The sequence below is a fragment of the Pelagirhabdus alkalitolerans genome (genome assembly GCF_900096905.1).
Lineage (GTDB): Bacteria > Bacillota > Bacilli > Bacillales > Amphibacillaceae > Pelagirhabdus > Pelagirhabdus alkalitolerans.
Map to the genome: position 1 here is coordinate 115,344 of NZ_FMYI01000004.1, position 57,671 is coordinate 173,014.

49 protein-coding genes and 3 riboswitches (2 of these 52 cut by a window edge) are annotated in these 57,671 nt (G+C 38.5%); of the genes, 10 read left to right on the top strand and 39 right to left on the bottom strand.

The annotated features are described in order from the left end of the window. The 3 genes from BLR62_RS06745 to rlmD all read right to left on the bottom strand — a co-directional run. Nucleotides 1–1,079: the 5' portion of an ABC transporter ATP-binding protein gene (locus tag BLR62_RS06745; RefSeq protein ID WP_090795064.1), read on the bottom strand. The gene continues 658 nt to the left of window position 1, outside the view; 1,079 of the gene's 1,737 nt are visible here — the first part of the coding sequence; the start codon lies at nucleotides 1,077–1,079; its stop codon lies off the left edge, out of view. 587 nt (nucleotides 1,080–1,666) lie between these two features. Further along, the gene (locus tag BLR62_RS06750; RefSeq protein WP_090795067.1) at nucleotides 1,667–2,035 is read right to left on the bottom strand and encodes a hypothetical protein; all 369 of its coding nucleotides are present in this window, start codon (nucleotides 2,033–2,035) and stop codon (nucleotides 1,667–1,669) included. 316 nt (nucleotides 2,036–2,351) lie between these two features. Continuing rightward, nucleotides 2,352–3,731, bottom strand: coding sequence for a 23S rRNA (uracil(1939)-C(5))-methyltransferase RlmD (rlmD, locus tag BLR62_RS06755; RefSeq protein ID WP_090795070.1), 1,380 nt, complete (start codon nucleotides 3,729–3,731; stop codon nucleotides 2,352–2,354). A gap of 260 nt (nucleotides 3,732–3,991) precedes the next feature. Between rlmD and BLR62_RS06760 the strand changes: the two genes are divergently transcribed. Both BLR62_RS06760 and BLR62_RS06765 read left to right on the top strand, forming a co-directional pair. Further along, nucleotides 3,992–5,314 carry a DUF1576 domain-containing protein gene (locus BLR62_RS06760; RefSeq protein WP_218119763.1) on the top strand — a complete coding sequence of 441 codons (1,323 nt, stop codon included), beginning with the start codon at nucleotides 3,992–3,994 and terminating at the stop codon, nucleotides 5,312–5,314. Next, nucleotides 5,311–5,652, top strand: coding sequence for a hypothetical protein (locus BLR62_RS06765; protein WP_090795072.1), 342 nt, complete (start codon nucleotides 5,311–5,313; stop codon nucleotides 5,650–5,652). Before BLR62_RS06760 ends, BLR62_RS06765 begins: the two co-directional genes overlap by 4 nt. A 52-nt stretch (nucleotides 5,653–5,704) precedes the next feature. Here BLR62_RS06765 and BLR62_RS06770 read toward each other — a convergent pair whose 3' ends face one another. The 11 genes from BLR62_RS06770 to BLR62_RS06820 all read right to left on the bottom strand — a co-directional run bounded on the left by BLR62_RS06770 (nucleotide 5,705) and on the right by BLR62_RS06820 (nucleotide 18,760). Beyond that, entirely contained in the window at nucleotides 5,705–6,670 is a 966-nt protein-coding gene (locus BLR62_RS06770) for a diacylglycerol kinase (RefSeq protein WP_090795074.1), read from the bottom strand. Nucleotides 6,671–6,771: 101 nt separating this feature from the next. Then, nucleotides 6,772–8,202, bottom strand: coding sequence for an Asp-tRNA(Asn)/Glu-tRNA(Gln) amidotransferase subunit GatB (gene gatB / locus BLR62_RS06775; RefSeq protein ID WP_090795076.1), 1,431 nt, complete (start codon nucleotides 8,200–8,202; stop codon nucleotides 6,772–6,774). Then, complete coding sequence (gene gatA / locus BLR62_RS06780) at nucleotides 8,203–9,681, bottom strand: Asp-tRNA(Asn)/Glu-tRNA(Gln) amidotransferase subunit GatA (RefSeq protein WP_090795078.1); 1,479 nt, start codon at nucleotides 9,679–9,681, stop codon at nucleotides 8,203–8,205. 13 nt (nucleotides 9,682–9,694) lie between these two features. Next, a complete protein-coding gene (gene gatC / locus BLR62_RS06785) occupies nucleotides 9,695–9,985 on the bottom strand; it encodes an Asp-tRNA(Asn)/Glu-tRNA(Gln) amidotransferase subunit GatC (protein WP_090795080.1) in 291 nt (96 codons plus the stop codon). A 127-nt stretch (nucleotides 9,986–10,112) separates the two neighbouring features. Further along, complete coding sequence (locus BLR62_RS06790) at nucleotides 10,113–11,282, bottom strand: CamS family sex pheromone protein (protein WP_090795083.1); 1,170 nt, start codon at nucleotides 11,280–11,282, stop codon at nucleotides 10,113–10,115. A 19-nt stretch (nucleotides 11,283–11,301) separates the two neighbouring features. Beyond that, nucleotides 11,302–13,305 (bottom strand): NAD-dependent DNA ligase LigA, encoded by a 2,004-nt coding sequence (ligA, locus tag BLR62_RS06795; protein ID WP_090795085.1) that lies wholly within the window; start codon nucleotides 13,303–13,305, stop codon nucleotides 11,302–11,304. A gap of 15 nt (nucleotides 13,306–13,320) precedes the next feature. Next, on the bottom strand, nucleotides 13,321–15,540 hold the full coding sequence (pcrA, locus tag BLR62_RS06800) for a DNA helicase PcrA (protein WP_090795087.1): 2,220 nt from the start codon (nucleotides 15,538–15,540) through the stop codon (nucleotides 13,321–13,323). A 19-nt stretch (nucleotides 15,541–15,559) separates the two neighbouring features. After that, the gene (gene pcrB / locus BLR62_RS06805; protein WP_090795090.1) at nucleotides 15,560–16,237 is read right to left on the bottom strand and encodes a heptaprenylglyceryl phosphate synthase; all 678 of its coding nucleotides are present in this window, start codon (nucleotides 16,235–16,237) and stop codon (nucleotides 15,560–15,562) included. 173 nt (nucleotides 16,238–16,410) lie between these two features. Then, on the bottom strand, nucleotides 16,411–17,403 hold the full coding sequence (locus BLR62_RS06810; RefSeq protein ID WP_090795091.1) for a Gfo/Idh/MocA family protein: 993 nt from the start codon (nucleotides 17,401–17,403) through the stop codon (nucleotides 16,411–16,413). Next, nucleotides 17,404–17,709 (bottom strand): YerC/YecD family TrpR-related protein, encoded by a 306-nt coding sequence (locus BLR62_RS06815; RefSeq protein ID WP_090795093.1) that lies wholly within the window; start codon nucleotides 17,707–17,709, stop codon nucleotides 17,404–17,406. A gap of 13 nt (nucleotides 17,710–17,722) precedes the next feature. After that, nucleotides 17,723–18,760 carry a DUF3048 domain-containing protein gene (locus tag BLR62_RS06820; protein ID WP_245719422.1) on the bottom strand — a complete coding sequence of 346 codons (1,038 nt, stop codon included), beginning with the start codon at nucleotides 18,758–18,760 and terminating at the stop codon, nucleotides 17,723–17,725. Nucleotides 18,761–18,997: 237 nt separating this feature from the next. Here BLR62_RS06820 and BLR62_RS06825 point away from each other — a divergent pair, with 237 nt between their 5' ends. Continuing rightward, nucleotides 18,998–20,314, top strand: coding sequence for a 6-phospho-beta-glucosidase (locus BLR62_RS06825; RefSeq protein ID WP_090795097.1), 1,317 nt, complete (start codon nucleotides 18,998–19,000; stop codon nucleotides 20,312–20,314). A gap of 160 nt (nucleotides 20,315–20,474) precedes the next feature. Continuing rightward, nucleotides 20,475–21,728, top strand: coding sequence for a methyl-accepting chemotaxis protein (locus tag BLR62_RS06830; protein WP_176759244.1), 1,254 nt, complete (start codon nucleotides 20,475–20,477; stop codon nucleotides 21,726–21,728). Nucleotides 21,729–21,776: 48 nt separating this feature from the next. On the opposite strand, the gene BLR62_RS06835 is transcribed toward BLR62_RS06830, so the two are convergent. From BLR62_RS06835 to BLR62_RS06910, 16 genes are all read right to left on the bottom strand, one after another. After that, nucleotides 21,777–23,381, bottom strand: a complete 1,605-nt coding sequence (locus BLR62_RS06835; RefSeq protein WP_090795101.1) for a hypothetical protein — start codon at nucleotides 23,379–23,381, stop codon at nucleotides 21,777–21,779. Then, nucleotides 23,374–24,168, bottom strand: coding sequence for an ABC transporter ATP-binding protein (locus BLR62_RS06840; protein ID WP_090795103.1), 795 nt, complete (start codon nucleotides 24,166–24,168; stop codon nucleotides 23,374–23,376). The genes BLR62_RS06835 and BLR62_RS06840 overlap by 8 nt, the downstream gene beginning before the upstream one ends. Nucleotides 24,169–24,754: 586 nt before the next feature. Then, nucleotides 24,755–26,008 carry a phosphoribosylamine--glycine ligase gene (gene purD / locus BLR62_RS06845; RefSeq protein WP_090795106.1) on the bottom strand — a complete coding sequence of 418 codons (1,254 nt, stop codon included), beginning with the start codon at nucleotides 26,006–26,008 and terminating at the stop codon, nucleotides 24,755–24,757. Nucleotides 26,009–26,045: 37 nt separating this feature from the next. Next, the gene (gene purH, locus BLR62_RS06850) at nucleotides 26,046–27,581 is read right to left on the bottom strand and encodes a bifunctional phosphoribosylaminoimidazolecarboxamide formyltransferase/IMP cyclohydrolase (RefSeq protein ID WP_090795109.1); all 1,536 of its coding nucleotides are present in this window, start codon (nucleotides 27,579–27,581) and stop codon (nucleotides 26,046–26,048) included. Next, entirely contained in the window at nucleotides 27,578–28,165 is a 588-nt protein-coding gene (purN, locus tag BLR62_RS06855) for a phosphoribosylglycinamide formyltransferase (protein WP_090795112.1), read from the bottom strand. The genes purH and purN overlap by 4 nt, the downstream gene beginning before the upstream one ends. Continuing rightward, a complete protein-coding gene (purM, locus tag BLR62_RS06860) occupies nucleotides 28,162–29,184 on the bottom strand; it encodes a phosphoribosylformylglycinamidine cyclo-ligase (RefSeq protein WP_090795115.1) in 1,023 nt (340 codons plus the stop codon). The genes purN and purM overlap by 4 nt, the downstream gene beginning before the upstream one ends. Nucleotides 29,185–29,204: 20 nt before the next feature. Next, nucleotides 29,205–30,614 (bottom strand): amidophosphoribosyltransferase, encoded by a 1,410-nt coding sequence (gene purF / locus BLR62_RS06865; RefSeq protein ID WP_090795118.1) that lies wholly within the window; start codon nucleotides 30,612–30,614, stop codon nucleotides 29,205–29,207. Continuing rightward, the gene (purL, locus tag BLR62_RS06870) at nucleotides 30,590–32,818 is read right to left on the bottom strand and encodes a phosphoribosylformylglycinamidine synthase subunit PurL (RefSeq protein WP_090795122.1); all 2,229 of its coding nucleotides are present in this window, start codon (nucleotides 32,816–32,818) and stop codon (nucleotides 30,590–30,592) included. The genes purF and purL overlap by 25 nt, the downstream gene beginning before the upstream one ends. Further along, on the bottom strand, nucleotides 32,802–33,485 hold the full coding sequence (purQ, locus tag BLR62_RS06875) for a phosphoribosylformylglycinamidine synthase subunit PurQ (RefSeq protein WP_090795125.1): 684 nt from the start codon (nucleotides 33,483–33,485) through the stop codon (nucleotides 32,802–32,804). The genes purL and purQ overlap by 17 nt, the downstream gene beginning before the upstream one ends. Next, the gene (purS, locus tag BLR62_RS06880; protein WP_090795127.1) at nucleotides 33,482–33,733 is read right to left on the bottom strand and encodes a phosphoribosylformylglycinamidine synthase subunit PurS; all 252 of its coding nucleotides are present in this window, start codon (nucleotides 33,731–33,733) and stop codon (nucleotides 33,482–33,484) included. Before purS ends, purQ begins: the two co-directional genes overlap by 4 nt. Continuing rightward, nucleotides 33,730–34,440 (bottom strand): phosphoribosylaminoimidazolesuccinocarboxamide synthase, encoded by a 711-nt coding sequence (gene purC, locus BLR62_RS06885; RefSeq protein WP_090795129.1) that lies wholly within the window; start codon nucleotides 34,438–34,440, stop codon nucleotides 33,730–33,732. Before purC ends, purS begins: the two co-directional genes overlap by 4 nt. 27 nt (nucleotides 34,441–34,467) lie before the next feature. Further along, complete coding sequence (gene purB / locus BLR62_RS06890) at nucleotides 34,468–35,763, bottom strand: adenylosuccinate lyase (RefSeq protein WP_090795130.1); 1,296 nt, start codon at nucleotides 35,761–35,763, stop codon at nucleotides 34,468–34,470. 12 nt (nucleotides 35,764–35,775) lie between these two features. Further along, on the bottom strand, nucleotides 35,776–36,900 hold the full coding sequence (gene purK / locus BLR62_RS06895) for a 5-(carboxyamino)imidazole ribonucleotide synthase (RefSeq protein ID WP_090795132.1): 1,125 nt from the start codon (nucleotides 36,898–36,900) through the stop codon (nucleotides 35,776–35,778). Beyond that, nucleotides 36,881–37,372: a 5-(carboxyamino)imidazole ribonucleotide mutase gene (gene purE / locus BLR62_RS06900; RefSeq protein WP_090795133.1), complete on the bottom strand. Its 492-nt coding sequence runs from the start codon at nucleotides 37,370–37,372 to the stop codon at nucleotides 36,881–36,883. The genes purK and purE overlap by 20 nt, the downstream gene beginning before the upstream one ends. Before the next feature lie 204 nt (nucleotides 37,373–37,576). Beyond that, a riboswitch (purine riboswitch) is annotated at nucleotides 37,577–37,675 on the bottom strand. A 77-nt stretch (nucleotides 37,676–37,752) separates the two neighbouring features. Continuing rightward, nucleotides 37,753–37,932, bottom strand: coding sequence for an NETI motif-containing protein (locus BLR62_RS06905; RefSeq protein WP_245719423.1), 180 nt, complete (start codon nucleotides 37,930–37,932; stop codon nucleotides 37,753–37,755). Further along, a complete protein-coding gene (locus BLR62_RS06910; RefSeq protein ID WP_090795137.1) occupies nucleotides 37,910–38,545 on the bottom strand; it encodes a DUF2179 domain-containing protein in 636 nt (211 codons plus the stop codon). Before BLR62_RS06910 ends, BLR62_RS06905 begins: the two co-directional genes overlap by 23 nt. Nucleotides 38,546–38,647: 102 nt before the next feature. Here BLR62_RS06910 and BLR62_RS06915 point away from each other — a divergent pair, with 102 nt between their 5' ends. After that, nucleotides 38,648–38,962, top strand: coding sequence for an Hsp20 family protein (locus BLR62_RS06915; RefSeq protein ID WP_090795140.1), 315 nt, complete (start codon nucleotides 38,648–38,650; stop codon nucleotides 38,960–38,962). A gap of 46 nt (nucleotides 38,963–39,008) precedes the next feature. On the opposite strand, the gene BLR62_RS06920 is transcribed toward BLR62_RS06915, so the two are convergent. Further along, on the bottom strand, nucleotides 39,009–40,316 hold the full coding sequence (locus tag BLR62_RS06920) for an NCS2 family permease (RefSeq protein ID WP_090795142.1): 1,308 nt from the start codon (nucleotides 40,314–40,316) through the stop codon (nucleotides 39,009–39,011). A 152-nt stretch (nucleotides 40,317–40,468) separates the two neighbouring features. Beyond that, nucleotides 40,469–40,569, bottom strand: a riboswitch (purine riboswitch). A 340-nt stretch (nucleotides 40,570–40,909) separates the two neighbouring features. Here BLR62_RS06920 and BLR62_RS06925 point away from each other — a divergent pair. Continuing rightward, nucleotides 40,910–42,532: a PTS transporter subunit EIIC gene (locus tag BLR62_RS06925; protein ID WP_090795144.1), complete on the top strand. Its 1,623-nt coding sequence runs from the start codon at nucleotides 40,910–40,912 to the stop codon at nucleotides 42,530–42,532. Between the two features lie 80 nt (nucleotides 42,533–42,612). Here BLR62_RS06925 and BLR62_RS06930 read toward each other — a convergent pair whose 3' ends face one another. Next, a complete protein-coding gene (locus BLR62_RS06930) occupies nucleotides 42,613–43,173 on the bottom strand; it encodes a maltose acetyltransferase domain-containing protein (RefSeq protein ID WP_090795297.1) in 561 nt (186 codons plus the stop codon). Nucleotides 43,174–43,343: 170 nt separating this feature from the next. Between BLR62_RS06930 and BLR62_RS06935 the strand changes: the two genes are divergently transcribed. Then, complete coding sequence (locus tag BLR62_RS06935) at nucleotides 43,344–44,222, top strand: AraC family transcriptional regulator (RefSeq protein WP_090795147.1); 879 nt, start codon at nucleotides 43,344–43,346, stop codon at nucleotides 44,220–44,222. 702 nt (nucleotides 44,223–44,924) lie between these two features. Here the strand turns inward: BLR62_RS06935 and BLR62_RS06940 are convergent. Further along, a complete protein-coding gene (locus BLR62_RS06940; protein ID WP_090795149.1) occupies nucleotides 44,925–45,800 on the bottom strand; it encodes a DUF6612 family protein in 876 nt (291 codons plus the stop codon). A gap of 257 nt (nucleotides 45,801–46,057) precedes the next feature. Here BLR62_RS06940 and BLR62_RS06945 point away from each other — a divergent pair, with 257 nt between their 5' ends. Beyond that, nucleotides 46,058–46,954: a polysaccharide deacetylase family protein gene (locus BLR62_RS06945; RefSeq protein ID WP_218119764.1), complete on the top strand. Its 897-nt coding sequence runs from the start codon at nucleotides 46,058–46,060 to the stop codon at nucleotides 46,952–46,954. A gap of 415 nt (nucleotides 46,955–47,369) precedes the next feature. Here BLR62_RS06945 and BLR62_RS06950 read toward each other — a convergent pair whose 3' ends face one another. From BLR62_RS06950 to BLR62_RS06970, 5 genes are all read right to left on the bottom strand, one after another. Continuing rightward, the gene (locus BLR62_RS06950) at nucleotides 47,370–48,002 is read right to left on the bottom strand and encodes a hypothetical protein (RefSeq protein WP_090795152.1); all 633 of its coding nucleotides are present in this window, start codon (nucleotides 48,000–48,002) and stop codon (nucleotides 47,370–47,372) included. 328 nt (nucleotides 48,003–48,330) lie between these two features. Next, a complete protein-coding gene (gene guaA / locus BLR62_RS06955) occupies nucleotides 48,331–49,902 on the bottom strand; it encodes a glutamine-hydrolyzing GMP synthase (protein ID WP_090795155.1) in 1,572 nt (523 codons plus the stop codon). A gap of 45 nt (nucleotides 49,903–49,947) precedes the next feature. After that, nucleotides 49,948–50,049, bottom strand: a riboswitch (purine riboswitch). A 29-nt stretch (nucleotides 50,050–50,078) separates the two neighbouring features. Further along, a complete protein-coding gene (locus BLR62_RS06960) occupies nucleotides 50,079–52,292 on the bottom strand; it encodes a DUF4129 domain-containing transglutaminase family protein (RefSeq protein ID WP_090795156.1) in 2,214 nt (737 codons plus the stop codon). Beyond that, nucleotides 52,292–53,542, bottom strand: a complete 1,251-nt coding sequence (locus BLR62_RS06965; RefSeq protein WP_090795159.1) for a DUF58 domain-containing protein — start codon at nucleotides 53,540–53,542, stop codon at nucleotides 52,292–52,294. The genes BLR62_RS06960 and BLR62_RS06965 overlap by 1 nt, the downstream gene beginning before the upstream one ends. 2 nt (nucleotides 53,543–53,544) lie before the next feature. Further along, nucleotides 53,545–54,492, bottom strand: a complete 948-nt coding sequence (locus BLR62_RS06970) for an AAA family ATPase (RefSeq protein ID WP_425438867.1) — start codon at nucleotides 54,490–54,492, stop codon at nucleotides 53,545–53,547. A gap of 191 nt (nucleotides 54,493–54,683) precedes the next feature. Between BLR62_RS06970 and ytvA the strand changes: the two genes are divergently transcribed. Then, a complete protein-coding gene (gene ytvA, locus BLR62_RS06975) occupies nucleotides 54,684–55,460 on the top strand; it encodes a YtvA family blue-light photoreceptor (protein WP_090795164.1) in 777 nt (258 codons plus the stop codon). 155 nt (nucleotides 55,461–55,615) lie between these two features. After that, nucleotides 55,616–57,355: a methyl-accepting chemotaxis protein gene (locus BLR62_RS06980; protein WP_090795166.1), complete on the top strand. Its 1,740-nt coding sequence runs from the start codon at nucleotides 55,616–55,618 to the stop codon at nucleotides 57,353–57,355. 60 nt (nucleotides 57,356–57,415) lie between these two features. Here the strand turns inward: BLR62_RS06980 and BLR62_RS06985 are convergent, their stop codons facing one another. Beyond that, nucleotides 57,416–57,671, bottom strand: partial view of an MMPL family transporter gene (locus BLR62_RS06985; protein ID WP_090795168.1) — the 3' end only. The gene runs 3,299 nt beyond the window's last position; the window shows 256 of its 3,555 coding nt (coding positions 3,300–3,555); its start codon lies off the right edge, out of view; the stop codon is at nucleotides 57,416–57,418.

Consider the following 57,671-nt stretch of genomic DNA (forward strand, 5'->3'; position numbering starts at 1 on the left):
AGCTTAAAATTAAAGTGATTAATCACTTTCGTTTCATCGTAAGTAAAACTTACATCGACAAATTCAATCTCTTTAAAGTCTTTCACTTTGTTTTGTAACTTAAAGTGATCAAGTGCTGTTTGTTCACCAAGGCTTTCAAAGATTCTGTCACTTGCTGCTAATGATTCTTGGAATTGCCCCCAAACATGTGCTAAACCGGTGAATGGCCAAACAATATAATTTAATAATTGAATAAATGCGACTAATCCCCCAATCTCCATTCGTTCCTCTATAACAAAATATGAGCCAATACCAAAAGCAACTAAGAAAGTTAAAATGCTAATAAAAGAAGAGCTAGCTTGCATAAAAGATTGCAACTTCCCATTCTTCATCTCTAATTCATGAATATGATCACTTGAATCTTTGAACTCCCTATCCATTTTTTCTTCAAGTGAATAAGTTCTGATGACTGGGATTCCAGTGAATGTATCTTGTACAAAACTTACGATCGTTTCCATACGCTGTTGCAGTGCGTTTGTTACTTTTCTGATGTGAGCACCAAATACTTTTCCCACAAATAACGTCAGCGGGCCAATCAGACCACAGATTAATGCTAACTGCCAGTTCAAGAATAGCAATGTAACAAAGGCCACAACCGCTATTAATGGACTTTTAATGAGCGTCATGGATGTCCTTCCCATTAAATCACCAATTAGATTTACATCGTTTGTTAGTCTCGACCCTAGCTTCCCTGAATGATTTTTATCAAAATAGTTAAGTGGTAACTTCAAAAAATGATTAAATGTTCTGCTGCGCAAATCATTTCTAACATAGCTTGCTATGTATACTTTTAAATACGTATCAAAATAACTAAATACGACATTTGCGATTAAGATCATGACACCTACCCAGAAGAAAAGCATAAATCTCTCTGTCTCTTGACCTACAGCTGCATTTGTTATATTCATCATAAACCACGGTAATGCGAGGTCTAAAAGAATACCTATGATTAAAAATAAACCTAATAAAGTAAATGTTATCTTCTTTTTTCTAACATAGGAAACAAGTTCTGTTTTAGAAGTAGACATTGGTTTTGTCATTATAACCTCCAGTAAATAAGTAATTTGGATATCAATTAGACATAATGATATTGTACTTGCTAGTCCACACAAGAATGAATGCGTTTTCAATATATTACCACTATAATACCATGATGAATGTCTAATTTGTATACATTTGTAAAAATATACTTTTTTACGGAAAAGATAACTAAAGTGAGTTTATAATGCCTCGTTCATTTGCTTTAATCTAAAAACTAATAGAACTTAAAATCCGAAAAAAGATGCTTTCATTTAATCGAAAGCATCTCATGATGGTTTAAAGCATATATTAATCTTTGTTTCCTTTTGTTTTATCTACTGCTTTTTCATTATTGAAAAGAAAGTAGATCAATAAACCGGATAAAATCCAAAAACTGATTATAGATATTACACTCTCAGCTATAAAGCTGAGTATTACCGCCACGAATATAATAAGAGCAGAAAGAATAAAGCCAATCATTTATTTACCTCTCTTTCACACTTGAAGACATTATAATTTTTCCATCGATAGATAGCTAGCTCAAGCTCTCGATACATAATAGCCTTTCAAGGTATGATCATTAATTATAGACCTCAATAACTGAGCACTATTTAATAAAATAGGTGTGACCTTCTTTGACTAGAGCATCTTTTGCTGTATTTACAAATTTCACGACATTACAGAAATATAGATGGCTTCCATCTTCAAACAAGAGTGTTCCTTCGCACATAGAACCATTTCCGTGGCTTAATGCATTCTCAACGTTTAGTTCAGTTACGTCTGGTTTCTTTGATAGCTCTTGAGTTAAATCCGGGAGTGAAATTACATCATCCTTACCAACAATCTTCCAAATAAAATCCTCTCGCACATGCGAATTTACTAAGTTAGCATCCTTTTGGGCAAGTGCAATCGTCAATTCAATAGCACGTTCCATTTTTGGTGAGTTTCCACAATTAAACATGACCTCAGTTTTCATTAAAAATCCACTCCTTGTGAAATGATTGGTAATTTAAGCTCTCGTTTTATTTCGATCTTGGTATTTGCTATTTCACCGTTGTCACAATATGCACATCTAAAACTTTAAAAGATGATTTAAGGGAACAAGTATATACATAGCTACAAACAGATTTCTAATTTCACTATAGCACAATCATTTAATGGTTATATTCCAAAACATTAAAACGGATTACATTATTAAAAATATTTCTATACTCTAGTAAAGCGAATGCCCCCTAAACACTCATCTAGGGGGCATTCGTTTTATTGAAATTTTTTGAATCATTATTCCCAATTCACTTGTTCTCTCGCGACATTAAGACTACATTCTCAACATGATGCGTCTGTGGGAACATATCAACGGGCTGAACTTTATCAATTTGGTAACTGCCTTCTTTAAGAATAGCTAAGTCTCTTGCGAGCGTTGATGGGTTACATGAGACATAAACAATGCGATCAGGGTTCATTTTAATCATGGAATCGAGTAGGGCTTCGTCACAGCCTTTTCTCGGTGGGTCGACAACGATTACGTCAGGTGTGAAACCACCTTCGCTCCATTGTGTCATGACGTCTTCAGCTTGGCCGACATAGAAGTCTGCGTTTTCGATCTGATTAAGCTCAGCGTTCTTCTTCGCATCTTCTATCGCTTCTGGGACGACTTCAACGCCGTAAACGTGCTTTGCTTTTTTCGCTAGGAAAAGTGAAATCGTTCCGATGCCGCAATACGCATCAATCACTGTTTCCTTACCGGTCAGGCCGGCATATTCTAATGCTTTGTCATATAAGACTTTGGTTTGGTCAGAGTTAACTTGATAGAACGATTTAGCTGAAATAGCAAAATGAATACCATCCATCGTGTCATAAATGTAGTCTTCTCCCCACAGACAAGTCGTTTCTTTCCCCATAATGACATTCGTTCGGTTGGGGTTCACATTATGCATGATCGATTTTATGTTGGGATACGTTTCAGTTAGTTGTTTAATTAACTTTTTCTTATGTGGTAAGTCTTTCGTCCGTGTGACGATCACAATCATCGTCTGATCAGTTGTCTCAGAGCTTCTGACGACAATGTGACGAAGCATGCCGCGGTGTGACTTTTCATCATATGATGTGATACCTAGGTCGTTTGCGATCTTTCTGACAGCTTCGACCATACGATCATTAACCTCAGATGTAATAATGCATCGGTCCATCGTATCAATGATTTCATGGCTTCGCTTTTTATAAAATCCTGTAGTCAGTTCGCCGTTTTTCGATGAGACGGGAATTTGTACTTTATTGCGGTAGCGCCAAGGATCTTCCATTCCAATCGTCGGATTCGGTTCTATCTCAATATGACCGATTTTGCGTAAATTGTCTTTAACTGTTTTATGCTTCATATTTAATTGCATCGTATAACTCATATGTTGCAATTGACAGCCACCACATAATTTATACACGTCACACGGTGGGTCTATTCGTTCCGGGTGAACGTCTTGGAGTTCAATTAACTTCCCTACCGCGAAGTTTTTCTTCACTTTAATAATTTTTACTTGTGCCTTCTCACCAGGCAATGTGTTTTCAACGAATACTGGATAGCCATCTAATTTACCGACACCATTTCCTTCATGTGTCATATCTTCAAACGTGAGCTCAATCATTTGATTTTTTTGCACGGGAGCTTTTGGTTTTGCCATTTTATCGACGTCCTTTTCTTATTTCTTCTGCTAGTTTATCAAAAAGCACTAGGAAAGGGAAGAATACACGAATTGGAAAGAGGCTTCCCAACCCTTTACAATTACCTGAAAGGGGTTGCTTATCGAGCATAATTATGCTCTAATTTTACTTAGAGTAGTTGATCGTTAAACAAACGGTCACTAAACCGACATTTATATATGCAAAGTTAATAATACTTAGCACACATTTCGATTACACAATCGCATCAGGGGGAATAACGTTGGGAAAGTCAGTTAGTTTCAAATCATCATCAATTGCTCAAGCTTTAAAAAAAGAAAAAATTGATGTTATGAAAGTAGAAGAAAAAGTTAAATATGCGACTATGATACTATTTGCTTTATTGTTAGCTCTATCGGCATTTATTTTTAATACGCCGGTTGAGATTGCAGAAGGTATGCTAGAGATTATAATCGCACCAAGTATTTTGGTCTCGGATTATATGGTCATTGGCAATGTCGGGGCTGCGTTTTTGAATGCGGGATTACTTATGCTTATTTCAATTTATTTGACGTATAAAAATGACGTTAATATGAACGGGCCTATTATTGCCGCTGCGTTTACCATCGCAGGATTCGCCTTATTCGGCAAGAACTTATTTAATATTTGGCCCGTGCTTGTAGGTGTTTATTTACGCTCTGTTTATCAGCGGGAAAAGTTTAGTAAGCTCCTATTACCTGCCTTATTCGGTACAGCACTCGGTCCACTCGTCAGTCAAATTTCATTCGGTTATGGAATGCATCCAACCATTGCGATTAGTTTAGGACTGGCAGTCGGGGTATTATCTGGATTCCTTTTACCTCCTTTAGCCAATCATTTTGTCCGTTTCCACCAAGGTTTCAACCTTTATAATATTGGCTTCACTGCTGGTATTACGGGGATGCTCTTTATGGCTATTTTTCGTTCGTTTGGATTTGATAATCCAGATACACTTTATGTCGCTGAAGGGTTGAACGAGCCCTTTACGATTTATTTCGCCATTTATTTTGGTATTATGTTTATCATTGGATTCTTATTAAACAACCGAGCCTTTACAGGTTACACGAAATTAATGAACTATTCAGGTCGACTGGTAACTGATTTTGTTTCATTGAATGGTTTTGGACTTTCTCTCATAAATATGGCATTATTAGGATACTTATCGATGGCCTATATTTTGTTAGTCGGCGGGGAATTGAATGGACCGATTCTCGGTGGGATCTTTACGATTATTGGGTTTGGTGCCTTTGGTAAACACCTTAAAAACGTGTGGCCATTATTTGTTGGCGTCTACATTGCTTCTATACTACAAATATGGGAAGTCAACTCAACTGCTGCTTTACTCGCCGCTTTATTCGGTACCACACTAGCCCCTATTGCTGGTGGTTATGGGTGGTCATTTGGTATTATTGCGGGTATCGTACACATGGCCATGGTCATGAATGTAGGCGACTTACACGGGGGTATGAACCTCTACAATAATGGGTTCTCTGGTGGGTTTGTGGCAGCCATTTTAACACCTCTGTTCGATTCACTAAAACGATTTAAAGGAGATGCTAACTATTGACAAAAGAACGCATGAACGCCATTCGAATTATTGATGAATTGATTGCTTACTTTTTTGCTCAACAAATTACGGATATTAACATCGACTTAGATTATGGTCTCAGTCAAACTGAAATTTCAGTACAAGGTCCTTGTAAAGAGGAACCTGCTGACCTTGACCAGCTAGAAGATGTTTTGAATAGTGAAAGACAAGAAGAACTCGAAGAATATTATTCATCTTTACTCGGGGAAAACCGTAATTATCATGAGTTAAATTTATTAGGAGCACTTGTTGATGGTGCAGATATTACATTTGATAATCAACAACTCTCCATCACTGTTTACCGCAAACGCTCTTAATCAACCATACAGAAAGGGACGTCTTTAAAAGACGTCCCTTTCTTATATTTATTCATTCCTCAAAATCATGTTCAGTAGTTAATTTCTCAATATATTCTTGTTTAACAGGATCGTCTTCAATCATTTGTTGATCTTCTGTTGGTAAGAAGAATTCAATATGTTCTTGTAAATTGACAAAGTGACCTGGCAAGACACCACCGTATTCCCCATCAATATTTAATTGCATCTTTTCATCTGTCACGACTTTAATATCACGGGCTTGTACGTGTAAAATGTTTGGATCATTCACATGTTGTCCTCTAAGTGCTGCTGTGATCACGCGTGCAAATTCAGCCATATTCGTCTTTTTCAGTACAAATAGATCGAATAAACCGTCATTCATTTTCGCATTTTGTGCAAGTTTTTCAAAACCACCCACTGAATTCGAATTGGCGATTAAAAACAACATGATCTCGCCTTCAAATACCTCATCATCATATTCAATCCGTGTATGTATCGGTCTGAATCGAGGTAACATCTCCACACCCTTCATGACGTACGCAAGTTGCCCTAACACCGTCTTTAATTTGCTCGGTACTTCGTATGAAACTTCTGTTAATTTACCACCGCCTGCGATATTAACAAAAAAACAGTCATTAACTTGGCCAACGTCTAAAGCATGAATATTGTTATCTAAAATAACATCAACGGCTTTTTCGAATGATTTTGGAATTTTTAAGGCTCGAGCAAAATCGTTCGTCGTTCCAGCAGGAATAATGCCTAATTTCGGGCGATAAGATTGATTCGATATGCCTGTCACAACCTCATTAATGGTACCATCTCCCCCTACTGCGACCACAATGTCGAACTCATCTTCACATGCTTTAGTCGCCGCCGTTGTCGCATCACCTTTTGACCTGGTGCGGTGAGCGGATGTCACATAGCCTGCTTCTTCAAATTTAACAAGAATATCAGGTAGTTTTTGTTTAAAAGCTTCCCTACCTGATGTTGGATTATAAATAATACGTGCGCGTTTCATTATGTTCCCCCCTATGATGAAACCCATGTCTCTACATATCATACCATGCCTTACAAAATAAGACTATTCATAGTGTATGCTACGAATAGTCTTAAATAGAATTATCGCTTGTCCATTTCAGCTAATAAAATTTTATTAACCATTGGTGGATTCGCTTGTCCTTTCGTTTCTTTCATCACTTGTCCAACGAGGAAACCAAGTGCTTTATCTTTACCGTTTTTATAGTCTTCAATTGATTGTGGATTCGCATCTAAAATCTTCGTAATAATCTCTGTTAATTGTCCTTCATCAGAAATTTGTACAAGCCCTTTATCTTTTACAATCTGATCGGGATCGCCACCATTTTCAACTAATTCAGCAAATACTTTCTTCGCCATTTTAGAAGAAATCGTGCCATCTTCAATTAACTCAATCATTCTAGCGAGTGATTTTGGCGTCATTGGTAAGTCATGTAATTCTTTTTGATTTTTGTTAAGATAACCTGACACTTCACCCATTAGCCAGTTCGAAACTTGCTTCACATCGCCACCTGCTTGGATGGCTTCTTCAAAGAAGTCACTCATTTCTTTTGTGCTTGTTAGAACCATCGCGTCATAAGCAGGTAGTTTTAAATCATTAATGTACCGTGCTTTTCTCGCATCTGGAAGCTCTGGAATTTCAGCTCGAATGCGTTCTTTCCAGTTATCGTCGATATAAAGCGGCACAAGATCGGGTTCTGGGAAGTAACGGTAATCGTCAGATCCTTCTTTCACACGCATCAGAATCGTTTCTTTTGTTTGCTCATCATAACGACGTGTTTCTTGTAAGATCTCGCCACCTGTTAATAATTCTTTTTGTTGACGTTTTTCTTCAAATTCAAGCCCCTTTTGAACAAATGAGAATGAGTTCAAGTTCTTCAGTTCTGCTTTCGTCCCGAATTCTTCTTGTCCAATCGGTCGAAGCGAGATGTTCGCATCACAACGAAGTGAACCTTCTTCCATCTTACAATCAGATACTCCTGTATATTGGATAATGTTTTTTAGCTTTTCAAGATAAGCATAAGCTTCTGCTGGTGAGCGTAAATCTGGCTCAGACACAATCTCAACAAGTGGTGTCCCTTGACGGTTATAATCCACTGATGAATAGCCATCATCATGGTGTGTTAATTTACCTGCATCTTCTTCCATGTGCAAGCGTGTAATGCCGATTCGTTTTGTTTTTCCATCCACTTCAATATCAATCCAACCGTTTTCTCCGATCGGCTGATCAAACTGAGAAATTTGATACGCTTTTGGATTATCTGGATAGAAATAGTTTTTACGATCAAATTTCGTTTGCGTGGCAATGTCACAGTTAAGTGCCATGGCTGCTTTCATCGAAAAGTTTACCGCTTCTTCGTTTAAGACAGGCAAGACACCTGGATAGCCTAAATCAATCGGGTTAATGTTCTCATTCGGCTCTGAACCGAAGTGATTAAAACTTGGGCTGAAGATTTTAGACTCTGTTTTTAATTCAACGTGCACTTCCAAACCAATAATTGTTTCAAAGTTCATTTATTTTGCACCTCCCAAGCTTGGTTGTTTCTTGTGATGATCGGTTGCTTGTTCATAAGCATAGGCAGCTTGATAGATAGTCTGTTCATCAAAATGTTTACCGATGATTTGTAGACCAAATGGTAAGCCTGTCTCTTCAGAGAAGCCACACGGTACTGAAATACCGGGTACACCCGCTAAGTTAACTGGGATGGTTAACACGTCGTTAGCATACATAGTAAGTGGATCATCTGTTTTTTCACCTACTTTAAAGGCTGTTGTAGGAGCTGTTGGCCCGACAACTACATCATAATCTTCAAATACTTTATCAAAGTCTTGCTTAATTAATGTTCTCACTTTTTGTGCTTTCTTATAATAGGCATCGTAGTAACCAGAGCTAAGCGCAAACGTTCCTAGCATGATACGACGCTTCACTTCTTCACCGAATCCTTCGCTACGGGTCATCTTAAACATATCGATCATGTTCGTTGCATTCTCTGAACGCACGCCATAGCGTACACCATCAAAGCGTGCTAAGTTCGCTGATGCTTCTGATGAGGCAATTAAGTAATAAGCAGCAACTGCGTATTTTGAGTGAGGAAGGGATACTTCTTCACATGTTGCACCTAAGTCTTCAAATACTTTCAATGCGTCTTTAACCGATTGGCGAACTTCTTCGTTCACGCCTTCTTGGTCTGATAAATACTCTTTAGGTACGGCAATCTTCATGCCTTTAACACCGTTTTTAAGTTTTTCTGTATAATCAACACGTTCAACATCAACAGACGTTGAATCCATCTCGTCTGAACCGACAATCGCTTGTAAGAGGTGCGCATTATCTTCAACGGATTTCGTGATCGGACCAATTTGATCAAGTGATGAAGCAAAGGCAACAAGTCCAAAACGTGACACTAATCCGTAAGTAGGTTTCAAGCCAACAACACCACAATATGATGCCGGTTCACGGATTGAACCACCGGTATCTGATCCAAGTGAAAAGAATACTTCACGCGCTGCAACTGCTGCTGCAGAACCACCACTTGAACCACCTGGTACATAATCTGTATTCCACGGGTTGCGTGTTGTATAATAGCTTGAATTTTCATTTGATGAGCCCATCGCAAACTCATCCATATTCAATTTACCAATTGTAACGGTCTTTTCGTTCTTTAACTTCTGAACGACTGTTGCATCATAAAGTGGATCATTAAAGTTATCGAGTAGCTGAGAAGCACATGTTGTTCTCAACCCTTTTGTCACAATATTATCTTTTATACCGATCGGAATACCAAATAATGGGTTCGTTGCTTGGTCAATTTCTTGATCCAATTGATTCGCTTTCTCTAAAGCCGCTTCTTTATCCAACGTGATGAAGGCTTTGACTTGTTCATCAACGTCTTCAATTTGTTGATAAGAAGCTTTGACGAGATCTGTTACGGTGATCTCTTTGTTATGTAGCTTCTCTTGTAATTCTTTCAGTGTATAATCAAAGACAGACATTTTTTAAAGCCTCCTATTCTAAAATTGATGGTACGCGGAACTGAGCATTTTTCGTATCGGGTGCATTGTTTAATGCATCTTCTCGCTCGATCCATTTACGTGGTTCATCTTTTCTCATGACATTTTTCAAATCTAATACGTGCGTGGTTGGTTCAACGTCTGTCGTATCTAACTCATTTAAGAGCTCAGCGTAATGAATAATATCGCCTAAATCCTTTGTCATTTGCTCTGCATCTTCGTCTGTAATGGCTAAACGCGCTAAGTGTGCGACGTGTTTAACTTGATCTTTTGAAATTTCAGACATTTCGTTCACCTCCGAATAATAATCGTTTAACGTACAAACATACTTATGATAATAGCAAACTATAGCGCGATTAAGCAACTATTCGTTTGCTATTTCATATGTGAATACCGCATATTTGGCCTTATTTTTAGCGATCAAATATGTGAATCGTCGCTTCTTCATCCCCTGCTTCACGGAAAATTAGAGCTTCCTGACGATCATTTGATTTAATATTAACTTCTAGTGCGTAATGCGTTTGAAAGCTATCCATAATCAGTCCATAGACGTATTGTGTGAATCCGACGACTTCGGCTTGACCTTGAAATTCGATCGGAATCTCAAGTGTGAGTGATTGTAGTTGATCTTCCTCATAAAATCCTTCACCAATCGTTCCGACGTAGTTAGGGAAATAGTCCGCTACATCATTTTTAAAGTCTTCAATTGTCGCCGATAAATCAGGATCAACATCACGAGCTGTACTTGATGGGAATAAAACATATTGTTCATCGATCGCTTCCCAATCATCGACAGACTGACTCCCTGCTTCAACCGTTGTTTTAGCGACCATATTTCCCGGGACGAGTCCGTCACGAGCCGCTTCACGATAGACAGCAATCATAACTGGTACATCAGCTAATCCATCTTTATCTCGAATCCGACTCATCACCTCATCAACAATTTCATTTGCCTCCGAAAGCATCTCTTCTTCTGAAATATCTTCATAATAATAGGGGCCGCCTACTTCAGTTTGAAATCGGTAATTTGATTTCATCGCAATCCCTAAAGAAATACCAGATAAATGAACCGTATCATCGTCTGTCCTTGTTAAATAATTCTGTTCTAAAATATGTGACAAATAGCGCGGGTTATCACGTTCTTCTTCAATTGCTTCATCTGTTGGCGAATCCTCATCATAGTCAACCGATGGATTTAAACCTAAATCTGAATCATCGGACTCTCTTTCTAGCCAGCTAAACAATTCGCTTGAACCAATGTGCTGACCTTCTTGAAAAAAGTGATTTTCAGGATCAAACACATCGGTTGAATGACGTCTCAAATCATTTTCGAGCGCCCTAATATCGAGTCGATTTGCTATTTGATTGGTTGTCACACCGCGTGATTCACTTAGCTGATAAGGAAGCAAGACTTGATACTCCTCATCAGATACACGATGACTTGGTATAATAGCAGACTGTTGATCTGCATCTTCTGGTTGTGTTTCATCCACAACTTCTTCCTGAGATTCACTGAAATCAGGCGCGCAACCAACAACTAAAACGAGTATACCCAATAAACATCCCTTTACTAGAGTTTTCATCAATAGCCTCCTTTCTTATTTACACCTCTCCCAATTGATCTAGGAGATCTTGTTCTGTCCAAATATCAACATCTAATTTTTGTGCCTTTTTCAGTTTAGAACCGGCGTCTTCCCCTGCAATCAGCATGTCTGTTTGACTACTTACACTGCTGACAACATTTCCACCGAGGGCTTCAATTTTTTCTTGCGCTTCTTTGCGGGTTAATTGCTCAAGTTTGCCGGTTAATACAACCCGTTTATTGTGAAAGACAGAATTTCCAGCTGCTTCTTCAGGTTTTGCACCTAGATAACGTGTATTTAAACCAAGTTCTTGTAAATCAGCCATTAATGCTTTAACGTGTTCTTCTTCAAAATAGCGCTTGATCGAACTAGCCATCTTCTCACCGATTTCATCGACAGCGATTAAATCATCATAACTCGCTTCTTGAATGGCGTCGATCGTCTCAAACTGACTGGCCAATGTTTTGGCAGCTTTAGCCCCTACAAAACGAATCCCGAGTCCAAATAATAAGCGCTCCAATGAATTGTCTTTAGAAGCTTCAATCGATGAGAGTAGATTATCAACTGATTTTTGTCCCATTCGATCTAATGTCAATAATTCATCTTTGTCCAGCTTATAGAGATCGGCAATGGATGTAATTAAGTTATGGTCATAAAGCTGAGCAATCACTTTCTCACCGAGCCCATCAATATTCATGGCGTTTCGTGATACAAAATGAGTTAAGCCCTCTTTGATTTGAGCAGGACAGCTCGGATTAATACAACGCAGGGCTACCTCTTCATCTAATCGCACAAGCTCTGATTCACAGGCCGGACAATGTGTCGGCATACTGAATGGCTCTAGCATTTCAGTTCGTTGGTCTTCAATAACGCGGACAATCTCAGGAATAATGTCACCTGCTTTTTTAATCACCACTGTATCTTGAAGACGAATATCTTTCTCGTGGATAAAATCTTCATTATGGAGTGACGCGCGTTGGACGGTTGTCCCTGCCACTTTTACAGGCTCTAAAATCGCCGTCGGGGTAATGACACCCGTTCGACCGACACTCAGTTCCACATCTATCAATTTCGTAATCGCTTCTTCTGCTGGAAATTTATAAGCGATCGCCCAACGTGGACTTTTAGCTGTTGTACTCAACTCTTCGTGATACGCTAACTCGTCCACTTTAATCACGATACCATCTATTTCGTAGGAAAGGTCCGCTCTTCTTTCAACCCAACTATTTACATAGTCGATCACGTCATCGATCGATGAGACTTTTTTCCATTCTGGATTTGTTTTGAATCCTAGTTCTTTTAAATAATTTAAACGTTCACTGTGCGTTTCAATTTGGCCTGATTCCCATTCACCAACCGCATATAAAAAAATATCTAAATTTCGCTTAGCCGCAATTTTGGGATCTAACTGTCTCAATGAACCTGCCGCTGCATTACGTGGGTTCGCGAATGTTTCGATCGACTCTTTTTCACGCTGTTCATTTAATTGAATAAATGATTGTTGAGGCATAAACACCTCACCACGTACTTCAATCGTGCTCGTATCGTTAATCGAGAGCGGGATGCTTCGAACGGTTTTTAAGTTTTGGGTAATATCTTCACCTGTCGTTCCATCACCTCTTGTCGCGCCTTGTACAAATTGACCATTCTGGTATTTGAGCGACACAGCAAGGCCGTCAATTTTTAATTCACAAACATAATCAATATCCTCAACATTTAAGCCTTCTTTTACGCGACGATCAAACGCTCTTAAATCGTCTTCACTAAACGCATTCGCTAAACTTAGCATGGGCACGTTGTGTGTCACCTTTTCAAACCCTTCGAGTGGCTTACCACCAATCCGTTGAGAAGGTGAATCGTCTGTAATCAGCTCTGGATGTTCTTCTTCAATTGATTTCAGACGACTCATTAATTGATCATACTCATAATCAGGTACACTGGGTTGATCGAGTACATGGTATTCATAATTATACGTGTGTAGTCGTTCTCTTAACGACTTCAGTTCTTCTTTTAATGACGGCATGTAACCACCTCGTTCTTATTGTTTCGTAATCGGTGCAAATTTAGCTAACAATCGCTTTAAACCAATTGGTGCAGGAAAAGCGATATCAAGTTCAGTCGAATCACCGTCATGATTTACTTTTACAACGGTACCTATGCCCCACTTTTGATGGTTCGCTTTATCACCCACTTGCCAATCTTCTTTTGCACCTGTCGTTTGCTTTTGTTTCGCTTTTCTTTTTTCCACTTTGGGTTTTGTATTAGATGAAGTGGATTGTTTTAATGGTTCATTAAATTGACGTGGGGCTTTCTCTTCTCGTCCTTCAATTAAGTCTTTAGGAATCTCATCAATGAAGCGACTCATCGCATTCACTTGTGTTCTCCCATAAAGCGTGCGCATTTGTGCATGGGTTAAGTGAAGGGCTTTTTCAGCACGCGTAATCCCAACATAGGCAAGACGACGTTCTTCAGACATTTCTTCTGTATCAAAGAGCGAGCGGCTATGCGGGAAAATATTTTCCTCCATCCCAGCTAAAAAGACGACTGGAAATTCTAAGCCTTTAGCAGCATGTAAGGTCATCATCGTTACCTTATTATCGGCATCTGGATCATCATCCATTCGGTCAATATCACTGATCAAGGCTAAGTCTGTTAAAAAGGCAACAAGCGTTTTATCTTCTGCTTCTTTTTCAAACTGTTGTGTAACTGTTTTGAATTCGTTTATGTTTTCGAGTCGACTTTCCGCTTCAATCGTACGCTCTTTTTGCAGTCGTTCTTCGTAACCTGTCTTTTCTAACACTTCGGTCACCATATCTGTCGCTGTTAAAAATTCGGTTTGTTGCACATATTGCTTAATCATTTGACCGAAGTCATTAAGTGCTTGTGTCGCACGCTTGCTTAAGCCAACAAAGTCAATTTCTTGAGTGGCCTCGTAAAGTGAAATGTCTTGTTCCGCCGCATAACGTTCTAATTTTTCCATTGACGTTTTTCCGACACCGCGTTTCGGTTCATTGACAACACGAGCAAAGCTTAAGTCATCATCTGGGTTAACGATCAGACGAAGGTAGGCGAGTAAATCTTTAATTTCTTTACGATCATAGAATTTCGTTCCGCCGACCATTTGATAAGGAATGTTCGACTTGACGAATGTTTCCTCAATTGAACGTGATTGCGCATTCGTTCGATAAAGAATTGCCATATCACGGTAAGAGAACGTCCCCTCTTGAACGTATCGCTCAATTTGATCAGCAATATAAAGACTTTCGTGCTTTTCACTTGCCGCTTGATGATAGTATAGCTTTGAACCTGCCTGGTTATCGGTCCATAACTTCTTCGGTTTTCGGTCGTCATTATGCCCGATCACTGCATTGGCAGCATTTAAAATCGACTGTGTTGAGCGATAATTTTGCTCTAAAAGAACGACACGCGCATTCGGATAGTCCTTTTCAAATGAGAGAATATTGGTAATATCGGCACCACGCCAACGATAAATAGATTGGTCAGAGTCACCAACAACACAGAGGTTTTGATACTTCTCGGCGAGTTGTTTAACGAGCTTATATTGGGCATAGTTTGTATCTTGATATTCATCTACATGAATATATTGGAAACGTCTTTGATAGTATTCAAGCACTTCTGGCAAACGTTCAAACAGTACAATGGTTTGCATAATTAAATCATCAAAATCGAGCGATTGATTTTTACGTAAAGTCTTCTGGTAAGCACGATACACTTGCGCTACTACTTTTTCGTAATAGTTACTCGCCTCTTTTTCGACTTGTTCGACTGTCTTCAGTTGATTTTTAGCATTTGAAATACCCGCTAACATGCCGCGGGGTTCGAATTGTTTTTTGTCTATATTGAGATCTTTTAACACATTTTTGATCACGGTTAACTGATCACTACTGTCCAAAATAGTAAATGAACGTTCGATGCCAATTCGATCAGCATCTCGTCTTAAAATACGCACACACATCGAGTGGAATGTCGATACCCACATACTCATAGCTTCAGGGCCAATCAAATGCGTGACGCGATCTTTCATCTCTCTTGCCGCTTTATTCGTAAACGTAATCGCCAACACGTTGTGAGGTGCTATCCCTTTTTCGTCTAATAAATAGGCAATACGGTGCGTTAACACGCGTGTTTTGCCACTTCCTGCACCCGCCATAATTAAAAGGGGACCTTCTGTATGTTTCACAGCTTGTGCTTGTTCTTTATTTAAACCTTTGATTAACTCTTGCATTGATTGCGTCATATTTCTTGCACCGCCTTTATTACTCTTTCGTTATATTTGCTGTTTTGAGCGCCTCATCAAAATGATCGTATAGACTATTCCCAACCACAATTGTGTCCGCATATTGAGCCATTTCTCTTGCCTGGTCAATCGACTTGATGCCTCCACCATAGATGAGTTGTGTATGATCTAAACGCTCACTTACTTTTTTCAACAAATCCACATCGCCATACGTTCCACTGTACTCCAAATAAAAAAATGGCAACCTAAACAACGTTTCTGCCATTTCAGCATAGGCCACAACATCATCATTAGTCGGCAAAAAACAATTCGTTAATTGATAAGCCTTTGCCTTTGGGTTCATAATGACATAACCTTCTGCTAAAATTCGGTCTCGATCCAATAAATCGATCGAATCTTTTACAGCTTCATGTTGAAGATCCATCATCCACTTTTTCTCTTGACTATTTAAAACCATCGGCACACCATAATAATCAAATCCAGGCATGAGTGCCTCCATTGTTGAAACTTCTAAAAGACATGGTTTATTATATTTTCTAACATACGTCATCAACTCAAGCGTGTCCTCAAGTGTGACACCGTCTGTTCCACCAATTATAATAGCATCTGTATTGGACTGACAGACAGCATCTAATTGCTTAAATGTTAATGTTTTATTAGGATCTAATTTAAAGACGTGCTGCCACGTTTCATACATAGTCACGTATTGCCTCCAATGATGATTGTTGTTCTTGCTCATTAATAGAGTCGGTTCGTTTTTTATCTTCATAAAGTATAACAAAAATCCCGCACGTTTGCCGTCTTTTTTCATCAGTCTTTAGACAGAAAAAAACCTGAATCATATGACCTAAGATTCAGGCATTATCTTTTTTATTCGTTTGTTTGATCCGCTGGGAAGACAAGCCCAATATCTGCTCGCGCCCGATCAAGAACACGCATAGCATACAGCGAACGCTCATGTGAATTGATGTTACTCTCTGTTTGACCTTCTTTAATGCACTTCACAAAGTGTTCCGCTTCATAGAACATCGTGTTCTCTTTTTGTTCGACATCTAACGATCGTCTAGTGCCATCTTTTGTCACGAGTGTTAATCCAACCATATCACTAAATTTTTCAATGACAATGGATCCGTTTTCGCCTTGAATCTCAGAAGGCATCTCCGAATTTGTAATTTTAGAAAATAAAAGATCAGCATTTAAATTAGGGTATGTAGCTGAAATCGTCCCTTGACCATCTACACCAGATTCTAGCATATAGGCCTGTGCTTGAACACGTGCTGGTTCACCGAATAACGAGACGACTGGATAAACCGTATAAATACCAAGATCCATCATTGAACCGTTTGATAACTCCGGTTTAAATGCATTTAAAACTTCACCTTGTTTATAACGATCATATCGAGATGAGTATTGACAGAAGTTTGCTACTACACGTCTAACTGGCGCAATCGTGTCAAGTGTATCTTTTAACACATGGAAATTCGGCACAAATGTCGTCTTCATTCCTTCCATGAGTAAAACATTTGCTTCTTTAGCCGTTTGAATCATGCGACTCACCTCTTTTTCATTCGAAGCCATTGGTTTTTCGATGAAAACGTGCTTACCATGTTTCATACACGTGATCGCTTGCTCAGCATGAAGAGCTGTCGGGCTTGCAATGTAAACCGCATCCACCATATCCGATTGAGCAAATTGATCCAAATCTGTATACGTATTTTCAACATCGTATTTACGGGCAAAGTCTTTCGCTTTTTGTTCTGTCCTTGAATAAACAGCATTTAATTGAAAATCATCTAACATAAATCCCGCTTCCAAAAAGCGATCTGTAATCCAATTCGTACCGATAACTCCAAAGTTCACCATTTACTGTTCCCCCTCTTCATCATTTAAGCGATCCAATACCATTTTATAACCGTCATTTCCATAGGTTAAGCAGCGCTTCACACGAGAAATGGTGGTCGTAGATGCATGTGACTCTTCCACGATCGCATGATACGTCTGACCATCATCTAACATTTTAGCCACCATTAATCGTTGAGCCAATGCTTGAATCTCATTCATTGTCGCAATATCATCGAAAAAACGATAGCATTCTTCTCGATTTTTTAAGGTTAAAATCGCATCGAACAATTGATCCAATTCTTCCCCTCTTAATTTATCGATTTGCATAAATAGTTCACTCCTATTCCACTTCACTAATACCGGATAGTCCCGGATTGTTTGGGATCACATTAATCCACGTTTGACCTTTCAATAAATCGACAGGCTCGCCATCCCGAACAGGTATAATGCGACCGTCTACCGATTCCCATTGTACCTTTTGAACTTTTCCTTTTTGCAGCAAATAAGCATTTCCGCCTGATTCAAAGTCAATATCACGACGGCCTTGGTCATCGACAACCGCATGACGGGTTTCCATAATCAAAACGTTTTCCAACGTGATTGGTGTCTCATCTCCATATTCTACAGTCTGAGTGTTTCCATTATAGCGTACGTAATGCTCGTCTGTCTCATCATAGACATAGCGCACACGGTCTGATCCGTATGAAACGGTGACTTCCTCAACTTCATCACCTACGATATCAGATCGATCGACATCATCAAAATTAAGTGGATCGTATTCTTTTTCCATTGTATAACCTCTGCCTTCTGCAACTTCAGTCACAGCAGGAAATTGTAAATATGAATTATGTGGTGCCTGGCGGAATGCTTCTCGTGTAAATAGATGGCCATCTCCGTCGTATTGGGCACCACTTAAATTGTCAATACCACTTTGTTGTAGCTGGTTCTCAATAAAATCAGCTGCGCCGTGATAGATATATACCGCATCGTAATCACCAGCTAATTGAAAGTAATAGGGTCTGGCACTCCGCACAGGACCGACAACGTCTGGTGTCTGACTTTGAAACATCGCCAGCAGTCGTGTTGTATTCCCTTCTGATAAGATTTCGAATACCATATCTGCTTGTGATAAACCTGATTGGGGTCTTGCTTCTGGATGATTATTCACCATCACACTCACAATCCGGTTATTGGGTTCTTCGTCTGTCCCCATCCCTGTCAATGGATACATATATTCAGACCCTAAATCGATACTTTCAACAGGATCTTTATCCACTGATCGATGGTCTAAGTCTTGTCCTGTTGCATCCGTATCATTATTTGAACATCCAATTAAAAATAAACTTATGATCGCAACAACTAGAAATGGTTTTATCATCATCAACATCCTTTATCTATATAATCAACTACAGTACTGGTTTTATTATAACAAACTTCTTTCATTTCATGGCAGAAAATTTGCGACGATGATTAAAGGTTTTATGTAACATCTTGTTCCTAATAAAAAACACGTCCCATTCGTTGGAACATGCCACTAAATCAGTCCAAGTACTATAATTTAATATAAAACCACGTTACGATGAGAATAGATTAAATACTACTGGAGGGATCAAGCATGCAAAAAGGATTAAAAGTCGCAACAATTGGTGGCGGTTCTAGCTACACACCCGAGTTAATCGAAGGATTTATTAAACGCTATGATGAATTTCCATTAACCGAACTATGGTTAGTCGATATTGAAGAAGGAAAAGAAAAGTTAGAAATTGTAGGAAACTTAGCTAAACGAATGATTGAAAAGGCAGAGCTTCCGATCGATGTTCATTTAACACTTGACCGCGAGGAAGCGTTAAAAGATGCTGATTTTGTCACGACACAGTTCCGAGTTGGTTTACTTGAAGCGCGTGCAAAAGATGAACGTATCCCTTTAAAATACAATGTCCTCGGTCAAGAAACCAATGGGCCAGGTGGCTTATTCAAAGGGTTACGAACAGTACCAGTGATTGTCGATATCTGTAACGATATGGAGCGCCTTTGTCCAGATGCTTGGCTTATTAACTTCACGAATCCTGCCGGAATGGTGACAGAAGCTGTATTACGTTATACGAACATCGATAAAGTCGTAGGACTCTGCAATGTACCAATCGGAATTGAGATGGGGATTGCAAAACTATTGGACGTTGATGCTTCACGCATTCACATTGATTTTGCAGGCTTAAATCATATGGTTTATGGCCTGGATGTTTATTTAGATGGTGAAAGTGTCAAAGATCGAGTAATTGAATTGTTATCAGACCCAGAAAACACGAGCTTTGTGAAAAACATTGACGGAATTGGTTGGGAACCTGAATTCATTCGTGCACTCGATGCACTCACTTGCCCGTACCATAACTATTACTACAAATCTCAAGACATGTTAGAAAAAACGAAAAAAGAAGCTGAGGAAAAAGGGACGCGAGCAGAGGTTGTCCTCGAATTAGAAAAGGAACTATTCGAGCTCTATAAAGATCCTGATCTCAATATTAAACCTCCTCAACTCGAAGAACGTGGTGGTGCTTATTACTCAGATGCGGCTGTTCGCTTGATTACATCCATTTATAATGATAAGCGCGACATTCAACCTGTGAACACACGTAATAATGGCGCGATCGCAAGCATACCGAATGACTCAGCTGTTGAAATTAGTTCTGTCATCACTAAAGATGGACCCAAACCATTAGCGATTGGTGACTTACCTGTTGCGGTTCGAGGACTTGTTCAACAAATTAAATCATTTGAGAGAATCGGTGCTGAAGCAGCAGTTAATGGCGATTATGACAAAGCCGTTCTAGCCTTAACTATTAATCCACTGACACCAAGTGATTCAGTCGCAAAAGCAATTATTGATGAGATGATGGAAGCACATAAGACACATCTGCCACAATTTTTTAACTAAATTCGACAATTTTGTGAACATAACATTATAACATTGTCTAACCCCGATGACATCAAGACGTCACCGGGGTTTTTAAATTTATCAAAATTGTCGCTTCATTCGACAATCTCTGCTATACTCAAGTAGCCTATGAAACTAAATGACTAAAGGAGAACGAATGATGTCCTACAAGAAAATTACTTTTTGGAAAAGAATACAAGTGCATGCGATTTTAATTTTAATCGTCGTCTTACTTGTCAACACGACCCTTTCAAGCTTTGCTCTAAGAATCATTGATATGACCGGTATTGACTTCGGTTTAATTGGCTGGTTTTTAAGTAACTTTATGGGGGTTATTATTTCTACTACACTGATTGCTACGTTTTTAAATTATTATGTCCTAAAACCGATTCGTAAAATGGAAAAAAGTATTTATGCATTTGAACAAGGTAATCACGATGTCAGGTTCAACACAAAAAATTTCAATGAAATTGGTGTATTAGGCAGTCGACTGAATACGCTATTCTCCAAAATCCAAAACCACCAAGAAACTCAACAACACCAAATCGACTACATAGAAGAAAAATCCGAAAACATATCAGCTGATATGAACCAATTAACAGAAGATATAACGGGATTAAATAACTATTTTAATGAGATTTCAAATGGTGCTGTTGAACAACTCTCTACATTTGAAGAAACATCAGCCATTACCGACAACATGAACAGTCAATTTCAATCGATTGCCGCAACCATTGATGAATTAACACGTTCCTTTAATCAGATGCGCACACAAACAGACCAAGGCATCACGCAAGTAAGTGAATCATCAAAAGCAATGGAGACGATAGCAAAAACGTCTGATGATACAAAAGTGATTGTTAATCAATTAACAGAAGAAATTGAAAAAATTAAAGAGATCGTCACATTAATTAATGATATTTCTGAACAAACCAATCTTTTAGCACTTAATGCGTCAATTGAAGCAGCACGTGCGGGAGAGCATGGTAAAGGATTCTCCATCGTCGCGGATGAGGTGCGTAAGCTAGCTGAGCGCTCTGTTGATGCAACAGATCGAATTGCGTCCACCGTTGATCATATTTTAAGTGGCGTTGGAAATGTAAGTAATCAAACCGAAACACAAGCAGACCATATTGCGTCAGAGTCAGAAAAAATTCTAGCGATCAATAGCGGCTTTGAGGAATTTGCGAAAACAATCGCTGAAAACATTAAGATTATGGATGATATTAACCAGCATACACAAGATGTTTCACAATCAAGCGTTGAGATTGCATCAGCGATGGAACAAGCGACATCAAAATCCGAAGATACAACAGAGCACGTGACTAAAATGAGTGAATTTATTGACGACCAACAAAACAAAACAGAAAACATTCAACAACAAGTAAAAGATCTTAAAAAAGCCTTTGATTAATCAAAACGACACGCTCCCATTTATTTTGGAGCGTGTCGTTTTTGTTGTTTATATTATATAGCGCCAAGCCATTAAATGACTCACGACCAATAAAGCAAAGTAAATAACAGCACCATAGACGAATAGACTGATCAATAGCCAATGAATCAATGCAAATAGAACTATAATAAACATAGACATAATCATCAAACCTGTATTCGCTGATTCCATCACTGAGAAAGGCTTTGAAAATGGATAAATGCCATAATTAAGGATTCGGTAACTAATAACAGTCGATAAATTCCCAACTAAGAAGACGATTAAAACATGGATTAAGACATTGGAACCTATAACTATATAATAAAACAGACCTAAAAATACGATGAGTGGTACAAAGAATTGAACGATAAATGCTTTTAACGTCGCCCGATAAAACAAACGTTTGTTTTGAACGGGTAAACAAAAATAGACCCATGCGCCTTCTGATTTATTCGAATACTTCAACATATACACTACCGTTGGAATAAATAGCGTCGTGAAATATAAAGGAATTAAATACATATACTCAATCTGATTCCATGCTGGATTCAACAGAAATATAATAGGCAGTATAAGTGACAAGCCGAGCGTTGGATAAACTTTTAACTTAAATTCCTGTTCCTTTAACATCATAGACCGACTAAACATAAACATCGCACGTTCCTTATGATCACGTGTGACCAATTTAGCGATCTGATACCAGAACGCTCTCAATCTGTTTTTATGTTCACCCGATTGTGCCATTAATTTTTGAAGATTTTGTTCAAACGAACGCATGAATCGTATGTAAAGAACCAAACCAACAATCGGTACAACGATCGCAAGCATACCTCCAGTGATCGTAAGTGCTGTCACGTGATCTGCTAATACGATTTCAAAAAGATTACTAAACCAAATAGGTGGCATTAATAAATACCACGCTTCCATCGTAAAATCAGCTGTTATATTCATTAAATTTGCTGCGTGTGCCACAAATTGATACCCGACAAAAATCCCTAGTGTTAAAATAATTTGAATACCATTTATAAGATTTCTTAACTTTTCACCATCAAAAAATTTCAATACCGTGACGTAAAAAACCGCTGTTAACACGATCGATAAAATGGTAATTAAAACACTTGAAACGAAAAATAAAAGAAAGAAAACAGGGCCTTGAATAAACAGTGAAACCATGAGTGGAATGACTAAAAATGCTCCTGCTATTTGGACGATATAAATGACGACATGGAGTAATTTCACTAATACTTGTGTCCTTTCATCAACAGGCTTCGTTTTTAATATGACGTGATCACGTACATCAAGCAGTACAGATGAGAAATCGGATACCATCGATGTCATTAAAATAAACATCATCATCGTAAACACAATGGTTAAGTGGATGAGGTAATCACCATCTATAACTAAGAAAGGTATAAATATAAAGCCATATAGTGCATAAAGAAATAATGACTTGATAAACGGACTCATCAACTGAGATGAATTTTTTCGGCTATCTTGTACAATCGTTGGAACACGCCTGCGATCCATCGCTAATTTGAATGCTAAAATAAGACGAAGTGTCGGATAGTCAGCACCTAAACGTTTAACAATAAACTGAAAGCGATCGATAATTTTAAGAGCCGCATTATCATACATCAGCCTCGACTCCTTGAATAACAGACACAATGTTTTCAGCTGACTCGCCATGTGAATCAAATCCCGTTAGCTGATTAAAAATATCTTCTAGTGATCCTTCTTCATTCTTCGCCTTAAGTTCTTCAAAACTTCCATCCGCTACGATATTACCTTGATTTAGTAAAATAATTCGATCACTGATCTTTTCCACGACATCCATAATATGCGAGGAGTAGAAAATGGTTTTACCAGCATCTCTCAACTTTTTCATCATATCTTTTATCACCATAACGGAATTAGCATCAAGACCATTCAACGGTTCATCAAAAAAGATCAAATCTGGATTATGTATTAAACTTGCAACAATTAATAGCTTTTGTTTCATTCCTTTTGAGAAGCTGCCAATACGCTTGTTGCGGACACCATATAAATCAAATTCATCAAATAATACAGGCAGTTTTTTATCAATGGTCTCCATTGTCAGTCCGTACATTTGCCCAACAAAATCAATGTATTCTTTAGCGGTTAAGTCGTCATAAAGCTCTCCGTTTTCTGGAACATAGCCAATTTTACGTTTATAATCAATAGACTTATCAGAAATGATTTCACCAAAAACTTTCACTTCACCTTTATATGAAGACAAAAGGCCGAGAATAATTTTGACCGTTGTACTTTTACCCGCACCGTTTGGCCCTATGTAACCTATGATCTCACCAGCATTTACTTTTAAATTAATCGAATCAAGTACTTGTTTGCCTGTAAACTGAATCGACAAATGACTTAATTCTAAAATTGGTTCTTTGTTCATCTCATTCGCCTCCTACCTAAAACTATGGCCATTGTAACATAATCTATTTTTCAATCCATTTATTTCAAATGAAAAACTAAGTGAAAAATAAGGATTCAAATGACAGATCATCTTTTGTTATAAACAAAAAGCTTCTCGTCACCACCTGATTATAAAGAATTGTAAGTAAAAGATTGCAGTGAACTATTACCGAAGTCTTATTTTTATACAATGAGGAATCAATACATCTCTATATTGATGATTCCATACTGTATTTTAACCAAACCACTCGAGAAAAAAGAAATTTGCGCACCTATAAGTTATTGCGTGATGACAACGAGACGCCTGCGGGAACAGCGCGAGCCGAAAATCCACTTAGGAAAGTGCCTTTCTTTCCTAAGTTAGTTGAGGCCGTGCCCGCGGCAAGCGAGTGGTCGATCACACGCACGCTTATGATAAAAGCTGTGTATGCTATTGTACTTTAACCCAACACATATTCTAGACGCTATTTTAGAGCCGATAAAGATAGCCAAACAACAATGGATAATTATCTATTGTTGTTTGGCTATTATAGTGACTTGTTTGCTTTTTCTCAATTTTTTTATAGCTAACGTCTTGGTCCAATATCATTTCTGTAGAAGAAGTTTTCTGATACATCAAAGCTAGATAAGTAGTGATTGATCTCTTTTTGAGCATTCTCATATGAGTCTTGAATCGATCCTACTAAAAGAACACGGCCACCTGTCGATGCATACGTTTGAGTTGATGCTTTTTTTGTCCCTGCATGTGTTACATAACATGTTGCAGATGAAGGGAGGGGTGGCAGTTCCACATCTTTCTCATATGCGCCAGGATACCCGCTTGAAGCAACAACAACACCTACTGCACATGCATCTTTCCACTGAAGATTTGGATCTTCTCCATTTGACACCTTCTCGATCACATCGATTAAATCATTTTCTAACAAAGGCAGCACGACTTGTGTCTCAGGATCACCGAATCGGGCGTTAAATTCAATCACTTTCACACCTTGCTTTGTTTCAATCAGACCAGCATAAAGAATTCCGGTAAACGGAACACCTTCATCAACCATCGCTTTTGCAGTCGGTTCAAGGACGTGTTTAATTGTTTCTTCTATTTTAGACGGCTCAAGATCTGAAACGGGTGCATAGGCGCCCATTCCGCCAGTATTCGGTCCCTCGTCATTTTCGAAAGCGCGCTTAAAGTCACGAGCTGGAATCATTGGATACACATGTTCACCATTTACAAAAGCAAAGAGTGAGAATTCTTCACCATCTAAAAATTCTTCAATCACGACACGTGCACCCGCTGCGCCAAATCGGTTCCCATCAAGCATATCCTCAATCGCACCAAGGGCAACGGATTCTTCTGTTGCGACGACTACACCTTTACCAGCCGCTAAGCCATCAGCCTTAATCACAATTGGAACGCCTTGTTCTTTCACGTAGGCTTTGGCTTTTTCACTATCAGTAAACGTCTCGTAACGAGCTGTTGGAATCTGATGTTTTTTCATTAACCCTTTAGCAAAATCTTTACTACTTTCAATTCGGGCCGCTTCTTGTGTTGGACCAAAGATCAGTAAATTTTCTTGTCTAAAACGATTCACGATCCCTTGAGCGAGAGGAATTTCTGGCCCTACAATCGTCCAATCAATCTCGTTTGACTTAGCAAACTCAACGAGTGACTCGAGATCATCTTCTCGAATGTTCACCGTTGTTGCTTCATCTTCAATTCCGCCATTTCCTGGTGCTACAAAAATCTCTTTGACTCGCTTAGATGTCGATAATGTTTTAACGAGCATATGCTCACGACCGCCACTTCCGACAATCAGCACTTTCATTTAAATCGCCTCACTAGATATAGATTTATCTGAATTATTAATGTTTAAAATGACGCATACTAGTCGTGACCATTGCAATACCATGCTTGTTACATGCATCGATCGAGTCTTGATCGCGCTTCGAACCGCCTGGTTGTATAATGGCTTTTATACCAGCTTTAGCTGCATTTTCTACTGTATCTGGCATCGGGAAAAAGGCATCTGAAGCTAAGCTAGCACTGATTGCTTTTTCACCTGCTTGCTCAAAGGCAATTTGAGCAGCACCGACACGGTTCATTTGACCTGCTCCAACACCAAGTGTCTGTTTATCTTTAGCGACAACGATAGCATTTGATTTCACATGTTTCACAACACGCCATGCAAATAATAAATCATTCAGCTCATCTTCACTTGGCTCTCGATCTGTCACAACCGTTAAATCTTCTTTTGTAATATGCCCGTTGTCTCGCCCTTGAACTAATAAACCACCGACAACACTCACCACTTTATCCGTTTGGTCTTGTGTAAACTCACCATCAATTTCAAGGAGTCTTAAGTTTGGTTTTTGTGCTAAAAGATCAAATGCTTCTTGTGAAAAACTTGGAGCAATGACAATCTCTAAAAATATGCCATGTAATTGCTCAGCCGTTTTTAAATCGACTTCACGATTAAGGGCAACAATCCCGCCAAATATAGAGATCGAATCGGCTTCATATGCTCGACCGAATGCATCACTCAATGTATCCGCAATACCAACACCACATGGATTCATATGCTTAACGGCTACAGCAGCCGGTTGTTGGTCAAACTCCATCACAATTTCAAGAGCAGCATTGGCATCTTGTATGTTGTTATAAGATAAAGCTTTTCCATTCAATTGTTTAGCATGTGCAATCGATGCCTCATTTGAATTGGCTTCTTTATAAAAGGCAGCATCTTGGTGAGGATTCTCACCATAACGTAATGATTGCACTTTTTCATATGATAATGTCAACGTCTCGGTGTCTTTTTCACCGGTTAGCGTACGGAAATAATCCGCAATTAACGCATCATAATGTGCCGTATGACGGAACACTTTAGCTGCTAAAGCTTTTCGCCACGTTTTATCCTCATAACGATTTTTAAGTGATTCAAGGACTTCACCGTAATCTTCTGGATCCACAACTACAGCCACGTCACTGAAGTTTTTAGCAGCGGAACGTAGCATCGTCGGACCCCCAATATCAATATTCTCAATTGCATCCGCTTCTGTTACATTTGGATTAGCAATCGTCTCTTTAAATGGGTATAGATTGACCACAACGACATCGATCGGTGTAATTCCTTGTGATTTTAACTGTGCTTGATGCGAAGCGTCATCTCGCTTCGCTAATAGCCCACCATGTATAATGGGATGTAGGGTTTTGACTCGTCCATCTAAAATCTCTTCTGAACCTGTTACTTCAGACACTTGATACGCCTCAATACCATTATCGGTTAATTTCTTCAACGTACCACCTGTTGAGATGAGTTCATAACCTAAATCAACTAATCCCTTTGCAAATCCGACTAAATTTGTTTTGTCTGAAACACTTAATAACGCTCTTTTTGTCACGCTTGATTCCCCCTATTGATTAATTGTTGAATTGTGTTTGGGTATAATAAATGCTCAACTTTTTGAATCTCATATTCAAGATCAGGTTTAGACATACCATCTTTTACATACACCGCTTCTTGTGCAATAATACGTCCTGTATCCATCCCTTTATCAACAAAGTGGATCGTGACCCCAGTCACTTTCACACCTGCATCAAACGCCTGTCCAACAGCATCTAAACCTTTAAACGCTGGTAAAAGCGATGGATGAATATTAATGATTCGCCCTTCATACGGTGTTAAAAGTGTATCACCTACAAGCCGCATGTAGCCAGCCAAAATGATCCAATCCACTTTTTCTTTATGTAAAGCCTCTACAATTTCTTGTTCAAAGACTTGCTTACTCGAATAGCCTTTAGGATCAAATACAAACGTCGGGATCCCAGCACTCTTTGCCTTGTCGATCACTTTCGCCTCTGGTTTATCCGAGACGACAAGTGCGATTTCGGCATTCACTTGCCCTTCTCGAATCGCTTTTTCAATGGCTTCAAAGTTACTTCCTGTACCGGATGCAAAAACAGCTAACTTGTTTAATGCACTCAAACGAGCGTCACTCCCTGAGTTTCTGTCGTATGTCCGATTACATAAGCCGATTCATTTGCTGATTCAATCGCTCGAATGGCTTCGTCCTTCTCATCTTGACTGACCACAACAGCCATACCGATTCCCATATTAAACACACCCATCATCTCATCATCTGTCATCTTGGCTGTTTCCTGTAACCACTTAAAAATAGGTGGAACTTCCCAACTCCCTCTGGTCAACTCAACACCTAGTGAATCTGGTAACATACGAGGTAAGTTTTCATAAAAGCCGCCACCTGTTATATGGCTAATCCCTTTAATCGTTACCTTCTGTTTAAGTGCTTGAATCGCTTTGACATATATTTTAGTCGGTTCGAGTAACACATCGCCAATCGTTTTATCGAAACCTCCAACTTGATCTGTTAAAGCGATTGAAGCATCTGATACTATTTTTCGGACGAGAGAAAAGCCGTTTGAATGAACGCCGCTTGATGCGATGCCAATCACAACATCATTCGGCTTAATTTCAGTTCCCGTAATGAGGTCGGGTTTATTGGCCATACCCACAACAAATCCAGCTAAATCATATTCATCTTCTTGATACATACCTGGCATTTCTGCTGTTTCCCCACCAATTAAAGCAGCACCACTCTCCACACAACCATCAGCGATCCCTTTCACAATTTGCTCGATTCGTTCAGGATCATTTTTTCCACACGCAATATAATCTAGGAAAAATAAAGGATCTGCACCTTGAGCGACGATATCATTCACACACATGGCGACTAAATCAATACCGACTGTATCATGACGGTCCATATCAAAGGCGAGTTTTAATTTCGTTCCCACACCATCGGTTCCTGAAATTAAAACCGGTTCTTCATACGACATTTTCGATACATCAAACAAACCTCCAAAAGCGCCAACGCCCCCCATGACTTCTTTTCGATCTGTTCGTTGGATATGTTTTTTCATGAGCTCCACGGCTTGATAGCCTGCTTCAACGTCCACACCAGATGCTTTATATCGATCACTCATTGTAGACCTCCTGTTTATCATTAATCTTTGTACGCCGGAATGACTGTATCCGGATAAATCTCTGTTGGATATTGACCCGTAAAACAAGCGTGACAGATGCCTTCTTCTTTTGAAGGTTCTGTTACAATCGAGTTTTCTAAACCTTCAACCGTTAAGAAAGCAAGACTATCTGCTCCAATTTGTTCTCTCATTTCTTGTGTATCATAATTAGATGCGATTAATTCAGCCTTCGTTGATGTATCGATCCCGTAATAACAAGGATTAACAATCGGTGGTGATGCGATTCGAACATGCACTTCTGTTGCGCCCGCTTCTTTTAAGAGACGAACAATTCGTCTGCTTGTTGTCCCTCTAACAATCGAATCATCGACCATGACAACGCGTTTGCCTTCGACAATACCGCGAACGGGGGACAATTTCATTTTCACCCCTTGTTCTCTCAGTTCTTGAGAGGGCTGAATAAAGGTTCGACCGACATAACGATTTTTAATTAAACCGAGTTCATAAGGAATACCAGCCTCTTCTGAAAAACCGATCGCTGCTGATATACTTGAATCAGGCACACCCGTTACAACATCCGCTTCAACAAAAGACTCTTTGGCTAATTGCTTACCCATTACTTTTCGACTGGCATGAACATTTTTACCGTTTATATCACTGTCTGGTCTTGAAAAGTATACATATTCCATCGAACACAATGTACGACGCATGGGTGAACTAAATGTTGTAGATTTCAGTCCGTTCTCATCAATGATTAGTAATTCACCCGGTTGAACTTCTCGTTCGTAAGTAGCTCCGATTAAATCAAATGCACATGTTTCAGATGCGACGACATAAGCGCCATTTAAACGTCCTAGGGATAGCGGACGTAACCCTCTTGGATCTTGGGCTACATACAATTGCTTTTCCGTTAAAAGTGCAAATGCATACGCGCCTTTTATCATACCAAGCGCCTGTTTGATTGCTTCTTCTAAATGGAGGTGTCCACTCCGTTTGATCAGGTGCGCAATCACCTCTGTATCAGATGTCGTTTGCAATATACTACCTTGGGCTTCTAGCTGTGACTTTAAAGCAAAAGCGTTCACTAAATTCCCATTATGGGCTAGTGCCATGCTCGATGATTGAGAACGGAACAACAATGGCTGAACGTTCTCATATCCACCGCCTCCTTGTGTCGCATAACGAACATGACCTAAGGCACTTTCTCCTGTTAATGAGTTGATCTGCCCTTTTTCAAACACGTCATTAACAAGACCCATTCCTTTATGAAGATGAAGGGATTCACCATCACTTGTTATAATACCAGCACCTTCTTGGCCACGGTGTTGTAAGGCGTGCAAACCATAGTAGGTAAGCTCATTCGCTTTCTCATGACCCCAAATCGCAAACACACCGCATTCTTCGTTTAACCCTTTGAGTTCACTAAGCATGGTATAGCTCCCTTCCATTGTTTCTCTAATTCTTTAACAGATTGATCAATCGCACGTTCTTGATTCAATTCAACCGTTAACATTGCATCATTGGTCACTCGACCGATCACACGAGCATCTTCATTTTTTTCTAAAAAGGCTTCTACATCATCTGGTTTAACCGAAACGACAAATCGTGACTGTGATTCGCTGAATAATAGGCTCGTTGGATCGCCTTCTAATTGAACATATGCTCCTAATTGTCCTTCTGTAAATAAGCTTTCCGCTAAACCGACAGCAAGTCCGCCCTCAGAAAGATCATGTGCAGATTGAACAAGTCCTGATTGAATCGATTCTAATAACTGAGCTTGTCTTCTTTTTTCGACTTCTAAATCAATTGACGGTGCTTTTCCGAAATAGTCACCTTCTAATAAAAATTGCAGTTCACTTCCACCAAACTCTGGTTTTGTATCACCAATTTGGATAATCACGTCACCTGTTTGCCTAAATGTAGAAGGGGTAATATCTTCTGTTGAACGATGCAATCCGACCATCCCAACAACAGGAGTTGGATAGATGGCTTGTTGGTTCGATTCATTATAAAGCGAGACATTACCGCTTATAACAGGTGCATCTAAAGCAAGTGACGCTTGACTCATCCCGTCAACACTCTTTTCCATTTGCCAAAACACTTCAGGTTTATCCGGATTACCGAAGTTTAATCCGTCTGTTAAAGCAAGTGGCTTCGCGCCTGTTGCCACAATATTTCGACACGCTTCAGCAACCGCAATCTTGCCACCTACTTCTGGATCGAGATAAATATAGCGCGAATTACAATCTGTTGTAATCGCGATTGATTTGTCATAATCACGAATGCGAATGACCGCAGCATCCGATCCTGGAGCAAAGACTGTATTGGCTTGAACCATTGAATCGTACTGATCATAGACGTACTCTTTACTTGCGATCGTCGGTTGTTGTAATAAACGGCTCAACATTTCATTCGTATCTTGAACAACGGGTTCATAGTTAGGCATCGCTTGAAATGTTTTATAATAATCCGGTACCTTTGATGGCTTATGATAAACCGGTGCATCTTCTGCTAAATTATCAACCGGGATATCACACACAACTTCGCCATTATGAAGTAAACGGAATTGATTATCCGATGTGACATGACCAACGTTTACAGCATCTAAACTGTATTTTTTGAAAATATCTACAATCTCTTGTTCACGTCCCTTTTCAACGACGAGTAGCATACGTTCCTGTGATTCTGACAGCATCATTTCATAAGCTGTCATGTTTTCTTCGCGTTGAGGGATTAAATCGAGATTCATTTCCATACCCATGCCAGCTTTACTCGCCATTTCAGAAGCAGATGAAGTCAGACCAGCAGCCCCCATATCTTGCATACCAACAAGGGCATCTGAATGGATCGCCTCAAGACAAGCTTCAATCAATAATTTTTCCATAAAAGGGTCGCCAACTTGAACATTTGAACGTTTACTCTCAGAATCCTCTGATAAATCTTCTGATGCGAATGTTGCCCCGTGAATACCGTCTCGACCTGTTTTCGATCCAACATATAAGACGGTATTTCCTTCACCTTTAGCAATCCCTTTTTGAATATCTTTTTGATCAATCAACCCAACACTCATCGCATTCACGAGTGGGTTCCCCTCATAACATGGATCAAATTGAATTTCGCCACCGACTGTTGGGACACCGACACAATTACCATAACCCGCAATCCCGTGAACAACTTCTTCAAATAAATATTTTACACGTCCTGTCGTCAAAGGACCAAAACGAAGTGAATTTAATGATGCAATTGGACGAGCGCCCATTGAAAAGATGTCACGTATAATTCCACCGACACCTGTAGCGGCACCTTGATAAGGTTCGACAGCAGACGGGTGGTTGTGGCTTTCAATTTTAAATGCAACGGCTTGTCCATCACCAATATCAACAATCCCAGCCCCTTCACCAGGGCCTTGAATGACTTGAGGGCCGTCAGTTGGAAAACGGGATAATAGTGGTTTTGACGTTTTATAACTACAGTGTTCCGACCACATTACAGAAAAAATACCTGTCTCTGTGAAATTCGGGCGTCTTCCTAATATATCTTTAATCAGTTGATACTCCTCATCAGACAATCCCATCTCACGATAATGGGTCTCTTTTTCAACAACTTCCGGTGATGGTTCAAGCGTTTTTAGCATATTGATCCCTCCAATTAACCAGCATTGACTTAAACAATTTCAGCCCATCTTCACTACCTAAAATGGATTCTGTTGCACGCTCAGGGTGTGGCATCATCCCCAAAACATTACCTTGTTCGTTAATAATACCAGCAATATCAGAAACAGAGCCGTTCGGATTATTCTGATAGGTAAAGACAATTTGATTATTTCGTTTTAATTGTTGTAATGTTTCATCGTCACAATAGTAATTCCCTTCACCGTGGGCAATCGGGATCTGAATCGCTTCATTTTCTTCATATAAAGACGTAAACTGAGTCTGGTTATTTTGAACAATAAGCGTTTCATAATGACATAAAAACTTTAACTGCTTATTTCGGAGTAAAGCGCCTGGTAATAGACCTGCTTCGAGTAAAATTTGAAACCCATTGCAAACGCCCAAAATAGGTGTACCATTTTCTGCTTCTTCTCGTAATGAACGAACAATTGGTGAAGTTGACGCCATTGCACCACAGCGCAAGTAATCACCATATGAAAAACCACCTGGAATTAATATAGCATCATAACCTGCGAGCGATTCTTCTTGATACCATACGAGTGTTGCCTCTTCACCTAGAGCGTCTTTTGCAGCATGGTACATATCACGGTCACAATTTGAGCCTGGAAATACGACGACGGCAAACCTCACTTTGCAACACCGTCCTCAATCGTATAGGTATAATTTTCAATGACTGGATTAGCTAATAATTTACGACAAATCTCTTCCACCTTTTCCTCAATTCGATCTGAGTTATCAAATGTAAGGTTAATCAATTTACCTACGCGAACATCTTCAATGCCTTCGTAACCTAAATTGTGCAAAGACCCTTCAATTGCTTTTCCTTCTGGGTCTAGTACCCCTTCTTTTAACGTAATATGAACATTAACATTTATCATTTTATTGCCTCCAGTCGTTTTAAAATCGTATCGTATACCGTTAACAAATCACCTGTACCTTGTCTAAAGACATCTTTGTCTAATTTCGCATCGGTTTCTTTATCCCATAACCGACATGTGTCGGGGGAAATTTCATCTGCTAAAACAATTTGACCGAGCAGATCTCGACCAAACTCTAGCTTAAAATCAACTAAAGTCACACCAATTGAGTCAAACAAATTCATGAGTACATCATTGACTCTTAACGCATAGGCCTTAATCTGTTCAAGTTCCTTATCAGTCGCATCGGTTAATAAAAGAGCGTGCTGGTCATTGATGATCGGATCATCTAACGCATCTTCTTTATAAAAAAATTCAATTAATGGTGGATGAAACGGGCGATTTTCCTCAAAGCCTAATCGTTTAACAATACTACCCGTCGCCCGATTGCGTACAACGACTTCTAGTGGAATAATTGTTGTCTTTTTAACTAACTGTTCTGTATCATTCAATTTTTTTATAAAGTGACTCGGGATATCGTGTTCAGCTAAATAATGAAACACATGAGAAGAAATTAAATTATTAAATCGACCTTTACCATCAAAGACTTCTTTTTTCTTTCCATTAAAAGCTGTGGCATCATTTTTATAAGATAAAATCAGTTCATTCGATTGATCCGTCTGATACACTTTTTTCGCTTTTCCTTCATAAAGGAGGGATCTAGTCATCTCACAACACCTCTTTTGTAGTAATAGTTAAGCTAAGCCAATTCGCTTAAAGATTTGATCGACATTTTTCAAATGATACGTGTGATCAAAACATGCATCGATCTCACTTTGTGTTAAAAGGTTTGTAATCGCTGCTTCAGCTTCAACCAATCCTTTAAAGTGTGTGCCTGTCTCCCAAGCTTTCATCGCATTTGGTTGGACTAAATCATAAGCTTTCTCACGACTCATCCCTTTATCAATGAGTGACAGAAGCACGCGTTGTGAGAAAATCACACCGTGTGTGCGGTCAATATTACGCTTCATATTCTCTGGGAATACCGTCAAGTTCTCAACAATACGACCAAATCGGTTCAGCATATAATTGAGTGTAATCGTCGCATCTGGCAAGATGACACGCTCACTTGATGAATGGGAAATATCACGTTCATGCCACAGTGCAACATTCTCATAAGCCGTCATCATATAACCACGCATGAGACGTGCCATTCCAGTCATATTCTCAGAGCCGATCGGGTTACGCTTATGAGGCATTGCTGAAGAACCCTTTTGTCCTTTAGCGAAGAACTCTTCTACTTCTCGTGTTTCAGTTTTTTGTAGCCCTCTTATTTCTGTCGCGAATTTCTCAATTGATGTTGCAACAAGTGTTAAGGCTGATAAGTACTGTGCATGACGATCACGTTGAAGCGTTTGTGTTGACACTTCTGCAGCTTTTAGGCCAAGTGCTTTACACACATAAGCTTCAACTTGTGGATCAATATTGGCATACGTTCCGACCGCGCCTGATAATTTACCCGTTTCAATGGAAGCAGCTGCTGCATTAAATCGCTCTAAGTTTCGTTTCATTTCTTCATACCATAGCGCCATCTTTAAACCGAACGTTGTCGGCTCTGCATGAACACCGTGCGTACGTCCCATCATCACGGTATCTTTATGATCGATTGCCTTTTGTTTTAAAATCGCGATAAATGATTCAATATCTCGGCGGATAATGTCATTCGCTTGTTTAATTAAATAAGAAAGAGCCGTATCCACGACATCCGTTGATGTTAAACCGTAATGAACCCATTTCTTTTCTTCACCGAGTGTTTCTGATACAGCACGTGTAAAAGCGACAACATCATGACGCGTTTCTTGTTCAATCTCTAAAATTCTTTCCGTCTTAAAAGAAGCATTCTCTCTCAGTGCCTTCACGTCTTCAGCTGGAATGACACCTAGTTCACTCCACGCCTCACACGCAAGTAGCTCTACTTCTAACCATGCTTTAAATTTATTCTCTTCTGTCCAAATAGCACCCATTTCTTCTCTTGTATAACGTTCAATCATTCGATTGTCCCCCTAAATAAGTTTATACTCTTCTAATTCTTTAACTAGCGCATCTCGATTTTGATGAACAAATGTTAAGTGACCTAGTTTTCGTTTAGGTTTTATCTCATCCTTACCGTATAGATGCAAGTGCGCTTTTTCTAGTTGACTGACATCATTTATATATTTATTTAAGTTGTCCCCTAATAAATTAACCATTACCGCACCACCATGGAACCAAATCGGTAATAACGGAAGCCCGCAAATCGCTCGAATATGTTGTTCAAATTGAGACACGCTGCATGCTTCGATCGTATAGTGTCCTGAATTATGTGGTCGTGGTGCTAATTCATTAACAAAAATATCTTCACCTTTTACAAACAACTCAAGTGTAAATGTACCGACAACGTCAATCTCATCAGCAATCTCTTTCGCTGCTTCTTTTGCTTTTGTTTCGACAGTACTTGAGATGTTTGCAGGTACAGTTGTCGTATGTAATACATGGTCTCGATGAACATTTTCACCAATTGGGAAATACGCTATTTCACCCGTTCGGTTTCGCGTAAATACAACGGATATTTCAAGATCAAACTGGACAAATGCTTCATAGATCAAGCGCTGATTCGAATCGAGCAGTGCACTTGCTTCATTTAAATCGGCTTCTGAATGAAGCATCACTTGGCCTTTGCCATCGTATCCACCACGACATGTTTTCAAAACGCCAGGATAACCGATCGATTGAACCGCTCTATCCAGTTGTTCTTTCGTTTGAACAATTTGAAATGGTGCTACTGGTTGATTCGAATCAACCATCGCCTGTTTTTCTTTTTCACGGTCTTGTGTCACTTCCAATGACCTAGCACCTTGTGGCAGTAGTCCCATTTTTTCAAGATAGGTTGCCGCTTCTAAATCAACATTTTCAAATTCATACGTCACAACATCGCAACGCTCGGCTAATTGTTTGACCGCTTTTAAATCATCATAAGCTGCCACAATTTGATCATCTGCAAGTTGAGCAGCCGGAGCATTAGGTGTTGGGTCAAGCACAATCAAGCGATACCCCATATGACGTGCTGTTGTTGCCATCATTCGACCAAGCTGACCACCACCGATAATTCCGATTGTTTGTCCCCACCAATTACTGGTTGTCAAGTTGATCCCTCATTTCTGATACTTTTTCTTTCATATTTATTTGATGTTGCGTGAGACGCTCAGCTAATGTTTCATCTTCGGTTGCTAGAATTTGGGTTGCTAATAATCCAGCATTTTGTGCCCCTGCTTTACCAATTGCTACTGTGGCAACTGGAACACCTGCTGGCATCTGAACAATCGAGAGCAATGAATCAAGTCCATCAAGTGCTTTGGATTGAATTGGAACACCGATCACAGGAAGGGTTGTTTTACTTGCGACCATTCCAGGTAAATGTGCTGCACCACCAGCTCCAGCGATAATCACTTTTAGCCCTCTTGACCTTGCCGATTCTGCATATTCAAACATGTCTTCAGGTGTGCGGTGAGCAGAAATCACTTCTTTCTCATAAGCAACACCTAAGTCATCTAAACGATTTGTGCATTCTTTCATTGTCTCCCAATCTGAAAGACTACCCATGATTACACCAACTACTGCCATTTTTAAATCCCCCCGCTTCTATTCAATTCTTTAAAAATAAAAATGCCTATCCATTTCTCCCATGTTATATGAGAGAAGATGAATAGGCGTTTTACATAAACGAATATACTTTTTGAATAATACCGTGCCCAAACACGCATATTCATATCCCGGTCAAACTTACCCATTTAATATCTCATTAAAAAGGAATTATTTTGATCGGTTGAATGGTTCATCTTCCCTCATAGTCCATCATTTACGGCGACGGGTAGAAACTTTTGAGCCTTATTCTCAAATTATATGAGGTTAATTATATTATTTAATTGGTAGATTGCGTGTTAAGCATAACAGAAGCCTTTAGCTTAGTCAACTAAATTCGAACGTTATTCGCAACATTATACTTAACGTTCGTCTTTTCGTTTGATTGCATCAAAATATATAACGCGATCGACGGGCTCATATGCCTTTTGATCGTTAGAGCCTGTCTCTTTAAATATAGGCTTCTCAGTACGTCTAACCGGTTGATAACCTAGTTTTTCGATCCGTTCTAGACAAGCTTCAATCGTTTCGTTTGTCTCCACTTGGAACCGCTGCTTGTTCTTCTTGTTCTGTTTGTTGTTCTTGTTGTTCTGCTTGTTCTTCTGATTCGACACTTTGTTTAATCTTTCCCTTCCTCACTTGTTTCACCCAGAAACCGCCATTAATTTGTTTCGGTTCATATGAAATAATGAATGCTTTTTCATCAATCTGTTTAATCGTTTCATATAAATGGAGCTCATATTTTCTTGGCGTTAGGATCTGCATGGATAAACGATCACCCTCCATACCATATGCATACCAACTTGTGACGCCATAACCTTTTTCACGCAATTGCTGTGTAAAATTAATTTCCGGATCGGAAGAGATCACATTGACTGTAATATAACCCAGTGCCAACCGTTCCTCAATTTTGGATCCTATAATAACACCTAAGCCATAACCAATACCGTAAGCAAGTAAGTTCTCAATTTGATCTAAGTTATCTAATACAAGCCCTAAACCTAACACGTAAATCATAATTTCAAGTGTTCCAATTACTGCCGCAATATACTTTTGACCTTTCAATGTTAAAATGACACGAATTGTAGAAAATGAGACATAAATAATATTGATCACTAAAATAATACTAACCATCATAATGGCACTATCTAACATTACAAAACCTCCTACGGTTATTGTATAATACCCATTCATCTTTTTCTAATGAACCATACTATCAACTTTTGAATAGATTAACAATAGGTTATGTATGAGGAGGTGTCTAATATTCGAAAAGAGAAGAAAAAATATCACTTGTTATCAACTCAACTTCACGATAAGGCTAAACACATGACGTGTTATTTATTTATTCCAAACATTATTAATGAAGAAACAATCAAAGTTTATGCAAAAGATCAACAACTCTTTGTAATAGGTGAAATTAAAACATCCTCAAACTTAGACGATCAACCCTCGGTTAAAGAAGCATTTGAATTAACTTTTGAGCTTCCCATTAAAGTTGAGTCACACGTTATTTCAGTCGATACGTTACAAGATGGATTGAAAGTACAAATAGAGGAGAAAAAGTGGTAAAAAAATACGTGTCTACAGCGATCATAGACACGCATTTTATAATCATTTACTCTGCTAGGAAAACGAGATAAAGAACAAATATGATTGATAACACCCACATTAATGGATGAATCTCTTTTCCTTTCCCTTTTGCCGTCATCGTAATCGGATAGAAGGTAAAACCTACCGCAATACCTGTTGCAATACTATAAGCAAGAGGCATAATGATAATGGTTAAAAAGGCTGGTACAGCAATTTCGAACTTATCCCACTCAATCTCTTTTAATGTCGTTGCCATCATAATCCCGACAATAATAAGTGCTGGCGCTGTAACAGCAGACGTAACAACATCTAAAAGTGGTGAGAATAATAGTGCCAATATGAAAAATCCTGCAGTAAATACAGATGTAAGCCCTGAACGACCACCAGCCCCAACACCTGTTGCTGACTCTACATACGAAGTCGTTGTTGATGTACCTAACGCTGCACCGGCAACTGTTGCTGTTGAGTCAGCAAGTAGTGCACGACCTGCACGTGGTAGTTTACCCTCTTTCATTAGACCTGCTTTTTCTGCTACCGCTACAAGCGTACCTGCTGTGTCAAAGAAATCAACAAATAGGAATGTCAACACAACACCAACCATTTGAATCGTAAATAGTTCATCTAAATTCATGAATGCTTGACCGAATGTCGGTGCAAGACTTGGCACTTCACCAACAATCGCATTCGGTAAGTCAATTTGACCAACCACAATCCCTGCAATAGCTGTGATGACCATACCATAAAAGACACCACCACTAACATTTAGTGTAATTAAAATAACTGTGACGAAAAGACCAAATGTCGCAAGCGCTGTTGGGCCATGTGTGAAATCACCTAGCGCTACTAATGTTGCATCATAACCGACAATAATACCTGAATTTTGGAACCCTAAAAAAGCAATGAATAAGCCAATACCCGCACCAACTGCTAACTTTAATGTTGAGGGAATCGTATTAATGATTTTTTCACGTACGCCTGTTAATGTTAAAATAAGAAATATAATACCTGAAACTAAAACACTGCTTAAAGCCGTTTCCCACGGAATACCATACCCTAAGACAACTGTGTAAGCGAAAAATGCATTTAACCCCATACCCGGAGCAAGCGCAATCGGATACTTCGCGTATAGCCCCATCACTAATGTACCAATGGCAGCTGAAAGTGCAGTCGCTGTGAAAATTGCACCTGGATCCATTCCTGTGGCACCATCTGCAGCCAATGTCTGCGGGTTAACAAATAAAATATAAGCCATCGATAAAAACGTCGTTAGGCCTGCCATAAACTCTGTTCGGACGTTTGTCCCCAATCGATCTAATTCAAAAAATTCCTTCATTTTCTCTCTTCCCTTCATTTAACTCGTCGTTAAACCTTAGCCAGAATGTCGCATCCCCCTCATGCGACAAAAGAGCTCTTGATTTCATATAATCAAGAGCTCTTTAGCTAACCAGAAGAAAAGATCCATATACCAAAGCGAGGTACACGTATCCCTTACTTTATCTTCTGCGTAGACAGACCATTTACGGTGGTCGGTAGAAACTCTAGAGCCATATTCTCAAGATTATACGACGAATATTTAGTTTAGTTTTAATACATGATTTATCATACTAGGGAAAAATAGAAACGTCAACACCTAAAAACGAATATTATTGAAATATTTCATTCCAACGTTCGTTAAATAACCTCTTTAATAACTTAATTGTTTTGAATGTTCACTCTTGTGACGTGTTTGTTCACATATATTTAGGTGTCCTTTCGCAATTTTTTGCAAAATGGTTTAAAATTTTTATAAAAGTGGTAGAATATATTGAGCAAACGTTTTAATAGGGGTGTACTAGTGAATCGAGGGCTATTCATTTTGCACCCTACTCGTAAGACGTCTAACGTTTGTGCTTTTATTTACTATAATTTTTTTGGGGGGTTTTATAAATGAAAGATAAGGTAATGGAGACACTCCAAAACCTTGGTCGAACATTTATGTTACCAATTGCCTTACTACCGGCAGCCGGTATTATGTTGGGCTTTGGTGCGTCTCTTACAGGTGACGCATTTGTTGATCTTTATGGTTTAGAAAACGTTCTTGGTGATGGCACGCTTTTAAATGGTATACTATCCGTTTTTGCTGATGCCGGGGATGTCGTATTTGGTAATTTACCTTTACTATTTGCTATTGCAGTTGGTTTAGGTATGGCACGAGCATCTAAAGAGGTTGCGGCTCTTTCAGCTGCTGTTGGTTATTTACTTATGTACGCTGGTATGACAAGTGCTATTGAAAACTTCGGTGATATTGAAGAACTTCAAGAAACCGCAGGACTTGTTGGCTCCGTACTAGGTTTTGAAGAAACACTAAACATGGGTGTGTTTGGTGGTATTATTATCGGTCTTATTGTTGCATACTTACACAATCGCTTTTATAGAATTGAATTACCTGATTGGCTATCATTCTTCTCAGGTACTCGTTTCGTACCAATTATTTCAGCATTCGTTGGTGTTCTTGTTGGTATCTTAATGTCATTCTTATGGCCATTTGCCGGTTCAGCAATCGCTTGGTTAGGTGAAGCAGTTGCTGACTTAGGTTATGTTGGTACATTTATTTACGGTTTCGTTTACCGTGCGTTAATTCCATTGGGACTTCACCACGTCTTCTACTTACCATTCTGGCAAACCGCTCTTGGTGGTGTAGCAGAAGTTGGTGGACAAACAGTAGAGGGTGCGCAGAATATTTTATTCGCCCAATTATCTGCTGGTGAACCTATTGATCCTGAAGCCGCTCGATTCTTCTCGGGTATGTTCCCGTTCATGATCTTCGGTTTCCCTGCAGCTGCATTTGCAATGTATCAAGCAGCTAAAGAAGAGCGTAAAAAAGACGTTAAAGGTTTAATGATCTCTGCATCATTAACATCAATCTTTACTGGTATCACAGAACCCATTGAGTTCTCATTCCTATTCGCGTCTCCATTCTTATACTTTGGTGTACACGTTGTATTAGGTGCCTTCTCATTCGTGCTTATGCACATGCTTGAGGTCGGTGTTGGTTTAACCTTCTCTGGTGGTCTTATTGACTTTGTTCTATACGGTGTTCTACCAGGTCAAGGTATGACAAACTGGATTCCAGTCATTATTGTTGGTGTCATTTACGCGTTTGTTTATTACTTCGTGTTCCGCTTCTTCATCGCTAAATTTGACCTGAAAACACCAGGTCGTGAAGATGATACACAAGAATCTAAGCTTTATACGAAGAAAGACTATAAAGCTAAAAAAGCTCAAGAAAAATCTGGCGTAGATGAAATGTCTAAAGATATCGTTGATGGCCTTGGCGGTGTTGATAACTTAAACGACGTTAGTAACTGTGCAACGCGTTTACGTGTCAATGTCAAAGATGGCGAAGTTGTTAATGAAGGATTATTGAAATCAACGGGCGCTGCTGGTGTAACAGTCCGCGGTAATAACGTTCAAGTTATTTACGGACCTAAAGTAGCAAACATTAAATCAAATGTGGATGAATACATCCAAACACTTGATCAAGATTCTTCAGATTCTTCGAATTCGTAAGACATAATCATCATTAGCCCTCACTTATAAGAATCAAAAAACCGTCTGTTTACATAAACAGACGGTTTTTTACGTTTAAACTAAACTTCAATTTTTTTAATGATCTTTGCTGGATTACCACCGACAACAACAGCATCCGGAACGTCTTTTGTAACAACAGCACTAGAAGCAATTACTACATCATTTCCAATTGTCACACCAGGATTAATAACAGCACTTCCCCCGATCCAAACATTATCACCGATCTCAATCGGTTTAGCAAACTCATATCCAGAATTACGTTCAGTCGGATCCAGTGGATGGGTCGCTGTATAAATTTGAACCCCAGGCGCCAGCATACAGTTATCACCAATCTTCACGGGCGCGACATCTAATATGGTACAATCAAAATTAGCCATGAAATTTTCACCAACATGTATGTTATAGCCATAATCGAACCGAACATTAGGTTCCATTGACAAATGGTCACCTGTTGTCCCTAACATGTTCTTCAATAACTCAAGTCGTTTTTCTTTCTCGTCTGGTTTTGTATGGTTGTATTGATAAACTTGTTCTCTTATGAACTGGCGATCTTTCACTAATTCAGGATCACCCGGTGCATACATCTCACCGTTTATCATCTTTTCTTTTTCCGTCATGATTTTCATCCTCTCACCTCTTATTTGAACCTTTATTATATCGAACACTTTTGTTTACATAAAGCATAAGCTCATTTTCAATCATTCAAAATAGAATCGATTAAATTAAACACAAAAAGTCGGATGTTTAGTCCATGTATCATTTAAACTTATTCATATCAGGAGGTTAGTCGATGGATATTTTAACAGGAATGAACCAAGCAATTGATTATTTAGAAGATCATTTAACAGAAGAAATTGAGACAAAAGAGTTAGCACAGCTCGCCCATTGTTCAGAGTATCATTTTAAACGGATGTTTTCCTCTTTAACGGGGATTCCACTTTCAGAGTATATACGGAGGCGCCGATTATCGTTAGCTGTCTATGACTTGAAAGAAACAGATTTGAAAATTATTGATGTTGCTGTTAAATATGGGTATCGTTCAGCAGATGCATTCACCCGTGCATTTTATGCGATGCATCAAGTTTTACCGTCTCACGTCCAACGTGGGGAAGCATCCGTTGTCACCTATTCTCGACTAACACTTCACTTAAAAATTGAAGGAGGTATATCGATGAAGTACCGTTTAGTAGAAAAAGATTCATTTAATATCGTTGGATTAAAGAAAAGAGTTGCGATCCAGTTTGAAGGCGTAAACGAAGAGATTGAAAAGTTAGCACAACGCATAACACCTGAGGTGGCTGATGAGTTAATTGAGTTATCAAATGTGGATCCTAAAGGCATCATTAATGCATCCACCCATTTTTCTGAAGGTCGAATGGAAGAACAAGGCGAACTCGATCATTACATTGGTGTTGCGACAACACTTGATACCCATCATTCATTTGATGAACTAAATGTCAATGCAGGAACATGGGCTGTGTTTGAATCAACAGGCCCTCAACCTGAAACCCTACAAAACACATGGGGACGCATCTATTCTGAATGGTTCCCTACATCAGGTTATGAAGCTGTCGAAGGCCCCGAAATATTATGGTCAGATCAACAAGAAACCGATCAAACCGAGTACAAAACTGAAATATGGATTCCGGTGAAAAAAGTGATTGATTAAACGTAATGGCGAGGGTGAGTGAAACTCATCATCGCCATTCTTTTTGGAGTAGATAATTGACGAATTTTAACTTTTATCGTCGAAATGATTGACGATTAACATGATATTGACTACCTTTGCTCTATAACAACCTCACAACATTTTAATGCTTAAGGGAGGTTTTAAAAGTCAAGCAAACAATCGTACTCATTATATCTCTTTTTGTTATAGCAAGTTGCCATAGACAAGAAACCCAATTAACAGTAGATCATGTTATCGATCACATAGAAGCAGAGGGGATTGAAGTCACTGAAGTCAGTTCTGATGAGATTCATGAAGACTATGCCTTTAATAAATCTTTAAAAGGGCAAAACCCAACTCTACTTAACGTCAATGATCAACAACTAAGCATATATGCCTTTCCATCAAAATTTGATGTAGAACTTGGTATTGACGAATTTGAAAATAAAGTAGCAACTGCTACACTCACTGAACACAAACGATATAATATTGATCATTTATTACTGTTTTATATTTTCTCGGGGCAGCCAAAAGATCCTGAGATTGACATGGCGATCAAGGAGATTGAGAAATAAATCCTTAAAGCTCTATCACTTTGAATGATAGAGCCCCCATAAAGTTAAAACAAGCCTATTTCACAGTTTAGACACTGTAAAATAGGCTTGTTTAATGTTAATTAGATTATCAATTTCGAACACAAAATCAAATGCCTGGAACCTCATTGAAATCATCCATCTCTTCAGCGTTATCCAGCACGTCTTGAGGGATTGAAACAGCATCAATCTCATTGAACTGCGACATAACTATGTGTGTTTCCTCTTCTGATGTAATGGCTTGTCCCATCGCATCTACCGCCATGACCATATTCATCCTCCCTTCAGTCTGATAATAACTATCCTTGGATATCGTGATCGAATAATCAAGTTCCTTAAGTTCCATCATTCCAAAACTACTCTCTATACCTTCTTCCAAGCGCGGAACATCTGTATTCAGTCCTTGAAGATCTTCCATCAGCTCATCCATATGAATCTCTTCGGTCATCAGTGTAATGTGATAATACTCATCATCTTCTTCAAGTGAAAGATCAGTCACGTACTGTTCTAGAAACTGAAGCTGCTCCTCTGGATTCATCTGCATGCCTGACATCGTGAACATTTCATTCGAATATGATTCCGGAAACTTCATCCAGTTTCCGATCTCTGGATCCTCCATAAACATACCTTCCTCTTCATGAAAATAAGAAAGATAACGCATCTTAGTTTCATCAGTTTCAGTTCCGGCTAGACCCTCTACTTCACTAAGGTCCATGATCGATTCCTGTTTAAAACTCATGGGATCGAGAGTAATCTCCATGAAACTCTCAGCATGAACCACCATGCCTTCAGCACTTTCTTCCCCCATATCAATGTGCTGATTCATGTCCATTTCAACAGCGTACGACTCTAGCTCTTGCATAACCTCCTGTGACTCTTTCAAAATATCTTCAGCAGATTCCCCGGATTCAGACTGTTCTCCACAGGCTGCGAGTATAAGCATCAGTACGATGACTACAAAACCGATTATTCTTTTTTTCTTCATTAAAACTCCTCCAAAATAATAAATTTTCTTCCTTAAACTTCAAATCATTTTTTGAACTTATAAAAATTTGCCCTCTTGCATATCCTACAAAAAATAAATACTACTTCTATATTTTAACATTTCAGGAATGCCCCTTCAATGAAATCATGTGATAAGGTTTTAAAGATGTTTTTTTATTGTTGTTTGATTGATACATGACAGATACAATAGTTAGGTAAGAGCAGACACAATGACTAGGAAGTCTAGGAGGACATACAGTGAAACTTATTTTATTAGCGATTATGCTATTTGTTTTTGCAGGATGTGCAGACAACAATGATGATCAGACAACAGATGAACCTGAAGAGATAACTGATAACGATGAAAATTCCGATGAAATACAAGATAATGATGACGAGCAGGATGAGGCTGATCCAATTGAAGAATCAGAACCTGATTATGATCAATTAAAAGAAATAATTATTGAAGAATTTGAGGATGCTACCCCAACAGAATGGGGTGAGAATATTGACGGCGTCGTAACAGAAATAGACACAGATGATAAAGTGGTCTCATTAACGTTTGACGCGTGTGATGGCACACCAGATACGTATGATGAAGAACTAATTGAATTTCTAATTGAAGAAGAAATTCCTGCTACTTTATTCATTAACGCTCAATGGATTGAAGAACATGAAGAGATTTTTACTGATTTGGCTGAAAACCCTCTGTTTGAAATCGCGAACCATGGACACGACCATAAGCCCCTTTCCGTAACAGGAGAATCTGCATATGGCATAACAGGAACAGAGTCCCCAGAAGAAGTATTTAGTGAAATTTATAAGAATCAACAACTTATTACCGAACTGACAGGAGAAACACCTGACTATTTCAGATCAGGAACGGCTTATTATGATGATGTTGCAGTTGAAATAGTTAAATCATTAGGATTAACAGCTGTAAACTACAACGTTTTAGGAGATGCAGGTGGCACTTTTGATAAAAATCAAATTGTTAGTGCGTTTGAATCCGCTCAAGAAGGCTCCATTTTCTTATTTCATATGAATGAACCAGACTCAGATATTAGTGATGGTGTAATAGAAGGCGTTCAAATGTTAAAAGACCAAGGCTATGACTTTGTCCAGCTTGGTGAATATGATGAGCAATTGAAGTGAAAATGAAGCTAGGAAGTAGACTAGTATTATTGCTTAAAGAGAACTTTTATAGGAATTTGTCTCAATTCAATCACTACATATATGTGGAAATTATGCCTGCTGAAACAAAAATGATGGTGATTCAATTTTCTAAATAAAGAGCGAATCACCATCAATGATCTTTAAGTCTTTAGAGTTATTTACCTTCACCATATCTTTAGTTGAACAGCTATTAGCATGCTAAATATGCACGATCAAATCATATAAGCTTTTGCTTAGACTAACGTTGGTTGTAAATCAACAGACTGATGGCAAACACAGTTTTCACCTGTTATTTCTAGTCGAAAGAGGTTCATTGTTTTGATACGCTTTTTTCTTTAATACTCTGTTCGTTGATGTTTGTTGTATAAACGAATAGTCTGATTATCGATTGAGTTTATTTAATTTCTTTTTTAAAACAAATAAAAGTAACTATTCCAAAAAGATAATATAATATAGAAAAATATATACTAATATTTAGTTCCATCACAAAAAATAATAGAGAAAATAATAAAATACATACTAACGATGGGATCTGATCAATCACATTTTTTATACCTACCATAATATCTTCCATTTCATTTCTCTTAAAACCACCCGCATAACCTTCCACAGGTTTATTATGAAAAATATATATAATGTTTTCTGTCCCTAAGGCAATAAAGGTATATGTTAAAATTTTAAATATGAAATTATTGCTAATTACCTCTTGGTTAAAAATTGAGCTCAACACTATGACAGGAACTAAAATAACTAATAAAAAGAAAATAACAAATGCATTTTTTTCAACTATGAATCTCCTTAGTTTTTCATCAGTTAGATTCTGTTTTTTATAGAAATTTTCATTAACCATTATAAATCGATAAACAGAACTGGATAATATCATTATTGCAATAAAAAACAACCATTGCCACTCGGGCATCATAACATTTGCAAAGGTTAATACTGAAATTAACCCAATAACCAATCCAATTAATTCTTTTCTAGCTTCTTTTTTAAAAAAATTGTTCCATGTACTCATAAAATACATGTTAATCTTCCTTTCATAATAAATATTTCTAAATATCAAATATGAGAATGGCTGTAATAAAAAAGATTAATGTATTAACTTTTCTCCCTTTATAAGTTTATTCGTGGGAAAATCTCTTTTTTTGTGAATGTTGTTGATAACTTTATTCACATAAAGTATTTTACACTACTTACTAATATTCTACAGCAACTTCATTTAATAAAAAATCACAAAAGAAAACACGTTTTATAGCAGCTTACAACTCCCACAAAACGTGTTTAGATTCTTATAAAATAAATTGACTCATATCCCTCACCAAATTCATTTGACAATGAATCGTTCTTCTAAACTATTCCCACTCAATCGTTGCTGGTGGCTTGCTCGTTACGTCATACACGACGCGGTTAATTTGATCCACTTCATTGACCATACGTGTTGAAATCTTCTCAAGTACATCCCACGGGATTCTCGCCCAATCGGAAGTCATACCATCAATGGATGTAACAGCACGGATACCAATGGTATAATCATACGTTCTCGCATCGCCCATGACGCCGACACTTCGAATGTCTGGTAGGACGGTGAAGTATTGCCAGATATCTCGGTCGAGTCCTGCTAATTTAATTTCATCTCGCAAAATAGCATCTGATTCACGTACGATTTCTAATTTTTCTTCAGAAATCTCACCTAACACGCGGATTCCTAATCCTGGTCCGGGGAATGGTTGGCGCCAAACAACACCTTCTGGTACACCTAATTCCAAACCAAGCTCTCTTACTTCATCTTTGAATAAAGTGCTCAGTGGCTCGATTAATTCAAATTGCATGTCTTCCGGTAGGCCACCAACATTATGGTGTGATTTAATCGTTTGTGCCGTTTCTGTACCTGATTCGACGATGTCTGTGTACAGTGTTCCTTGAGCTAGGAAATCCATTTCTTTTAGACGATCTGCTTCATCGTCAAACACGTATATAAATTCATTCCCAATAATTTTACGTTTTTCTTCTGGATCAGACACGCCTTTTAGCTTGTCTAAGAAGCGCTGCTTCGCATCAATGCGAATGATGTTCATATCAAAGCCATCACGGAATGTTTCCATGACCATGTCGCCTTCATCTTTACGTAATAAGCCATGATCAACAAAAATACATGTCAATTGATCCCCAATTGCTTTATGAATTAGTGCAGCCACAACAGATGAGTCAACACCGCCACTTAAGGCACATAGTACTTTTTTGTCTCCTACTTGTTCGCGAATGGTCTCTATTTCTTGTTCAACGAAATTGGCCATTGTCCAATCACCTTCACAGCCGCTCACGCCAAAGACAAAGTTCTTTAGAATATCATTGCCATAAATCGTGTTGCGTACTTCTGGGTGAAACTGAACCCCGTAAATTGGTTTTTCTTTATGATGCATCGCAGCAATTGGCGTTGATGGATTCGTTGCCTCGATATTAAAATCAGCTGGAGCTGATACAACTTTATCACTATGACTCATCCACACCGTCTGGTTATGAGGCGTTGAAGTGAAAAGATCCGCTCCTTCTTTTATATCAATATCAGCCTTTCCATATTCACGTTCATTTGACCGTTCAACCGTTCCACCAAAATGATGCGTAATCAACTGCATCCCATAACAAATCCCTAAAACGGGGATATCTAGATCAAATATTTCTGGGTTTATCTTAAAGCTATTGTCGTCATAGACACTGTGAGGTCCACCAGATAGTATAATCCCTTTTGGATTCATTTCTTTAATTTCATCAATTGTTAAACGATGTGAGTGAAGTTCACTATACACACCGAACTCACGAATACGTCGTGTGATCAATTGATTATATTGGCTCCCATAATCTAATACTAAAATCATTTCATTTTCCACTCGCTTGTCATCTCCTTCAAATGCGCGTTTATTTCTCATTTAAAAAACCTCTGCCTTTAAAAAAAGACAGAGGCAGAAAAATTGATCACAATTATCTGCCTCCATAGTCAGGAATTTTAAGGATTCCCGGTAGATACTCTCGAACCGTATTATCGAGGATATACAGAGGTGCATGTTTATATTGTACTTAATTCTAACAGGGCGATATGACGCGGTCAAGATAAGATTGCATCAATCATCGCTTGATAATGTTTCTGTAATTGTTCTGGGTTTTCAAGCGTTGTCTCCGCTCGATAGAGCAAGCGACCGTAATTTTCCGTCAGGGCTGTCATATCTCGAGCGTTTAATCGCTCATCTAAATCTTTTGCATAGGAGTGAAGGGTTTGACCAGTCAAACGTTTATACCCCATCTGATTCAATAATTTAAGCAACTGTTGATAAGCCTTATCAAAATCATCGACATGTTCAAGTGGTAAGTAACGCCAAATAAAATACTGTCGTAAGAGCCACTTCCATTTAAAGAAAAGCGCTAATATCAACACAGTTAGTAGGATAAATACATACGGCCAATAACCAAATCCATCATCTGTATCTGCTTCTGTTAATGGATCTGTTTCATCTTCTTCTAGCTCGTCTAGCTCTTCATCTGTCTCATCTTCATCTGTCTCTTGCTCATCTTCATCTGCTTCTTCGTCTTCTTCTAATTCAGACTCATCTTCTTCTGGTGTATCATCAAAATCATCTAGTGGATCATCACTAAGTTCATGTTCCATGTCTTCCCCACTAAATCCAATCGTCGGTTCAAATGGCACCCAGCCAACACCTGGTAAATAGGCTTCAACCCAAGAGTGAGCATTGTTATTTCTAACTTCATATCGGTCGACATCTTCATCAACAGATTCTATGACGTCACCACTTGTAAATCCTTGTGCCCAACGTGCTGGTATACCTAGTGCTCTAAGCATGACAACCATTGACGTTGAATAATTATCACAATACCCAGCTCGTGTCTCAAACAAGAACTGATCGACATAATCTTCATCATCTTCAGGTATAGGAATATCTTCTGTTTGATAGACGAAGTCTTCTTGTTCAAAGTAACGCTCAATTGCCATTGCCTCATCATACGGCGTCGTTTCATCTTCTACAATTTCATATGCTAGATCAATAACTCGCTCAGGTAGGTCCTCCGGGAGCTGTAAATAGCGGTCATCTACTTGTTCCATGCCGTCACGACTTGCTGATTGAAGAAGATCTTCCGTTAAATCAACTGAACGAACATTCATATCTAATTGACCATCAGTTAATGCTTGCTCCTCATTTTCTTGTTCCACAATATGTGCATAGGGATCATAGACAAATTCACTGTCTTCTTCAAATGAAAGATCATATAGTCCATACGGATAAACAACGCGGTCAAAATCGATCGTGTCTTGATAGAAAACAGAAGCCTCTTGCCAACTACGTTCAACAGAAGAAGTGTTGTGATCTAAGTCACCTGAAGTTAGCGGTTGAAAGTTTAAATCAATTGATTGTTCCCAACCTGCACCTGTATACGTATCTTTAGTTTCAATTCGCCAATAATGATTCGACGTTGTTTCCGTTTCAAAGATGACCGTGTCATCATCTGAAAAGCCACCACCAAGTTGAGAGCTATCTTCACCGTACCCAACACGTCCTTGGTCACCATTTGTGAATTGCTCAGCTGTACTCGTTATAAATGGAACAGGATCACGCCAAACCGGTTCTTGTTTTGGCGCTTGATAACTAAAGAATAAAACGAAAGCTGTAATGATGCTAAGTGGAAAGAGCAATCGTTCAAACCAACTTGAAAAATTAATAATTAATTGATGCCTGTCACGATTTTTAACGTATGTGTTAAACGTCAGGGTTAAAAGACTTAAAATGACGAGTCTTATAATCGCATCATTTGCCTCATATGCAGTGAACGTATCCATAATCGCAACAAAAACAATCGTCAATGCAACAAAGACAAAAACCCTCTTCATCGTAATCAACCAAAAATAAAGGAGATAACTCAGTAATGCGATTAGTAAGAAAAGCAACAACGTTTGAAAAAACGCTGTTAAATCATGCCACTGTCTATCCATTAATGCTTGGAAGTTAATCGACCATTCATCACTAATAAATTGCCGGGATGATTCAGAAAAAAGAGACTCTGGTAGAAATATGTGGTTTAAAATAAGGATTAAGCTCGATGCTTTGATTAAAAAAGACCAAACCATGTTTAATCTTAAAAAGCTAATTAAAAAACATAGCACAGCATATACAATAAACCATTCAAAGTACGTATAATCGACTAATAAATGAATCGGTCTTAACCACTCAAGTGCAAGTAAAAAACCTAGTATATAGACGCTTAATCTCACAAAATTGACAGCTGTTCGATCTGTACGATGGTGAGTCATTAAATACTCACCTCCCAATTAGGCTTTGTGATCATCGTTTCATTAATGGACAGAATGCGAACGCCGAATGCTTGTAGCTTTCTGGCAATTTCTTTTTCTCCCTCAGTCTGATGATCAGTTGATTTCATCCAGTAAACAGTCATTTTAATTTGTTTGAATAGCATTCTTTCAACAAATTGGAGCAGCTCTTTTGTTAAATAATCAGTCAACATAATAATGAAACGTGCATCTTTCCAATCGGCCTGTACTTTTTGAAACGATTCCTGTAATTGATCAGTGTTAATCGACTTCAAATGAATGAGAGCTTCAGTAAATGAACCACTTTGATGTCCGTCAATGGATTGAAATGTTTGTAACGGATATGACATGAGATAAAAAGATGCATTCACTTGTTTTTCGTAAAAACGTTCTTTCATCCCTTTAATAAAAGCAATATTGAGCTCTAATGTTTTAGACGAAGTCATGGGTAAAAGAGCCACAATTCCATCAATGCTTTGTTCTTGCTCAAATTCTTTTGTCATTAACGTTTCTCGCTTAGCTGTTTGTTTCCAGTTGATAGATGCAATACGATCACCCGGTACATACTCGCGCACGCCTGATACAATCTGTGATTGACTGGATGGTTTTAAAGTAATTAGTTCATCGCCTTCTTTTTCATTTTGATCACGTTCCTTTACGACAACAGGTCCTGATTTTGGTGCAACAACCATCGATTCATCTAGGTTAATAACCTTTGATTTCGATATGAAGCCAAAAGCATCACTTACTGTTAGTGTAACAGCATGAAATGAATGCACACCTCTTGGAACATATTTAATCTGATAATCAATCGATAAATGACGTTTAAATAAAGGGTGTCTTACTTCCTTAATATCTTTTACTTGCGTCATTTGTTCGGGATTGGTCAACATTTGGGCGTAATCATGGGCTAAATATTTTGCATTGATTGATTTTGGTAGCGCATCACGCACAAAAAGATAAGGGACTAAGAGAGGAAATCGTCGCTTGATCGAAAGTCGAATCGTTACGAAGTCCCCTGCTTCAATTGCTCCGTCTGGTATTATTCGCTTAACCTTCCAATCATTTATCGGATAAAAAATAAATACGACATAATAAAGAAGAAATGGTAATGCAGCGTAAAATAAAAACCAGCTGACAAAACCACCTTGAAACATCGCGTAACTATACAATAACGCAAACAAAAAGACGATCTGACTTAATTTAGCAAATGTACAGAAAAAGCGAAACATGATTACAACCCTTTCCGAGTCGGGACATCGATGGATTCAATCGCTGATTGAATAATAGCCTCAGGTTGGACAGATTGATATTTCGCTTCGTGCCCTAACATCAGTCGGTGACTGAGAACAAAATTTGCTAAGTAGATCACATCATCTGGTAACACATAGTCGCGTCCCTTTATATATGCATAAGCTTTTGCTGCCCGCATCAAACTAATCGCACCACGTGGGCTAACCCCTAGGCGAACACGTTTATCTTCTCGCGTTTTTCGCACGAGTTTTACAATGTATTGCTGTACAGATTCTTCAATATGAACCGTATCCACTTCTTTTTGCATCATTTTCACGTCATCACGGTTCATAACAGATGCTAAAGTTTCAATCGGATGTGTTGATTTGGTGACACCTAACATCATTAACTCTTCATCTTCTGTCGGATAACCCATTTTTAATTTAATCATAAAACGATCAAGTTGAGCTTCGGGTAACGGATAGGTTCCTTCATATTCCACTGGGTTTTGTGTTGCCATCACTAGAAAAGGTTGATCAATCGTCACCGTCTCACCATCGACTGTTACTTTTGATTCTTCCATCGCTTCAAGCAATGCTGATTGTGTTTTTGGTGACGTTCGATTAATTTCATCTGCTAAAATAATATCGCCAACAATCGGTCCTTTACGATATTCAAATGTTTGTTTTTGAGGATGATAGATCGAAACCCCCGTAACATCGGAAGGTAGTAAGTCTGGTGTGAACTGGATCCGGTTAAACTCACAACCTAAAGATTTAGATAGTGTTCGGACGAGCATCGTTTTACCAACACCAGGAACATCTTCAAGTAATACATGCCCTCTAGCCAATAAAGCCGTTAAACTTAAATTAACAACATCATCTTTACCAATAATGACACGTTCTATATTTTCTAATACTTGTTGAATTTTTTGATTTGATTCCGTCATCATCTATACTTCCTCTCAGTAATTAATACATATCATCATGTCTTCTCTCTACTATACTATAATTTTTGAAGATAAAATTAAACTATAATCAACTATTCATCTCAACTTCATGCAAAATAAGGAAAAATAATGTAAACGATTGATTTATTTCATAGATCATGACATAATTTTATCCATAAGGAGTGAATAACGTGTTAAACGATCAAAATTTACATTTATTTAAGCATGCCCTAAACCATACAAACGTTGGCTTAATTATAACTGACCCTGACCTTGATGATCATCCGATCATTTATGTTAATCATGGATTTGAAAAAATGACTGGCTATCAATCTGAGGAAATCATCGGACAAAATTGCCGGTTCTTACAAGGTGAACATACAGACCCATCTGTCATTAAAGCCATTCGTGATGCCGTTGATAATCAAACTTCAATCACAGTTCAAGTTTATAACTACACAAAGCAAGGTCATGGTTTTTGGAACGAACTGACGATTGATCCTATGTGGATCGAAGAGAATAACCAAGATAAATTATACTTTATCGGTGTCCAAAAAGACGTAACAGATTTAAAGGAAAAAGAACGTCTATTAAAAAATGCACTCGATGAAATGGAGCAACTATCAACACCAATTGTACCGATCAATGATCAAATCTCTGTGTTGCCTTTAATTGGATCTATAACCCAAACACGCTTAGAGCAATTAACTCAATCGATCTCTACATACTTGTCGCGGTCAAAAGACGACTATTTAATTCTTGATTTATCCGGGTTATTTGAAGTGGATACTTATGTTGCTGCCTCGTTAATTAAGTTGCACGACTTAACGAATTTAATTGGTACACAACTCGTCTTAACAGGCATTCGTCCTGAGTTAGCTATTAAAACAATGGATATTGGCGATCATTTGAAAAACCTTAATACATTCTTAACCGTTCAAGAAGCCATTAAAGCTCTAAAAGGATAAGAAAAATTCACATGTACTAGATTAGAATGACCTCGGATTGATCTCAGGTCATTCTTTTTTTAAAATTTTTGTCGAAAAATCATAAATAGAGGTTTGATATGAATCTGTTAGGGGGTATTACATGACAGTCAGTGAAATTTTGAGGAGGACATATTATGATACTTAAGAAAATAGATTGGTATAATACGAGTGGAATTGTAGGACTTCTTATATTTGGAAGTACGATTTTTATTGAATCCGTTAGCCAATCATTTATGATCAGCGTTGTTGCATTCTTATTAATTCTTATTACATTATTTGGTCAATACCGATTCAAGAAGATACACAATCATTTAGTTTCAGGTGTTAAGAAAATTATACTAAGTGATTACGGTATAATCGACCAGGCTATTCAATCCACTTATCATATGGATGAAACTATCGAGAGCAATCAACTCACATCACGAGAAGACTTAATTCAGATCATTAAGCAAACATTACAAGAAAATAGTAGTTTTTTAGGGACATGGGTAGCTTATGAGCCGAATGCCTTTGATCAAAACGATGCATCTTTTAAAAACCAAGCACATTACGATCAAACAGGGCGTATGATTGCTTATGCAGTTCGGACAAAAAACGGAATGTCAGTTGAAAACTTGCCGAATATTGATCAAGAAGACTTTTACACAATACCTAAAGCTGATAATCAACTAACCGTAATTGATCCTTTTACTTACACAGTAAATGGCGAAGAGACATTAATGACAACAATCGCTACCCCTATAAAACAAGACGGGAAAATTATTGGTGTAACGGGTATCGATATCAAACTTCGTTCAGCAAAGGAAATAGAACGCAGTTTAATTAACTTTGATGGCGCAAAAGATGACATTGATATGGATAATGTGCTCCATAGCTTAAACAAAAAAGGTCAAGCCGGTAAAGAATCCGCACAAGTTATTCGTGCGATTAAACAAGATTACGATGAGATTATTCGATTGTTTGAATCAACTGTCGATAATATTTCAGAAAATGCCGCGACATTTAATAATATCACGACACGTGCGAATGAAGCGTCTAACGAAGTGACAAACGCACTAGATGAAATTGCTCGCGGGGCAACTGATCAAGCCAATGATACAGAAAATGGCTCTCATCAAATGGAATCATTAGGTGCGATTATCGAAGAAGATCAAGGAAAAATTCAAAACTTATCTGCACACATCAAAACAATATCTGAACTGACAACGGAGTCTCATGAAACATTCGATCAATTAGTTCAACAAAACGAAGAGACTGTTCATGCGATGAATGATATGACATCGAATTTATCCGAGACCGTTTCAAGTACTGATAAAATCAAAAAAGCAAGTGAAGAAATTAATAACATTGCCGAACAGACGAATTTGCTTGCGCTTAATGCTTCGATTGAAGCAGCTCGTGCTGGAGAATCAGGAAAAGGGTTCGCAGTTGTGGCTGATGAAATTCGTAAACTCGCTGAAAATGCTAAAACATTCTCAGAACAAATTGATGGCGATATTAATGAACTCGATCAACGATCAACGGAGTCTTATCAATCGATGAATCAATTAACAGAAACCATCGACACACAATCCGATCAAATAAAAGAAACAGGTTCACGATTTAATCAAATTAGTGATACGATTGAGCGTATTCGTGAGCGCATTGAACAAATCCAAGTCTCTGGAACGAAGATGACTGAGAAAAAAGAAGAGCTCCTTAGTGTCATTCAATCCCTTGCTGCTATTGCAGAAGAAAACGCAGCAAGCTCAGAAGAGGTTTCCGCTTCAATGGACACACTTACTGAAACGATTGATCAAAGTTCAAAAGGATCTGCCAAACTCGAACAAATGGTCGATTCATTAAAAGAAACGATTGAACGAATCAAATCATAGTTACGAAAAGAAGTCACCTGCGCTATTAAATGCACAGGTGACTTCTTTTCGTTTATCATATCATCGTTTAAAAGGCCACCAATTATAAGAGCCAATCCATTTGAACATAATCGGTACAAAAAGCGGTAGCATAATCAATGTGTAGAATATGATTCCCGCAATCACAATCGTACTGACTTGCATTAACGTTAATACACCTGATGGATATAAGGATGCAAATGTCCCGCCTAGAATAACTCCTGCAGATAACACAGTGCTTCCTACTTTTTGCATCGTTGTTAAAATCAACTCATCAAACGACGTTTCATCCCCTGTT

Excerpts from the sequence above, each read along its gene's own strand:
- BLR62_RS06920 (WP_090795142.1), bottom strand. The coding sequence starts at position 40,316 with ATGAAGGAATTTTTTGAATTAGATCGATTGGGGACAAACGTCCGAACA.
- gatC (WP_090795080.1), bottom strand. The coding sequence starts at position 9,985 with ATGTCTGAAATTTCAAAAGATCAAGTTAAACACGTCGCACACTTAGCG.
- purD (WP_090795106.1), bottom strand. The coding sequence starts at position 26,008 with ATGAAAGTGCTGATTGTCGGAAGTGGCGGTCGTGAGCATATGCTCGTT.
- pcrB (WP_090795090.1), bottom strand. The coding sequence starts at position 16,237 with ATGTATGAAACGTGGCAGCACGTCTTTAAATTAGATCCTAATAAAACA.
- BLR62_RS06750 (WP_090795067.1), bottom strand. The coding sequence starts at position 2,035 with ATGAAAACTGAGGTCATGTTTAATTGTGGAAACTCACCAAAAATGGAA.
- BLR62_RS06965 (WP_090795159.1), bottom strand. The coding sequence starts at position 53,542 with ATGTTTCGCTTTTTCTGTACATTTGCTAAATTAAGTCAGATCGTCTTT.
- rlmD (WP_090795070.1), bottom strand. The coding sequence starts at position 3,731 with ATGGCAAAACCAAAAGCTCCCGTGCAAAAAAATCAAATGATTGAGCTC.
- BLR62_RS06810 (WP_090795091.1), bottom strand. The coding sequence starts at position 17,403 with ATGGTGAACTTTGGAGTTATCGGTACGAATTGGATTACAGATCGCTTT.
- guaA (WP_090795155.1), bottom strand. The coding sequence starts at position 49,902 with ATGAGAAATAAACGCGCATTTGAAGGAGATGACAAGCGAGTGGAAAAT.
- gatB (WP_090795076.1), bottom strand. The coding sequence starts at position 8,202 with ATGAACTTTGAAACAATTATTGGTTTGGAAGTGCACGTTGAATTAAAA.
- BLR62_RS06950 (WP_090795152.1), bottom strand. The coding sequence starts at position 48,002 with ATGTATTTTATGAGTACATGGAACAATTTTTTTAAAAAAGAAGCTAGA.
- purM (WP_090795115.1), bottom strand. The coding sequence starts at position 29,184 with ATGAGTGATCGATATAAAGCATCTGGTGTGGACGTTGAAGCAGGCTAT.
- purS (WP_090795127.1), bottom strand. The coding sequence starts at position 33,733 with ATGATAAATGTTAATGTTCATATTACGTTAAAAGAAGGGGTACTAGAC.
- BLR62_RS06770 (WP_090795074.1), bottom strand. The coding sequence starts at position 6,670 with ATGAAACGCGCACGTATTATTTATAATCCAACATCAGGTAGGGAAGCT.
- BLR62_RS06970 (WP_425438867.1), bottom strand. The coding sequence starts at position 54,492 with ATGACGGAATCAAATCAAAAAATTCAACAAGTATTAGAAAATATAGAA.
- BLR62_RS06790 (WP_090795083.1), bottom strand. The coding sequence starts at position 11,282 with ATGAAAACTCTAGTAAAGGGATGTTTATTGGGTATACTCGTTTTAGTT.
- purF (WP_090795118.1), bottom strand. The coding sequence starts at position 30,614 with ATGCTTAGTGAACTCAAAGGGTTAAACGAAGAATGCGGTGTGTTTGCG.
- BLR62_RS06825 (WP_090795097.1), top strand. The coding sequence starts at position 18,998 with ATGCAAAAAGGATTAAAAGTCGCAACAATTGGTGGCGGTTCTAGCTAC.
- BLR62_RS06960 (WP_090795156.1), bottom strand. The coding sequence starts at position 52,292 with ATGACTCACCATCGTACAGATCGAACAGCTGTCAATTTTGTGAGATTA.
- BLR62_RS06910 (WP_090795137.1), bottom strand. The coding sequence starts at position 38,545 with ATGTTAGATAGTGCCATTATGATGGTTAGTATTATTTTAGTGATCAAT.
- purC (WP_090795129.1), bottom strand. The coding sequence starts at position 34,440 with ATGACTAGATCCCTCCTTTATGAAGGAAAAGCGAAAAAAGTGTATCAG.
- BLR62_RS06980 (WP_090795166.1), top strand. The coding sequence starts at position 55,616 with ATGATACTTAAGAAAATAGATTGGTATAATACGAGTGGAATTGTAGGA.
- BLR62_RS06835 (WP_090795101.1), bottom strand. The coding sequence starts at position 23,381 with ATGTATGATAATGCGGCTCTTAAAATTATCGATCGCTTTCAGTTTATT.
- BLR62_RS06815 (WP_090795093.1), bottom strand. The coding sequence starts at position 17,709 with ATGCAAATCGATAAATTAAGAGGGGAAGAATTGGATCAATTGTTCGAT.
- BLR62_RS06940 (WP_090795149.1), bottom strand. The coding sequence starts at position 45,800 with ATGAAGAAAAAAAGAATAATCGGTTTTGTAGTCATCGTACTGATGCTT.
- BLR62_RS06925 (WP_090795144.1), top strand. The coding sequence starts at position 40,910 with ATGAAAGATAAGGTAATGGAGACACTCCAAAACCTTGGTCGAACATTT.
- BLR62_RS06820 (WP_245719422.1), bottom strand. The coding sequence starts at position 18,760 with ATGATAAAACCATTTCTAGTTGTTGCGATCATAAGTTTATTTTTAATT.
- purE (WP_090795133.1), bottom strand. The coding sequence starts at position 37,372 with ATGGCAGTAGTTGGTGTAATCATGGGTAGTCTTTCAGATTGGGAGACA.
- gatA (WP_090795078.1), bottom strand. The coding sequence starts at position 9,681 with ATGTCTGTCTTTGATTATACACTGAAAGAATTACAAGAGAAGCTACAT.
- purB (WP_090795130.1), bottom strand. The coding sequence starts at position 35,763 with ATGATTGAACGTTATACAAGAGAAGAAATGGGTGCTATTTGGACAGAA.
- BLR62_RS06935 (WP_090795147.1), top strand. The coding sequence starts at position 43,344 with ATGGATATTTTAACAGGAATGAACCAAGCAATTGATTATTTAGAAGAT.
- ligA (WP_090795085.1), bottom strand. The coding sequence starts at position 13,305 with ATGCCGTCATTAAAAGAAGAACTGAAGTCGTTAAGAGAACGACTACAC.
- pcrA (WP_090795087.1), bottom strand. The coding sequence starts at position 15,540 with ATGACGCAATCAATGCAAGAGTTAATCAAAGGTTTAAATAAAGAACAA.
- BLR62_RS06840 (WP_090795103.1), bottom strand. The coding sequence starts at position 24,168 with ATGAACAAAGAACCAATTTTAGAATTAAGTCATTTGTCGATTCAGTTT.
- BLR62_RS06830 (WP_176759244.1), top strand. The coding sequence starts at position 20,475 with ATGTCCTACAAGAAAATTACTTTTTGGAAAAGAATACAAGTGCATGCG.
- purL (WP_090795122.1), bottom strand. The coding sequence starts at position 32,818 with ATGCTAAAAACGCTTGAACCATCACCGGAAGTTGTTGAAAAAGAGACC.